The sequence below is a fragment of the Streptomyces sp. PsTaAH-137 genome (assembly GCF_003259365.1).
Classification (GTDB): domain Bacteria; phylum Actinomycetota; class Actinomycetes; order Streptomycetales; family Streptomycetaceae; genus Streptomyces.
Genome location: NZ_QLLY01000001.1, coordinates 742,337 through 798,395 on the forward strand (window position 1 = coordinate 742,337; position 56,059 = coordinate 798,395).

The 56,059-nt window shown below is 71.9% G+C and carries 55 protein-coding genes and 2 pseudogenes (2 of these 57 cut by a window edge); 26 read left to right on the forward strand and 31 right to left on the reverse strand.

The annotated features are described in order from the left end of the window. The 3 genes from K377_RS03235 to K377_RS03245 form a co-directional block, all read left to right on the forward strand. Positions 1–820, forward strand: the 3' portion of a protein-coding gene (locus K377_RS03235; RefSeq protein WP_111661518.1) for an MASE1 domain-containing protein. It extends 203 nt beyond the left edge of the window; the window shows 820 of its 1,023 coding nt (coding positions 204–1,023); its start codon lies beyond the left edge, outside the window; the stop codon is at positions 818–820. A 35-nt stretch (positions 821–855) separates the two neighbouring features. Continuing rightward, complete coding sequence (locus tag K377_RS03240; protein WP_111661519.1) at positions 856–1,074, forward strand: hypothetical protein; 219 nt, start codon at positions 856–858, stop codon at positions 1,072–1,074. A 152-nt stretch (positions 1,075–1,226) separates the two neighbouring features. Next, positions 1,227–2,549, forward strand: a complete 1,323-nt coding sequence (locus K377_RS03245) for a glycoside hydrolase family 18 protein (RefSeq protein WP_111661645.1) — start codon at positions 1,227–1,229, stop codon at positions 2,547–2,549. Between the two features lie 55 nt (positions 2,550–2,604). Here the strand turns inward: K377_RS03245 and K377_RS03250 are convergent, their stop codons facing one another. Both K377_RS03250 and K377_RS03255 read right to left on the reverse strand, forming a co-directional pair. After that, positions 2,605–4,686, reverse strand: coding sequence for an NB-ARC domain-containing protein (locus K377_RS03250; protein WP_111661520.1), 2,082 nt, complete (start codon positions 4,684–4,686; stop codon positions 2,605–2,607). A gap of 135 nt (positions 4,687–4,821) precedes the next feature. Next, entirely contained in the window at positions 4,822–6,111 is a 1,290-nt protein-coding gene (locus K377_RS03255) for a sulfite oxidase (protein ID WP_111661521.1), read from the reverse strand. Positions 6,112–6,256: 145 nt separating this feature from the next. Between K377_RS03255 and K377_RS03260 the strand changes: the two genes are divergently transcribed. The 7 genes from K377_RS03260 (at position 6,257) to K377_RS03280 (ending at position 12,215) form a co-directional block, all read left to right on the forward strand. Beyond that, positions 6,257–6,982: a GNAT family N-acetyltransferase gene (locus tag K377_RS03260; protein ID WP_258394962.1), complete on the forward strand. Its 726-nt coding sequence runs from the start codon at positions 6,257–6,259 to the stop codon at positions 6,980–6,982. 47 nt (positions 6,983–7,029) lie between these two features. Beyond that, positions 7,030–7,155, forward strand: coding sequence for a putative leader peptide (locus K377_RS42810; RefSeq protein ID WP_343238147.1), 126 nt, complete (start codon positions 7,030–7,032; stop codon positions 7,153–7,155). Positions 7,156–7,271: 116 nt separating this feature from the next. Further along, a complete protein-coding gene (locus tag K377_RS03265; RefSeq protein ID WP_111661523.1) occupies positions 7,272–8,486 on the forward strand; it encodes an LLM class flavin-dependent oxidoreductase in 1,215 nt (404 codons plus the stop codon). 19 nt (positions 8,487–8,505) lie between these two features. Further along, positions 8,506–9,876, forward strand: coding sequence for an NtaA/DmoA family FMN-dependent monooxygenase (locus K377_RS03270; protein WP_111661524.1), 1,371 nt, complete (start codon positions 8,506–8,508; stop codon positions 9,874–9,876). Further along, entirely contained in the window at positions 9,869–10,996 is a 1,128-nt protein-coding gene (locus K377_RS03275) for an LLM class flavin-dependent oxidoreductase (RefSeq protein ID WP_111661525.1), read from the forward strand. The genes K377_RS03270 and K377_RS03275 overlap by 8 nt, the downstream gene beginning before the upstream one ends. Positions 10,997–11,132: 136 nt before the next feature. Then, positions 11,133–11,288: a putative leader peptide gene (locus K377_RS41535; protein ID WP_181512463.1), complete on the forward strand. Its 156-nt coding sequence runs from the start codon at positions 11,133–11,135 to the stop codon at positions 11,286–11,288. Between the two features lie 78 nt (positions 11,289–11,366). Further along, positions 11,367–12,215: a glutathione S-transferase C-terminal domain-containing protein gene (locus tag K377_RS03280; protein ID WP_111661526.1), complete on the forward strand. Its 849-nt coding sequence runs from the start codon at positions 11,367–11,369 to the stop codon at positions 12,213–12,215. A gap of 45 nt (positions 12,216–12,260) precedes the next feature. Here K377_RS03280 and K377_RS03285 read toward each other — a convergent pair whose 3' ends face one another. From K377_RS03285 to K377_RS03300, 4 genes are read right to left on the reverse strand one after another with little or no spacing between them, the layout of a single operon-like run. After that, positions 12,261–15,323 carry a glycoside hydrolase family 38 C-terminal domain-containing protein gene (locus K377_RS03285; protein ID WP_111661527.1) on the reverse strand — a complete coding sequence of 1,021 codons (3,063 nt, stop codon included), beginning with the start codon at positions 15,321–15,323 and terminating at the stop codon, positions 12,261–12,263. 43 nt (positions 15,324–15,366) lie between these two features. Beyond that, positions 15,367–16,275: a carbohydrate ABC transporter permease gene (locus K377_RS03290; RefSeq protein ID WP_111661528.1), complete on the reverse strand. Its 909-nt coding sequence runs from the start codon at positions 16,273–16,275 to the stop codon at positions 15,367–15,369. Further along, complete coding sequence (locus K377_RS03295; RefSeq protein ID WP_111661529.1) at positions 16,275–17,186, reverse strand: carbohydrate ABC transporter permease; 912 nt, start codon at positions 17,184–17,186, stop codon at positions 16,275–16,277. The genes K377_RS03290 and K377_RS03295 overlap by 1 nt, the downstream gene beginning before the upstream one ends. Then, positions 17,186–18,559 carry an extracellular solute-binding protein gene (locus tag K377_RS03300; RefSeq protein ID WP_111661530.1) on the reverse strand — a complete coding sequence of 458 codons (1,374 nt, stop codon included), beginning with the start codon at positions 18,557–18,559 and terminating at the stop codon, positions 17,186–17,188. The genes K377_RS03295 and K377_RS03300 overlap by 1 nt, the downstream gene beginning before the upstream one ends. A 224-nt stretch (positions 18,560–18,783) precedes the next feature. Here K377_RS03300 and K377_RS03305 point away from each other — a divergent pair, with 224 nt between their 5' ends. Continuing rightward, positions 18,784–20,025 (forward strand): ROK family transcriptional regulator, encoded by a 1,242-nt coding sequence (locus tag K377_RS03305; RefSeq protein ID WP_111661531.1) that lies wholly within the window; start codon positions 18,784–18,786, stop codon positions 20,023–20,025. A gap of 10 nt (positions 20,026–20,035) precedes the next feature. On the opposite strand, the gene K377_RS03310 is transcribed toward K377_RS03305, so the two are convergent. Further along, positions 20,036–20,896, reverse strand: a complete 861-nt coding sequence (locus K377_RS03310) for a LysR family transcriptional regulator (RefSeq protein WP_111661532.1) — start codon at positions 20,894–20,896, stop codon at positions 20,036–20,038. 120 nt (positions 20,897–21,016) lie between these two features. Between K377_RS03310 and K377_RS03315 the strand changes: the two genes are divergently transcribed. Further along, a complete protein-coding gene (locus tag K377_RS03315; protein ID WP_111661533.1) occupies positions 21,017–21,379 on the forward strand; it encodes a DoxX family protein in 363 nt (120 codons plus the stop codon). Between the two features lie 24 nt (positions 21,380–21,403). Here the strand turns inward: K377_RS03315 and K377_RS03320 are convergent, their stop codons facing one another. The 5 genes from K377_RS03320 to K377_RS03340 all read right to left on the reverse strand — a co-directional run bounded on the left by K377_RS03320 (position 21,404) and on the right by K377_RS03340 (position 26,753). Beyond that, entirely contained in the window at positions 21,404–22,699 is a 1,296-nt protein-coding gene (locus K377_RS03320) for an MFS transporter (RefSeq protein ID WP_111661534.1), read from the reverse strand. A gap of 242 nt (positions 22,700–22,941) precedes the next feature. Next, positions 22,942–23,769 carry a siderophore-interacting protein gene (locus tag K377_RS03325; RefSeq protein WP_111661535.1) on the reverse strand — a complete coding sequence of 276 codons (828 nt, stop codon included), beginning with the start codon at positions 23,767–23,769 and terminating at the stop codon, positions 22,942–22,944. Positions 23,770–23,839: 70 nt separating this feature from the next. Next, a complete protein-coding gene (locus K377_RS03330) occupies positions 23,840–24,622 on the reverse strand; it encodes an IclR family transcriptional regulator (RefSeq protein WP_111661536.1) in 783 nt (260 codons plus the stop codon). A gap of 46 nt (positions 24,623–24,668) precedes the next feature. Then, positions 24,669–25,580 (reverse strand): dihydrodipicolinate synthase family protein, encoded by a 912-nt coding sequence (locus K377_RS03335; RefSeq protein ID WP_111661537.1) that lies wholly within the window; start codon positions 25,578–25,580, stop codon positions 24,669–24,671. A 3-nt stretch (positions 25,581–25,583) separates the two neighbouring features. Further along, a complete protein-coding gene (locus tag K377_RS03340) occupies positions 25,584–26,753 on the reverse strand; it encodes a mandelate racemase/muconate lactonizing enzyme family protein (RefSeq protein ID WP_111661538.1) in 1,170 nt (389 codons plus the stop codon). 207 nt (positions 26,754–26,960) lie between these two features. Here K377_RS03340 and K377_RS03345 point away from each other — a divergent pair, with 207 nt between their 5' ends. Beyond that, a complete protein-coding gene (locus tag K377_RS03345) occupies positions 26,961–28,292 on the forward strand; it encodes an MFS transporter (protein ID WP_111661539.1) in 1,332 nt (443 codons plus the stop codon). A 49-nt stretch (positions 28,293–28,341) separates the two neighbouring features. Here K377_RS03345 and K377_RS03350 read toward each other — a convergent pair whose 3' ends face one another. After that, positions 28,342–29,241, reverse strand: a complete 900-nt coding sequence (locus tag K377_RS03350; RefSeq protein ID WP_111661646.1) for a LysR family transcriptional regulator — start codon at positions 29,239–29,241, stop codon at positions 28,342–28,344. A gap of 92 nt (positions 29,242–29,333) precedes the next feature. Between K377_RS03350 and K377_RS03355 the strand changes: the two genes are divergently transcribed. Beyond that, positions 29,334–30,083, forward strand: a complete 750-nt coding sequence (locus tag K377_RS03355; protein WP_181512464.1) for an SDR family oxidoreductase — start codon at positions 29,334–29,336, stop codon at positions 30,081–30,083. Between the two features lie 56 nt (positions 30,084–30,139). Here K377_RS03355 and K377_RS03360 read toward each other — a convergent pair whose 3' ends face one another. Continuing rightward, positions 30,140–30,823, reverse strand: a complete 684-nt coding sequence (locus tag K377_RS03360; RefSeq protein WP_111661540.1) for a pyridoxamine 5'-phosphate oxidase family protein — start codon at positions 30,821–30,823, stop codon at positions 30,140–30,142. Positions 30,824–31,034: 211 nt separating this feature from the next. On the opposite strand from K377_RS03360, the gene K377_RS03365 reads away from it, so the two are divergent. Next, positions 31,035–31,487 carry a DUF5707 domain-containing protein gene (locus tag K377_RS03365; protein WP_111661541.1) on the forward strand — a complete coding sequence of 151 codons (453 nt, stop codon included), beginning with the start codon at positions 31,035–31,037 and terminating at the stop codon, positions 31,485–31,487. Between the two features lie 105 nt (positions 31,488–31,592). Here the strand turns inward: K377_RS03365 and K377_RS03370 are convergent, their stop codons facing one another. Then, complete coding sequence (locus K377_RS03370; RefSeq protein ID WP_111661542.1) at positions 31,593–32,477, reverse strand: LysR family transcriptional regulator; 885 nt, start codon at positions 32,475–32,477, stop codon at positions 31,593–31,595. Between the two features lie 94 nt (positions 32,478–32,571). Here K377_RS03370 and K377_RS03375 point away from each other — a divergent pair, with 94 nt between their 5' ends. From K377_RS03375 to K377_RS03385, 3 genes are read left to right on the forward strand one after another with little or no spacing between them, the layout of a single operon-like run. Then, a complete protein-coding gene (locus K377_RS03375) occupies positions 32,572–33,777 on the forward strand; it encodes a thiolase family protein (protein ID WP_111661543.1) in 1,206 nt (401 codons plus the stop codon). Continuing rightward, entirely contained in the window at positions 33,774–34,445 is a 672-nt protein-coding gene (locus tag K377_RS03380) for a 3-oxoacid CoA-transferase subunit A (protein ID WP_111661544.1), read from the forward strand. The genes K377_RS03375 and K377_RS03380 overlap by 4 nt, the downstream gene beginning before the upstream one ends. Next, positions 34,442–35,128 (forward strand): 3-oxoacid CoA-transferase subunit B, encoded by a 687-nt coding sequence (locus tag K377_RS03385; protein WP_111661545.1) that lies wholly within the window; start codon positions 34,442–34,444, stop codon positions 35,126–35,128. The genes K377_RS03380 and K377_RS03385 overlap by 4 nt, the downstream gene beginning before the upstream one ends. Before the next feature lie 9 nt (positions 35,129–35,137). Here K377_RS03385 and K377_RS03390 read toward each other — a convergent pair whose 3' ends face one another. Together K377_RS03390 and K377_RS03395 are read right to left on the reverse strand one after the other, a co-directional pair. Beyond that, positions 35,138–36,592 carry a HAMP domain-containing sensor histidine kinase gene (locus K377_RS03390; protein ID WP_111661546.1) on the reverse strand — a complete coding sequence of 485 codons (1,455 nt, stop codon included), beginning with the start codon at positions 36,590–36,592 and terminating at the stop codon, positions 35,138–35,140. A 5-nt stretch (positions 36,593–36,597) separates the two neighbouring features. Beyond that, the gene (locus K377_RS03395) at positions 36,598–37,296 is read right to left on the reverse strand and encodes a response regulator transcription factor (protein WP_111661648.1); all 699 of its coding nucleotides are present in this window, start codon (positions 37,294–37,296) and stop codon (positions 36,598–36,600) included. 153 nt (positions 37,297–37,449) lie between these two features. Here K377_RS03395 and K377_RS03400 point away from each other — a divergent pair, with 153 nt between their 5' ends. From K377_RS03400 to K377_RS03410, 3 genes are read left to right on the forward strand one after another with little or no spacing between them, the layout of a single operon-like run. Beyond that, entirely contained in the window at positions 37,450–38,787 is a 1,338-nt protein-coding gene (locus K377_RS03400) for a ferric reductase-like transmembrane domain-containing protein (RefSeq protein ID WP_111661547.1), read from the forward strand. An 18-nt stretch (positions 38,788–38,805) separates the two neighbouring features. Continuing rightward, positions 38,806–39,207, forward strand: a complete 402-nt coding sequence (locus K377_RS03405; RefSeq protein WP_111661548.1) for an FMN-binding protein — start codon at positions 38,806–38,808, stop codon at positions 39,205–39,207. A gap of 2 nt (positions 39,208–39,209) precedes the next feature. Further along, on the forward strand, positions 39,210–39,929 hold the full coding sequence (locus tag K377_RS03410) for an FAD:protein FMN transferase (protein WP_111661549.1): 720 nt from the start codon (positions 39,210–39,212) through the stop codon (positions 39,927–39,929). Positions 39,930–39,965: 36 nt separating this feature from the next. On the opposite strand, the gene K377_RS03415 is transcribed toward K377_RS03410, so the two are convergent. The 3 genes from K377_RS03415 to K377_RS03425 form a co-directional block, all read right to left on the reverse strand. Next, entirely contained in the window at positions 39,966–40,331 is a 366-nt protein-coding gene (locus K377_RS03415) for a hypothetical protein (RefSeq protein ID WP_111661550.1), read from the reverse strand. 23 nt (positions 40,332–40,354) lie between these two features. Beyond that, complete coding sequence (locus tag K377_RS03420; protein ID WP_111661551.1) at positions 40,355–41,323, reverse strand: LLM class F420-dependent oxidoreductase; 969 nt, start codon at positions 41,321–41,323, stop codon at positions 40,355–40,357. Positions 41,324–41,387: 64 nt separating this feature from the next. Next, positions 41,388–43,769 carry a phosphoketolase gene (locus K377_RS03425; RefSeq protein ID WP_111661552.1) on the reverse strand — a complete coding sequence of 794 codons (2,382 nt, stop codon included), beginning with the start codon at positions 43,767–43,769 and terminating at the stop codon, positions 41,388–41,390. A 1,061-nt stretch (positions 43,770–44,830) separates the two neighbouring features. Between K377_RS03425 and K377_RS03430 the strand changes: the two genes are divergently transcribed. Both K377_RS03430 and K377_RS03435 read left to right on the forward strand, forming a co-directional pair. Next, on the forward strand, positions 44,831–46,027 hold the full coding sequence (locus K377_RS03430) for an ANTAR domain-containing protein (RefSeq protein ID WP_111661553.1): 1,197 nt from the start codon (positions 44,831–44,833) through the stop codon (positions 46,025–46,027). 140 nt (positions 46,028–46,167) lie between these two features. Next, positions 46,168–46,446, forward strand: a complete 279-nt coding sequence (locus K377_RS03435) for a DUF5133 domain-containing protein (RefSeq protein ID WP_111661554.1) — start codon at positions 46,168–46,170, stop codon at positions 46,444–46,446. Between the two features lie 9 nt (positions 46,447–46,455). Here K377_RS03435 and ligD (K377_RS03440) read toward each other — a convergent pair whose 3' ends face one another. From ligD (K377_RS03440) to K377_RS03485, 10 genes are all read right to left on the reverse strand, one after another. Next, the gene (gene ligD, locus K377_RS03440) at positions 46,456–47,406 is read right to left on the reverse strand and encodes a non-homologous end-joining DNA ligase (RefSeq protein WP_111661555.1); all 951 of its coding nucleotides are present in this window, start codon (positions 47,404–47,406) and stop codon (positions 46,456–46,458) included. Positions 47,407–47,425: 19 nt separating this feature from the next. Next, positions 47,426–48,088: an endonuclease gene (locus K377_RS03445; protein WP_111661556.1), complete on the reverse strand. Its 663-nt coding sequence runs from the start codon at positions 48,086–48,088 to the stop codon at positions 47,426–47,428. Further along, the gene (ligD, locus tag K377_RS03450) at positions 48,085–49,095 is read right to left on the reverse strand and encodes a non-homologous end-joining DNA ligase (protein WP_111661557.1); all 1,011 of its coding nucleotides are present in this window, start codon (positions 49,093–49,095) and stop codon (positions 48,085–48,087) included. Before ligD (K377_RS03450) ends, K377_RS03445 begins: the two co-directional genes overlap by 4 nt. Then, complete coding sequence (locus K377_RS03455; protein WP_111661558.1) at positions 49,092–49,742, reverse strand: DNA polymerase ligase N-terminal domain-containing protein; 651 nt, start codon at positions 49,740–49,742, stop codon at positions 49,092–49,094. Before K377_RS03455 ends, ligD (K377_RS03450) begins: the two co-directional genes overlap by 4 nt. Before the next feature lie 92 nt (positions 49,743–49,834). Further along, positions 49,835–50,161 carry a plasmid stabilization protein gene (locus K377_RS03460; RefSeq protein ID WP_111661559.1) on the reverse strand — a complete coding sequence of 109 codons (327 nt, stop codon included), beginning with the start codon at positions 50,159–50,161 and terminating at the stop codon, positions 49,835–49,837. 32 nt (positions 50,162–50,193) lie between these two features. Continuing rightward, the gene (locus K377_RS03465) at positions 50,194–50,991 is read right to left on the reverse strand and encodes a SigB/SigF/SigG family RNA polymerase sigma factor (protein WP_111661560.1); all 798 of its coding nucleotides are present in this window, start codon (positions 50,989–50,991) and stop codon (positions 50,194–50,196) included. Positions 50,992–51,175: 184 nt separating this feature from the next. Next, on the reverse strand, positions 51,176–51,421 hold the full coding sequence (locus K377_RS03470; RefSeq protein ID WP_146614681.1) for a DUF6479 family protein: 246 nt from the start codon (positions 51,419–51,421) through the stop codon (positions 51,176–51,178). 97 nt (positions 51,422–51,518) lie between these two features. Continuing rightward, a complete protein-coding gene (locus K377_RS03475; RefSeq protein ID WP_111661562.1) occupies positions 51,519–52,136 on the reverse strand; it encodes a phosphatase PAP2 family protein in 618 nt (205 codons plus the stop codon). 86 nt (positions 52,137–52,222) lie between these two features. Next, positions 52,223–52,864: a DedA family protein gene (locus K377_RS03480; protein ID WP_111661563.1), complete on the reverse strand. Its 642-nt coding sequence runs from the start codon at positions 52,862–52,864 to the stop codon at positions 52,223–52,225. Positions 52,865–53,135: 271 nt separating this feature from the next. Continuing rightward, complete coding sequence (locus tag K377_RS03485; protein WP_111661564.1) at positions 53,136–54,176, reverse strand: iron-siderophore ABC transporter substrate-binding protein; 1,041 nt, start codon at positions 54,174–54,176, stop codon at positions 53,136–53,138. Between the two features lie 84 nt (positions 54,177–54,260). Between K377_RS03485 and K377_RS03490 the strand changes: the two genes are divergently transcribed. Both K377_RS03490 and K377_RS03495 read left to right on the forward strand, forming a co-directional pair. Continuing rightward, a complete protein-coding gene (locus tag K377_RS03490; RefSeq protein ID WP_111661565.1) occupies positions 54,261–54,650 on the forward strand; it encodes a BlaI/MecI/CopY family transcriptional regulator in 390 nt (129 codons plus the stop codon). Beyond that, positions 54,647–55,582 (forward strand): M56 family metallopeptidase, encoded by a 936-nt coding sequence (locus K377_RS03495; RefSeq protein WP_111661566.1) that lies wholly within the window; start codon positions 54,647–54,649, stop codon positions 55,580–55,582. The genes K377_RS03490 and K377_RS03495 overlap by 4 nt, the downstream gene beginning before the upstream one ends. A gap of 34 nt (positions 55,583–55,616) precedes the next feature. Here K377_RS03495 and K377_RS42125 read toward each other — a convergent pair. Beyond that, positions 55,617–55,865: pseudogene (locus K377_RS42125) on the reverse strand (MATE family efflux transporter); the annotation flags it as partial. Here K377_RS42125 and K377_RS03505 point away from each other — a divergent pair. Then, positions 55,862–56,059, forward strand: a pseudogene (locus tag K377_RS03505) (ABC transporter permease subunit); its annotated part runs 156 nt beyond the window's last position; the annotation flags it as partial. The pseudogenes K377_RS42125 and K377_RS03505 sit on opposite strands and share 4 nt — an antisense overlap.

Here is a 56,059-nt window from a genome sequence, read left to right on the forward strand (position 1 = left end):
CGCCCTCGGCTCCCTCATGGTCATCGCCACCCTCACCACGCCCCAGGCCACCACCCTCGTCAACGTCGCGGGGAACACCCTCGCGCCGCTCTGCGCCGTCCTCCTGCTGCGCCGGATCCGCTTCCGGCCCGACATCTCACGGCTGAGGGACGGCCTGGCCCTGGTCTTCGGCGGACTCTGCGCGATGGTGATCAGCTCGACGGCCGGCGCCGGCGTGCAGGTGCTGAGCGGCGCACTGGACACGGGGAGTTTCTGGACCGTGTGGCTGGCCTGGTGGGTGGGCGACACCATGGGCGTCCTGCTCGTCACCCCGCTGCTCCTGCTGCTGCTCGGCCCCAAGGAGCGGTTCCGGGTCCGGCGCTGGAAGGAGGCGCTGTGCCTGGCCGTCACCGCCGCCGTCCTCGTCCCGCTCGCCGCGCTGAGCACGATCAGCCTGCTCTTCCTCGTCTTCCCCCTGCTGGTCTGGGCCGCGCTGCGGTTCGAGCTGATCGGCAGCTTGACGTGCGCGCTGTTCGCGTCCGTCCTGGCCACCTTCGAGGCGAACACGGGGAGCGGCGCATTCGTCCGGCAGACCGGCATCGAGGTCATGGCGAAGCTCGGTGCGTTCAACGGCGCCGTCGCGCTCACCGCCCTCCTGCTGTCCTCCCTGGTCACCGAGCAGCGCGCCACACGTCGCTCGGTCCAGCGAGCCTGCGACGAACTCGCCGAGGTGCTGGAACACCTCACGGCGGGGGAGAACCTGCCGGGCGTTGCAGGTCAGCGGGGGCAGGACGGAGAGTTCGGTCCCCCCGGCCACGCCCCGACCCCACCGCGGGAGTGAACGCCGGGCGGCCCGAAGTGGTGCACAATGCGGCGATGGACGTCGCCAAGATGGAACTCGCCCTGCAGAGGTACCAGGACGCGGTCGCCGCGCTGGACGCGGCCCGCACGGACCTGGAGGCCGAGGCCGCCGCCGCCCTGCGCGCCGACGACGCCGTCCCCGAGGACTGGGCGCGGGTGTCGGAACTGACCGGCTGGAGCGAGCAGGAACTGCGCCGCCTGGTCACCGCGGCGGACACTCTCGACCTTCGGTAGGCGCCTTCGGCGCGGGCCGGGCTTTCCGAACCCTTGACCCTGATGGTCCAGACCAATAGTTTCGCGTGCAGGTAAGTCCACTGTTCCGTACGGCACGTGCACCACGCCTCACAGGAATGAGCTCTGTCATGCGCCTACGCCTGCGATCCCGCCTGCGCCGAAGACTTCTGACCCGGGCGGCCGTCGCCGCCACCTCGCTCTCGCTGCTCGGCGCCATCGCGCCGGCCGCGTCCGCCCACGGCGGCCACCACGGCAGTCAGCACGACACCGCCCGCCGCGTCGGCTACTTCACCCAATGGGGTGTCTACGGGCGGGACTTCCAGGTCCAGGACCTGGACCGCAGCGGCGCGGCCGCCCGGCTCACCCACATCAACTACGCGTTCGGCAACATCGGCACCGACGGCAAGTGCCTCATGGGCAACGTCCCCGGCGAGTCCGACCCCTGGGCCGACTACCAGCGACCGCTGGACGCCGAGAACTCGGTGGACGGCGTCGCCGACACCGACACCCAGGCCCTCGCGGGCAACTTCAACCAGCTGCGGGAACTGAAGGCCGCGCACCCCGGCCTCAAGGTGATGATCTCGCTGGGCGGCTGGTCCTGGTCCACGAACTTCTCGGACTCGGTCCGCACCCCCGCCGCCCGCAAGGCCCTCGTCGCCTCCTGCGTCGACCTCTACCTCAAGGGCAACCTCCCGCAGGACGGCGCCCGCGGCGGCGCCGGCGCCGCGGCCGGTGTCTTCGACGGCGTCGACATCGACTGGGAGTGGCCCGGCTCCGAGGGCGACACCGACACCGTGTACCGCCCGGAGGACAAGCGGAACTTCACCGCCCTCGTCGCGGAGTTCCGCCGCCAGCTCGACGCCTACGGCCGCACGAAGCACCGGCACTACGAGCTGTCCGCGTTCGTGCCGACCGCACCCGCGAAGATCGACGCCGGGTTCGAGGTCTCCAAGATCATGAGGGACTTCGACTTCGTCAATCTCCAGGGCTACGACTTCCACGTCAGCGGCGAGAAGACGACGGCCCAGCAGTCCGCCCTGTACGCCCGGAACGACTTCAGCGTCGACGGCACGGTCGAGGCGTGGGAGCGGCGCGGCGCCCCGGCCCGCAAGCTCGTCGTCGGCATGCCGTTCTACGGGCAGGGCTGGACCGGCGTCACCGGCGGCGGCGACGGCCTGGGGCAGCCCGCCACGGCACCCGCCCCGGCGAAGTGGGCCAACGGCTACGCGGACTATAAGGAGTTGAAGGCGCTGGCGGACTCGGGCACGTACCGACTCCACCGCGATCCGCGCGGCGGCCACGCCTGGCTCTTCGACGGCACGACCCTGTGGACGTACGACGATCCGCAGGTGCTCGCGCAGAAGTCCCGCTACGTCAAGGCCAAGGGCCTCGGCGGCGCGATGTTCTGGTCCCTGGACGGCGACACCCCCGACGGGGAACTCGTACGGACCGTCGACCGGGCCCTCGGGCACTGAACCACGCACGCGGGACGGCTCCTCGACGGGCCGTCCCGCGTGCGCGGTTCCCGGGTCAGCGGGTCCGCTGCTGCCCCAGCACCGTGTGCAACAGCGAGTCCGGGGCCATCGTCTGCGCCCTGCGCACCTGATCCTCGTACTCCGCACTGCCCAGCAGCGCCCGGGTCCTGGCCCGCGTCAGCGCACACATCGGAAGCACCTCCGGCGTGCCGCGGCGGAGCAGGCCGACGGCGCTCCAGAACCGGTCGCTCGCCGCGATCGCGACGACCGCCCGCTCCGGATCGTCCTGCGCGCACCAGCTCGTGGCGAGCAGATCGAGCCCCATGGCGATGCCGAACTGGTCGCCGATGCGCTGCTTCGCGTCGAGCATGTCGCGCGCGTGGCCGGCCGCCTCCCGGTGGCGCTCCTCGATCAGCGCGATCAGGGCGAGCTGATAGTCCAGATAGGAACGGGTCCAGAACTCCCGCAGGTCCACGCAGACTTCGCGCTGCATCTCGGCCTCCCGCCGTGCCTGATCGAGACGCCCGGCACCGGTGAGCGCGAAGACGCGGACGAGACCGCACAGCATCAGTCCGAACGTGAGCGCCGGCCGGGGCGGATCCGCCCGGGTCGCGCCCGCCGGACGGTCGGCGGCGTCGCGCGGCGCCGGGACCCCTGCCCGCAGCGCCTCGTCTGCGCGGCTCAGCGCCGTGATCGGCTCGCCGTCGAGCAGCGCGGCCAGCCCTTCGAGGTAGACGGCCTGCCGTACGCCCTCGGTGTCTCCCGCGGCGAAGGCCTCCCGCAGGCTCGCCTGCGCGTGCGTGCGGCCCGTCACGTGGTCGCTCTGCAGGATCCGGGCCAGACCCAGGGTCCACAGGGCGCGGACCCGCCGCGGATCGTCGGGAGGGGCCACTTCGAGGGCGAGCTGCGCGTAGTAGGCCACCTCGTGCAGATGGCCCGAACAGACCCAGAAGAAGGCGGTGTTGCCGATGAGTTCGAGTGCCGTGGGATCCTCTGCGTCGATCAGATGACGCGTCGCGAGACACACGTCGTGGAACAGGTCCCGCATCCGGGCGTACCAGTGCTGCTGCTCGGCGCCGAGCCAGCCGTCCCTCGCGCGCCGGCTCGTCTCCAGCATCGCGGCGGCGTGCCGCGCGGCGACGGCCGGTTCCTCGTCGAGCTCGCGCAGCCACATGCGGCCGTAGGCACGCACCGAGTCCAGCATCCGGTAGCGGCCGTCGTGCAGGACCACCACGGACTTGCGCACGAGCCCCGTCAGCGCCTCGCGCAGCGTGTCGGCCGTCAGCGGACCGCCGAGGCAGACCAGAGCCGCGAGGTCGGCGTCGAAGGAGCCGGGGAACACGGCGAGGCGTGCCCACAGCAGCCGCTCCACCGGACGGCACAGCTCGTGGCTCCACCCCACCGCCGTACGCAACGCGCCGTGCCGCGACGGGTGGGGCCCCGCCTCCAGCCGGTCCAGTGCCTCCGGCTTCTCCTCCGTCAGGTCCCACGCCTCCTGGAGCGTCCGGTGCCGCAGCAGACCCGCCGCCAGTTCGAGGGCGAGCGGCACCCCCTCCAGGCGGGTGCACAGCCGCGTCGCCAGCAGCCGTTCCGTCGTGTCGCGCAGGGGGCGGCCCGCCGCGGTGGCCCGTGCCTCGAAGAGGGCGAAGCCGTCGGTCGCCGGGTCCAGCGGCCCCAGTACGACCACCGCCTCGCCCGCCGTGCCCAGCGCCTCCCTGCTGGTGACCAGCACCGTCAGCCGGGGGCACACCGTCAGCAGGTCCGCCACGAGGGACCGGGTGGTCTCCAACAGGTGTTCGCAGGAGTCGAGGACCAGCAGGACGCGCCGGTTGCCGAGCCAGTCGCACAGCGCTTCGACCAGCGTGCGTGAGGTGTGGTCTGACAGCCGGAGGGCGTCCGCGACCGAGGCGGACAACAGGGCGTCGTTCTGGACCGGCCACAGATCGGCCCAGCACACCGCGTCGAAACCGGCCCAGTCGCCCCCGCGCGCACTCCGCAGCGCCAGCCGTGACTTCCCCATGCCGGCCCCGCCGGTCACGGTCACGAGCCCCGGCTCGCGCAGCAGTTGCCGCACCTCGGCCAGCTCGGCGTCCCGGCCCAGGCACGGCGTGGTCTCACTCGGCAGGTTGATCAGCACAGGTCGATTCTCCCCACAGGTCAGTCCGCATGTCCCCAACTCTTCGGAAGGTGGGGACGGTACGGGGGCAGTTGTCTGTGGGAGCGAATCGGGACATCGCCTCCCCGGCGCCGAAGGCTTCCGGTTCTCGCCGCGTCAGGTCACCGTGACGGGGTGCCGCACCACCGCGTCGAACAGATAGCCCTGCGTGTTGTACGCGGTGGTCGCCGGCTGGGTGCGCCCCGTCGTGTCGGTGGCCCGGGCCAGGAGCGCCGTCGGGCCGGTGGCCGTGGGGCGCCAGGGCAGCGACCAGCGCACCCAGTCGGCGCGGCGCGCGGTGTCGTGGAGCCGGGCGCGCCGCCAGCTGCGGCCCGCGTCCGTGCTGACGTCGACGCGGGCGACCGTGCCCGAGCCGGACCAGGAGCGGCCCGTCAGACGGTGACCGGTGCGCGCCGCGAGCCGGGCGTTCCAAGGCAGTTCGAAGGCGGACTTGAGGGTCTGGCGGGAGAGCGGGGCGCTGCCCTCCGGCGGATACGCGTCACCGAACAGGCGGTAGAAGTCGGTGTTCCAGGGGGAGAAGAGCGGCTCGGCCGACACCTGGATGTCGCCGACCCATTTGATCGACGCGATCCCGATCCAGGACGGGACGATCAGCCGTACGGGAGCGCCGTGGTCGGGCGGCAGGGGTTCGCCGTTCATCTCGTAGGCGAGCAGCACGTCGTCCAGCGCCTTCGCGACGGGCAGCGGACGGCGTACGCGCCCCAGGTTCGTGCCGTCCGCCGTGACGTAGTCGCCGTCGAGGCCGCGTGGCAGCACGTCGACCGCCGCCCGCCGCAGACCCGCGAGGCGCAGCACGTCGGCGAGGCGGGCGCCGCGCCAGCGGGCGGAGCCGATCGCGCCGAGCGTCCACGCCGTACCGCTGACGCTCTGGCCCTGCTGACTGGTGAAGAAGCCGCGGCCGTTGCCCGCGCACTCGACGAAGGCGGAACGGGGCGTGGCCGGCAGCGCCTTGAGGTCGTCGAGGGTGAAGGACCGTCCGCCACCTGCGAGTCCGTCGCCCCACACGCGCATGTTCCAGGTGTCCGCGTCCAGTTGAGGGGTGGTGGTGTGGTTGCGGACGAAGAAGCGGGAGACCGGCGTGTGATGTCCGGTGTCCGCGAACGAGGCGAAGTTCGCCTCCGCGTTCGTGCCGCGCACCGTGAACCACTCCTCGGGGAGCGGCTTCACGATCCCGGCCGCCGCCGGGACCGCGGCCCGGGCCGGCGCGGCGAACGCCGTGGGCAGCCCGGCCACCAGGCCCGTCGCCGCGAGCATCCGCAGCAGGTCGCGGCGCTCCACTCCGTCCGCGCGCGCCCGCCCGGCCAGCCACTGCCGCAGCCGCCGCCGGTCGTAGGCCGCCTCGTCGGTCGTCGCGTCCGCCGTCTCGGATACATCCGTCGGGATCATCACGCGGCGAGTGTAGGAAGCGGCTCACCGCGTGGCCCAGGGCAACTCCGGCCCCGCAACACGGTGTTCACACGACGGGCCCGGCAGGCGGGATTTCATGCAGCTGCAATGATCTACCCCTCAAGTGGCTGTTACACATGAGGGCGTGATCCCCACAGCGCCGGCCGCACCGAGCACCCACCCGCTGGACAACGCGGTCTGGGCCGCACTCGCCGGCCCGCACGCCCACCTCGCCCAGCGCGTGGGACGTGCCGCCCGCTACCCGGCCGATGTCTACGCGTACGCCGCGCTCGCCGACCCGGCGGACCCCGCGGCCTGGGCCGACCTGCACACGCTCGCGGGGTCCGGGAACACCGTACGGATCAAGGGAGTCGAGAGCGTGCCGCCCGGCTGGGAGGTCGTCGGCGGCGGACGGGGCGTGCAGCTCGTCGACACCGGGCTGCGGGCCGAGCCCGCCCCGGAAGCGGTGCGGCTCGGCCCCGACGACGTACCCGACATGCTCGACCTGGTCACCCGCACCCGGCCGGGACCGTTCCTGCCGCGCACCGTCGCCCTCGGCACCTACCTCGGCATCCGGCACCGGGGACGCCTCGTCGCCATGGCCGGGGAACGCCTGAGACCGCCCGGCTGGACGGAGATCAGCGCCGTCTGCACCGACCCGGAACACCGCGGCAGGGGACTGGCCACCCGGCTGGTCCGCGCCGTCGCCGCCGGTATCCGCGACCGCGGTGACACCCCGCTGCTGCACGCCTCCGCGACCAACACCCAGGCCATCCGCCTGTACGAGGCGATCGGCTTCACCCTGCGCCGCCGGACCCGCATCCTTCAGGTGCGCACGCCCGGAACACACCGCGCGGCGGAGACGTTGTGACGCACGACGGCATACGCACCACGGACCGGCGGACGGAGGCGCGGCACATGCGACGACCGCTCCGGCCCCGTGCCCCGCGCCCGACGGCCCTGCGCCCGCGCCGCGTCGTCCGCCTCCACACCCGGCCGCACATCGATCTGCGGCGCGTGGCCGGCGCGCTCTGTCGCCCCTGACCTTCCCCCCGCCCCCGCCCCGTGCCGTCCCGCACGCCCGGGTGGGGATCCCGTCTCCGCCGCCCCGCACGAGGGCCCGGCGTCCTCGTCACGGACCTCCAGGAAGGCACCGACTCGTGTCCTCAACACCCGCTTCCCCCTTGCATCTCGCCGTCGCCCTGGACGGCACGGGCTGGCACCCGGCCTCCTGGCGCGATCCGGTGTCCCGCCCCCGGGACCTGTTCACCGCGGCCCACTGGACCGGCCTGGTCCAGGAGGCCGAGCGCGGACTGCTCGACTTCGTGACCATCGAGGACGGGCTCGGCCCGCAGTCCTCCCGGTTCCCCGCCCCCGACGACCGCACCGACCAGGTCCGCGGCCGTCTCGACGCCGTCCTCATCGCCTCCCGGGTGGCCCCGCTCACCCGCCACATAGGTCTCGTGCCGACGGCGATCGCCACCCACACCGAGCCGTTCCACCTCTCCAAGGCGATCGCCACCCTCGACTACGTCAGCACCGGCCGCGCCGGACTGCGCGTCCAGATCTCCCCCCGGGCGAACGAGGCCGACCACTTCGGCCGCCGTACCGTCCCGCGCATCGAACTGAGCGATCTGCCGAACCCCGCGGAGGCGGTCACCGACCTCTTCGACGAGGCCGCCGACTACGTCGAGGTGGTCCGCAGGCTGTGGGACAGCTGGGAGGACGGCGCCGAGATCAGGGACGCATCCACCGGCCGCTTCATCGACCGCGACAAGCTGCACTACATCGACTTCGAGGGCCGGTACTTCCACGTCAAGGGCCCCTCCATCACGCCCCGGCCGCCCCAGGGACAGCCGCTCGTCACCGCGCTCGCCCACGACACCGTCCCCTACCGGCTCGTGGCCCGCGCCGCCGACGTCGGCTACATCACCCCGCACGACTCCGCCGGGGCCCGGTCGATCGTCGACCGGATCCGCGCCGAGCAGCAGGCGGCGGGGCGCGCCGACGAGACCCTGCACGTCTTCGGCGATCTCGTGGTCTTCCTCGACGACGAGCCGGGCGCCGCGCGGGCCCGCAAGGAACGGCTCGACGCGCTCGCGGGGGAGCCGTACACCAGCGACGCCCTCGTCTTCACCGGCACCCCCACCGAACTCGCGGACCTGCTCCAGGCGTTGGCGAGCGGCGGCCTCTCCGGATTCCGGCTGCGGCCCGCCGTCGACGGACACGACCTCCCGGCGATCACCCGCACGCTCGTGCCCGAACTCCAGCGCCGCGGCGCGTTCCGCACCGCCTACGAGGCCGACACCCTGCGCGGCCTCCTCGGCCTGAGCCGGCCCGCCAACCGCTACGCCCCGCACGCCGCCACCGCCTGAGCCGGAGGGACCTTCGACCATGAGCAAGCCGCTGAAGCAGATCCACCTCGCCGCCCACTTCCCCGGCGTCAACAACACCACCGTGTGGAGCGACCCGAGGTCCGGCAGCCACATCGAGTTCAGCTCCTTCGCCCATTTCGCGCGGACCGCCGAACGCGCCAAGTTCGACTTCCTGTTCCTCGCCGAAGGACTCCGGCTCAGGGAACAGGGCGGCCAGATCTACGACCTGGACGTCGTCGGCCGCCCCGACACCTTCACCGTCCTCGCCGCGCTCGCCGCCGTCACCGAGCACCTCGGCCTCACCGGCACCATCAACTCCACCTTCAACGAGCCCTACGAGGTGGCCCGCCAGTTCGCCAGCCTGGACCACCTCTCCGGCGGCCGCTCCGCGTGGAACGTGGTCACCTCCTGGGACGCCTTCACCGGCGAGAACTTCCGGCGCGGCGGCTTCCTGCCGAAGGAGGAGCGCTACTCCCGCGCCAAGGAGTTCCTGGCCACCACCCACGAACTCCTCGACTCCTGGCACGGCGACGAGATCCTGGCCGACCAGGAGACCGGCGCCTTCCTGCGGGACGCGAAGGCCGGCTCCTTCGTCCACACCGGGCAGCACTTCGACATCCACGGCCGGTTCAACGTGCCCCGCTCCCCGCAGGGCCGCCCCGTCATCTTCCAGGCGGGCGACTCCGAGGAGGGCCGGGAGTTCGCCGCGTCCGACGCCGATGCCATCTTCAGCCGGTACGCCACCCTTGAGGCGGGACAGGCGTTCTACACGGACGTCAAGGACCGCCTCGCCACGTACGGCCGCCGCCCCGACCAGCTGCTGATCCTCCCCGCCGCCACCTTCACCCTCGCCGACACCGACGCCGAGGCCGAGGAGCTGGCCAAGGAAGTCCGGCGCCAGCAGGTCAGCGGCGCCACCGCGCTCAAGCACCTGGAGTTCGTCTGGAACCGGGACCTGTCCGCCTACGACCCGGACGGACCGCTCCCCGACATCGACCCGGACGTCAGCGACCAGCACATCTCCAAGGGCCGGGCCCAGGTCCGCATGTACCGCGACCCGCTGGCCACCGCCCGCGAATGGCGCGAACTCGCCGCCGCCCACAACTGGTCCATCCGCGATCTCGTCATCGAGACCGGCAACCGGCAGAACTTCATCGGCTCGGCCGCCACGATCGCCCGCACGATCAACGAGTTCGTCCAGGCCGACGCGAGCGACGGCTTCATCCTCGTGCCGCACATCACCCCCACCGGCCTCGACGACTTCGCCGACCAGGTCGTCCCGCTCCTCCAGGAACGGGGCGTCTTCCGCACCGAGTACGAGGGCCCGACCCTGCGCCACCACCTGGGCCTCGCCCACCCGGACCACGCCCGGGAGGCCGCCGGTGTCTGACATCCCCCTCGGCGTTCTCGACCTCGTACCGATCACGTCCGGTTCGACCGCCGCCGACGCCCTGCGCAACTCCGTCGACCTGGCCCGGCAGACCGAACGCTTCGGGTACGCCCGCTACTGGTTCGCCGAGCACCACCTCAACCCCGGTGTCGCGGGCACCTCCCCGGCGGTCCTGCTCGCGCTGACCGCGTCGGCCACCTCCACGATCCGGCTCGGCTCCGGCGCCGTGCAGCTCGGGCACCGCACCGCGCTGAGCACCGTCGAGGAGTTCGGGCTGCTCGACGCCCTCCACCCCGGCCGGCTCGATCTGGGGCTCGGCCGCTCGGGCGGCCGTCCGCCGGGGCGGCCCGCCGAGGCGCCGGCGAACGTCACTCCCGTGGTCGACGGCCGCGCACCGAACGGTCTCCTCGTGCCGCCGGCGTTCTCCTTCGAACGGCTCCTCGGCTCCCCGCGGATCGCCCTGCAGCGCAAGCTGCTCCTGCTGCCCGGCGCCGAACCGCAGGACTACGCCGAACAGATCGACGACATCCTCGCGCTGCTCGCCGGCACCTACCGGTCCGCGGAGGGCGTCGAGGCCCATGTGGTGCCGGGGGAGGGCGCCGAGCTGGAGGCCTGGATCCTGGGGAGCAGCGGCGGGCAGAGCGCCGAGGTCGCAGGTGCGCGGGGTCTGCGGTTCGCCGCGAACTACCACGTGAGCCCGGGCACCGTCCTCGATGCCGTGGACGGCTACCGGGCCTTCTTCCAGCCGTCCGACGTCCTCGACAAGCCGTACGTCAGCGTCTCGGCGGACGTCGTCGTGGCGGAGGACGACGCGACGGCCCGTGAACTCTCCCACGGCTACGCGCACTGGGTCCGCAGCATCCGTACCGCCGAGGGAGCCATCACCTACCCGACACCGGACGAGGCCCGGTCCCTGCACTGGACCGACGAGGACGACGGCCTCGTCAGGGACCGGATCGACACCCGGTTCGTCGGCTCGCCCGGCCGCGTGGCCGACCGCCTGGCGCAACTCCAGGAGGCCACCGGCGCCGACGAACTGCTCATCACCACCGTCACCCACGACCACACCGCCCGGGTGAGGTCGTACGAGCTGCTGGCAAAGGAGTGGCGCCGCAGGTGAGGTGCGAGCCGCGTCGAGGGACCGGACCCCTTCTCACGTGGTGAGACGGCGGGACCGGTCGGCCCCCGGCCCCTTGACGCGGCTCGATCACGGGCAGAGACTCCCTACGGGAATCCTAGTGAATTGGTAGGGAAGCATGGGGCGAGCGCCGAAGGACCTCGGCGGTGACGCGTTGCGCGTCGCCGTCCGGCAGCTCCCCCTGCTCACGTCCCGCCGTCACATCGACCTCGCGCGCGTCAGCAGTGCGGCGATGCCGCCGCACCCCGGACGACCCGCCCCCGCGCACGCCTGACCCGCACGGACACATCGCCGTGCACCGGCCGCGCCGTCGCCGTCGTATGCCTGTGACCCAGCACTCTGAGGGAGACGCATGCCCGCCTCATCGTCCTCGACCGCCGCGCCGACCTTCCGCAGCAGGATCGGCTGCGACGCGCGCAGCGGCTACTACGCCGTTCCGCGCCGCTACCGGCTCCACCTCTCGCTGTCCTGTCCCGACTGTCTGCGGATCGCCGTCACCCACAGCCTCCTCGCCCTCGACGACACCCTTCCGGTGACCCTGCTGTCCGCCGTGCCGGACGGACCCGAGGGCGGCCACCTCGCGCTGCGCCCGCTCTACGCGGCCGGCGCGCACCAGCACCGCGGGCCGACACCGGCGCCGGTGCTCAGCGACGGTTGGACCGGCACGATCGTCAGCACGCACACCCCGGACATCCTGCGGGACCTCGCCCGCCGCTTCGGCGACCAGGGCCCCGACCTCGACCCGCGGGACGCCGAAGAGGCGATCGAGGCCATCGGCAGACTCTGCGAGCAGGACATCACCGCGGCCGCCCAGCGCGCGGGCGAGCCCGGCACCGACCCGGTGGCCCGTGCCACCGCCCTGACCACGCTCTTCGACGCGCTGGACCACCTGGAGGCGCGGCTCGGCGACCGCGACCGGCTGATCGGCGACGACATCACCCTCGCCGACGTCCAGGTGTGGGTCACCCTGGTCCAGCTGGACACGGTGCACCGCCACCACCTGGACGCCGCCGCCGTGCACCGCATCACCGACCACCCGCGACTGTGGGCGTACGCCCGGCGCCTGACGGCCCGTCCGGCGTTCGGACGCCACCTCGACCTGGACGGGATCGCCCGCAGACACCACGCCCACTGCCGGGGCGAGGAGGCCGCCGGAGCGGCCGTGCAGATCGTGGACTGGGCGGCCCACGCACGGCCGTAGGTGCGCGGGCCGCCCCGGAGCCCGGGGCAGCCCCTCCCTCGCGGGTCAGCTCCGCTCGGGAACCAGCCGCACCGTCAGGATCTGGAACGGACGCAGCCGAAGCCGGACCCCTTCCTCCGTCACCGAGCAGCTCGGCTCGTCGGCCGCGCGGGGCCGCTCCAGAAGGTCGGTCGCGGTCGCCGACGCGATCCGGAAGCCGGGCGTGAGCAGGGCCGTGGCACGGCCGCCGTGGCCCTCGTACAGGCGGACCACCACGTCGCCCGAGCGGTCGTCGGCCAGTTTGACCGTCTCGACCACGACCGCCGGACTGCCGACGGACACCAGCGGCTTCACCTCGGCGGAGCCCGGCACCGTGCGCTCGGGCAGGTTGAGGTGATAGCCCTCGCGGATCGCGTCCTCGACGCCCGCGCCGATCACCAGGGCGTAGCGCAGCCGATGCGTGCCCTGATCGGTGTCCGGGTCGGGGAACCGGGGCGCGCGGGCCAGGGAGAGCCGGACCGTGGTGGTCGTCCCGCCGTCCTCGCGCACGTCACGCGTCACGTCGTGCCCGTACGTCGAGTCGTTGACCAGCGCCGCGCCCCAGTCACGCTCCCCGACGTGCAGGAAGCGGTGCGCGCACACCTCGAACTTCGCCGCGTCCCAGCTGGTGTTGGTGTGCGTGGGCCGCTCCACGTGCCCGAACGGCACCTGCGCCGTCGAGTGCGACGCCCGTACGTCCAGCGGGAACGCCGCCTTCAGCATCTTCTCCGTCTCGTGCCAGTCCAGGACCGTGTCGACGTCGAGGCGGCGGGCCCCCGGCGCGAGGGACAGCGTCTGCTCGACACGGGAGGCGCCGAAGGCACGTACGACCTTCAGCGCGCCGTCCACGACGGTCACCGACTCCGCGTCCGTCAGATCGGTGACGGTGTTGCGGTAGAAGGCGTCGACGTCCCAGGCGTCCCACTGGTTGGGGAAGTCCTGGTGGAGCTGGAGCAGGTTCGCGACCCGGCCCGGCGGCAGCGCCTCGCGGTCCGCGTCGATGTCGTACGCCGACGTGACCAGGCCCCGCTCGTCGACGGCGATCCGCACGAGCCCGTTGTCGAGGACGTGGCCCGCGCCGTCGGCCACGGGGGTGACCGTGGCCGGCTCGCGCCGGGTGCGCACCGCGCCGCCCAGGGCCGCCGCGCCACCACGGGCGTGCGGCGCCGCGTTGAAGACGACCTCGGAGCCGTCCGCACCGGCCGGACCGGCCAGCGCCGCCTGGGCGACGCCGATCAACTCGCCTAGTTCGGCGGCGATCTGACGGTACGTCTCCTCGGCCTCCCGGTGCACCCAGGCGATCGACGTCCCCGGCAGGATGTCGTGGAACTGGTGCAGCAGAACCGTCTTCCACAGCCGGTCCAACGCCTCGTACGGATACTCCGCGCCCGTGCGCAGCGCGGCCGTCGCCGCCCACAACTCCGCCTCGCGCAGCAGGTGTTCACTGCGCCGGTTGCCCTGCTTCGTCGCGATCTGGCTGGTGAGCGTGCCGCGGTGGAACTCCAGATACAGCTCGCCGACCCACACCGGCGCGTCCGGATACTCCTCCAGCGCCCTCGCGAAGAAGTCGCCCGGCTTCTCGATCGAGACCCTGGCCGACCCCTCCAGATCGGCCAGCCGCTCGGCGCGCGCGAGCATCTCGCGGGTCGGGCCGCCACCGCCGTCGCCGTAACCGAACGGAGCCAGCGACCGGTTCGCGCCGCCCTTGTCCTGGAAGTTGCGGACGCTGTGCGCGACCTCCGCGCCCGACAGATCGCTGTTGTACGTGTCGACCGGCGGGAAGTGGCTGAAGATCCGGGTGCCGTCGATGCCCTCCCACCAGAACGTGTGGTGCGGGAACTTGTTCGTGGTGTTCCACGAGATCTTCTGCGTCAGGAACCAGCGCACCCCCGCCAGTTTCATCAGCTGTGGCATCGCCGCGTTGTAGCCGAACGTGTCCGGCAGCCACATGTCCTCGGTCTCGACCCCGAACTCCTCCAGGTAGAACCGCTTGCCGTGGATGAACTGCCGGGCAAGCGCCTCCCCGCCGGTGATGTTGGTGTCCGGCTCCACCCACAGGCTGCCGGTCGGCACGAACTGCCCGGTCTTCGCCTTCTCCTGGGCCCGCTCGTACACCTCGGGCCGGTGCTCCTTGAGCCAGGCCAGCTGCTGCGCCTGGGACATCACGAAGCGGAACTCGGGCCGCTCGTCCATCAGTTGGGTGACGTTGGAGACCGTACGGGCCACCTTGCGCACCGTCTCGCGCAGCGGCCACAGCCAGGCCGTGTCGATGTGGGCGTGGCCGATCGCGGAGACACGGTGCTCACCGGCACCGGCGGGCGCGGCCAGGGCGGGGGCGAGGATCTCGCGGGCGGCGGGCGCGGTGCCCCCGATGTCCTGGAGGTCCACCGCGTCGAGCGCGTTCGACAGCGCCCGCAGGATCTGCCAGCGGCGCGGCGACTGCTCGGGCAGCTCGCGCATGAGCTGGTCGAGCACCTCCATGTCGTGGACCAGCTCGTAGACCTCCGCGTCGAACACGGCGAGGTCGAGCCGGCGCAGCCGGTACAGCGGTTCGCCGCCCGGCGCGCCCGGCTCGTCCAGCCACGGCGCGCGGCCGCCCAGCGGAGTGATCGCGAAGGTGTGGTTGTCGGGGCCGGAGTGCATGACGAGCGGATTCGCCGCGGCCTCGACGAAACAGGTGAACTCCTCGCCCCCTGCCGCCTGTTCGGTGACGGGCAGCCAGGTGTTTCGCGGGTTGAGCGCCTTCACCGCGGTGCCGTCGGGCCGGTACGCCAGACCCTCGGCGGAGAAGCCCGGCTCGGAGGGGTCGAAGCCGAGGTCGACGACGGCCTCGATCCGGCGGCCCGCCCACTCCTCGGGGACACGCCCGCTGAGCCGGAACCAACTGGTGGTCCACGCCGGACCCCAGTGCGCGCCCGCCGCGGTGGGCCGGTAGTCGGCGGCCAGGCCATCGGCCACCGGAACGGGCTCGCCCGGCACCTGCCAGACGCCGACCTCCAGGGGAACGGACACGGCGTGGACGGCGGGCCGGATGCGTTCGTCGAGTACGCGCCGCAGGCGCCGTTCGACGATGTCACGGTCGGAATGCACAGAACACCTTTCGAAGGTCGTACGGGAACGGGCGGGGGCTGGTTCAGCCCTTCAGCGCGCCGCCGAGCGCGAACCCGCCGCCCAGCTTGCGCGTCAGCAGGAGGTACAGCATCACGACGGGCAGCGTGTAGACGAGGGAGAACGCGGCCAACTGGCCGTACTGCGTCTCGTCGTGGGCGCTGAGGAAGGTGAACACGCTCACCGACGCCGGCAGTTTCTCCGGCGACAGCAGCAGCACGAACGGGACGAAGAAGTTGCCCCACATGCTGATGAAGGTGAAGACGGTGACGACGGTGACCCCCGGCCACATCAGCGGCAGCACCACCCGCGTCAGCGACTGCATGGCGTTCGCGCCGTCGATCCGGGCCGCCTCCTCCAGGACGACGGGCACACCGTCCATGAAGTTCTTCATCAGCCAGATCCCGATCGGCAGCGCGGAGGCCGCCAGGAACAGCGTGGTCGCGAGCATCGAGTCGATCAGTTCGACCTGGACGAACATGCTGTACACGGGGATCATCACCGCGGTGATCGGCAGCCCGGTGGTGAACAGGACCGTGTACAGGAACGGGCGGCGCAGCCGGGAGCGGTAGCGCGAGAGCGGATAGGCCGCCAGGATCGAGACGACCACGCACAGCAGCGTCGCGCCGCCGCACAGCAGCAGGCCGTTGAGCAGCGGCCGGAACGTGGTCTCGGTGTTGAGGATCGCGTGGAAGTTGTCCAGTGTCGGCGGCGAGGGCAGGCTCAGCTCGAAGCCGGCCGTGGAGCTGACGGACGCGAACAGCATCCACACCAGCGGCAGCACGAACAGCAGGCTGATCAGCAGCAGGACCAGATTGACCGCGATACGCGCGGGCCGGACCCGGCGGCGCGCGGTCCGTACGGCGGGCACGGTCCCGGCGGCGCCGCCGGAACGGCCCGCCCGGGCCGCCGGCCGCAGATCGGTGGTGGCCATCAGTCCTCCTCCACCTTGAGCAGCTTGAGGTACACGACGGAGAACAGGGCACCCACGACCAGCAGGACGAGCGCGATCGCCGTGCCGTAGCCGATGAGACTGTTCTGGAACGCCTGCTGGTACATGAAGACCGGCAGCGTCTGGCTCTTGTTGCCCGGCCCGCCGCGCGTCATGGCGTAGATCAGGCCGAAGACGGAGAGCGTCTGCAAGGTGATCAGCATCAGATTCGTCATGATCGAGCGGCGGATGACCGGCAGCGTCACGTGCCACAGCCGGTGCCACACACCCGCGCCGTCCATCTCGGCGGCCTCCACCAGTTCGCGCGGCACCTCGTTGAGGGCGGCCGAGTAGACCATCATCGAGAACGCGGTGCCGCGCCACACGTTGGCCAGGCACACCGCGAGGATCGGCAGCGTGTACAGCCAGTTCTGCCGCGGAAGACCCAGCAGTCCGAGTACGTCGTTCAGCGAGCCCTGCTGGTAGAAGAACGCGTACATCAGATAGCCGGCGACGACCTCGGGCAGCACCCAGGCGGCGATCACCACGCCGTTGACGAGCGAGCGCACCGGCCGGGTCGCCTTCTCGGCCATGACCGCGAGGCTCAGCCCGAGCGTGTTCTGGCCCACGACGGCGGAGCCCACCACGAACACCAGCGTCAGCCAGAGGGAGTTGAGGAAGTCGGGGGCGTCGAACGCCCGCGTGAAGTTGTCCAGGCCCACGAAGTGCGTCTCGGCGGCACCGGTCAACTGCGCGTCGGTGAAGGCGTCGTAGACGCAGTACAGGATCGGCCCGGCCAGGAACACGGCCAGCAGGACGAGCGACGGCAGCAGCGGCAGACCGCGCAGCAGCGACTGGCCCGCCGCGCGGCCGCCGGACGCGCGTCCCGCGGGGGAGACGGCAGCGGCCTTCATCAGGAACCCTGCGCGGTGCTGTCGGAGCCGACCGCCGTGGCCAGATCCTGGTCATAGGTCCTGGCCGCGTCGGCCACCGAACTCTGGCCCGTGGTCACGGACTCCATGGCCTTGGTGATGGCGTTGGAGACCTGCGGGTACTTCGGCAGCGCCGGACGGAAGTGGGTGTACTTGACCAGACCCGTGAAGAACTTGTTGGTCGGCGTGGCACCGAGGTACTTCGGGTCGGCGGCCACGTCCGTGCGGACGGCCGTCGTCGACTCGATGATGTTCCACCGGGTGGAGTTGGCCCGGTTCTTGAGCGTCTTGATGAACTGCCAGGCCAGATCGGGGTTCTTGGCCTTCGCCGGGATGGACCAGGCCCAGCCGCCCGACATGCTGACCTTGCCGGGCGCCTGACCGTTCTGCGTCGGCATGGCCGCCGAGGCCATCGTCTTGCTCCACTCCGGCCACGGATGCGGGCCGGTCTCCAGCCAGTTGTTCGCCATCCACGAGCCGTCGATGTTGAGCGCGATCTTGTTCTCCGGCATCAGCTTCGTGCCGACCTCGGTGCCCGCGTTGGCCCCGAGCGCCGTGGACCTGGACAGGCCCAGGTTCTCGCCGTAGACCGTGTGGACGAACTCCAGCGCGTCCTTGAACCCCTGCGAACCCGTGATCCACTTCTTGGTCTTGGCGTTGTACAGTGAGTCGCCCGCGCCCTCGGTCCCGTACAGCAGCATCTCGAAGCCCTGCATGACGGACTGCTCACCGCCGGCCTGACCCGTGTACAGGTTCATCGGCGTCACGCCCGGCAGCTTCTTCTTCACGGTCCGGGCGACGTCGAGGATGTCCTCCCACGTCTTCGGCTGCCAAGGCGTCCTGATCCCGGCCTTCTTGAGCAGCTTCTGGTTGTACCAGATGCCCCGGGTGTCGGTGTCGTCCGGAACGGCGTACGTCTTGCCGTCGGTGGGGGAGGAGGCGGCCTCCTTGGCGGCCGTGGCGAACTTGTCCCAGTCGGCCCACTTCGCCACGTACGCGTCGATCGGCTTCAGATAGCCGCTGGCTATGTCGGAGTTGATCAGCGCGGTGTCCTCGTAGACCAGGTCGGGAGCGGTCGAGGGCGAGCGCATCATCAGCTGGATCTTCGTGTAGTAGTCGTTCTCCGACGCCGTGACCGGCACGATCTCGATCTTCTTGCCCGGGTGCGCCTTCTCGAAGGACGACTTCATCGAGGTCAGGAACTTCTGTTGCTTCTTGTCGTTCTGGTCCAGGTGCTGCCAGTAGACGACCTTGATCGAATTGCCGCCGCCTGCGGCTCCCGAACCGCCGCAGCCCGCGGCGGACAACGTTGTCGCGACGGTGATCGCGAGGGCGGCGAGAAGTTTCTTGCGCAAGGAAATCCTCCGGGATGTGCGGCTCGTACGCCTGGCGAGGGCGCGCGACTGCGAGTGGTACGAGGGCGTAACTGCGGGAGATACGGGGCGTACTGGAGGGCGACGCGACAGGTGCTGGTGGGGTGCGTGGTGCGTCTGGCGCCTTACCTAAATCCAATGGATGGACTAAGTCAACGCCTGCTGCATAATCTCGGTGATCTCCGTGCCCGAGAGAGGAGCGTCCCATGGTGCGAAGCGGCACCAACCTGCCCCGGGTCGGCGGCTACAACCAGGCCGTCGTCCTGGACGCCATCCGCACCCGGGGACCCGTGAGCCGCGTCGAGTTGGGGCCGCTCACGGGGCTCACCAATCAGACGGTGTCCAACGTCGTACGGCGACTGCTCGACGAGGGCCTCATCGCCGAGTCGGGGCACGCCCCCTCCAGCGGCGGCAAACGCCGCACCTTACTGACGCCGCGCGCCGACGGCGCGTACGCGCTCGGGGTGCACCTCGATCCGGACGCCGCCGTGATCGCGCTCGTCGACCTCTCCGGATCGGTGCTGCTCAGCCGCCGGTTCGCGCTGCCGCGCCCGAGCGTCCCCGAGGAGGTCGTCGACAAGGTGGCGCGCGCCGCGCTGAGGCTGCCCGAGCGCGCCGGGATCGACCGCGCCCGGCTGCTCGGCCTCGGCATCGCGACGCCCGGACCCATCGACGGCGAGACCGGCACGGTGGTGGAGCCGCCGAACTTCGACGGCTGGAGACGGGTGCCGCTGCTCGACATGTTCGCCGGGGCGACCGGCATGGCCGTCGCGATGGACAACGACGCGACGGCCGCGGCGATCGGCGAGCGCTGGATCGGCGGCAAGGACCGCGCGGACGGCTTCCTGTTCGTCTACATGGGCGCGGGCGTCGGCGCCGGCATCATGCTCAACAACCAGGTGCTGCGCGGCGATTCGGGCAACGCGGGAGAGATCGGCCACGTGCAGATCGAGGGCGGCGGCCGCCCCTGCGACTGCGGGAGCACCGGCTGCCTCGGCCCGAACTGCAACCCGGCCGCCCTGGTCGACGACCTGTTCGTCCGGCACGGCGCGGAAGCCGCCCGCCGCATCGGCCTCACCGGCGAGCCCGACGCCGTACGCGCCGACTGGAAGCTGCTGCGGCGCGCGGTGCGCGCCGGGGACCCGGCGGCCTGCGAGGTGGTCCGGCTCGCGGGCCGCCGGATGGGACAGGCGGTGCGCGGAGCCGTCGCCCTGCTCGACGTGAGCCGGGTCGTCCTCGGCGGCGAGGCCCTCGCCGGTGTGGAGACGGTGCTCGGCGAGGAGATCGATGCCGCCGTCAACTCCACTTCCGTGACAAGGGTGTTGGGCCGTGTCACGGTCGAACCCAGCCTGATCGGGGAGGCGGCCGGGGCGGTGGGCGCCGCGTCCCTCGTCCTGCACGGACGGTACGCGCCGGGGTGGCGGATGCTGACGGAGGTGTCGGGGTAGGGCCGGGCGCTCAGCCGTGGGCGCCGGTGTAGGCGGCGAGTGCCACCGCGACGAACGAGCGGATCAGCGGACCCGTGTCGTCCGCCCGCCACGCCACCACCGCGCGGCTCGGCTCCATGTCGACCAGCGGCACCACGGCGAGCCCTGCTCCCGGTGCGTGGTCGAGGAGCGTCATCCCGACCGTGCCGTTCCACAGCACGGCCTGCCGGCACTCCTGGACCGCGCGCACCACGGGCCCCTCGCGAGGGGTTCCACCGTTCCAGTACGACTGCCAGAGCGGATCGGTGCCCTCGGGGAAGGTGAACCAGTCGCGGTCGGCGAGGTCCGCCAGGCGCAGAGCGGTCCGGTCGGCCAGCGGGTCGTCGGCACGCAGCAGCGCCCCGACCGGGTCGGCGCGCAATGCCCGGACGGCCAGTCCGGTTTCGTCGAACGGGGCGCGGGTGAGGGCGACATCGACGAGACCGGCGTGCAGTCCGCAGGTGGGGTCGGCCAGCCCGGTCTCGCGGATCCGGACGTCCACGGCCGGGTGCCGTCGCCGGTAGTCGTCGGCCAGCCGGCGTACGTCGGGGTCGGCGCTGTCGCCGAGCAGCCCGACGGTCAGGGTCGCGCCACCGGTCGCCGCCGCCACGCGGTCGCGGGCCTGGTCGGCCCGGTCGAGCAGGGCGCGCGCCTCATGGAGCAGGACCGTCCCGGCCGGGGTGAGGGAGACTCCGGAGGGCGAGCGGTCGAACAGGACGGCGCCGAGATCCGTCTCCAGCCGTCGGATCGCCCGGCTCAGCGGCGGCTGGCTCATGTGCAGCCGCGCGGCGGCCCGCCCGAAGTGGCACTCCTCGGCGACCGCCACGAAGTAGCGCAGCGTCCGTAGCTCCATGCTGCGACGATACCCATCGGGTATCGGCGATGCGGAACGGGTCTTGGACAGAACGGCCCGCCCGGCCGTGGAATCGGGACAGGCGGTGCAGCACCGCCGCCGCGTCTCGAAAGGACCGCCGTGCACCTCGCGTACTGGATCGTCGCCGGCCTGCTGGCCCTCTTCTACCTCTACGGGGGCGGGGTGAAGCTGGTCCGGAGCCGAGATCGGTTGCGGCCGATGATGGCCTGGGTGGACAGCATGCCGATGACGGCCGTCAGGGGCATCGGCCTGATCGAGGTCCTCGGCGCACTCGGCCTCCTTCTCCCACCGCTGACCGGCATCGCCCCCTGGCTGGCCCTCGCCGCGGCTGTCGGCTTCGTCTTCCTGCAACTGGCGGCGACCTGGGTGCACCTGCGGATGGGGGACCGCAGGATCGCGCTCAATCTCGGGCTCATCGTCATCGCGGGGGTCACTGTGTGGCTGGCGACGAGCCGGCTCTGAGCAGGAGGAAGAGGGGCCGGGCCGTCACCCGGCGGGGTCCAGCACTTGCCGGCGCGCCCGGTCCATCGTCCGCCATTCCGGTCGCAGGCCCGCCAGGTTGGTGGTGAGGAAGTACGCGACCCCGCACACGAGCAGCACCGGCGCGAGCCCGGCCGCGGTGACCGCAGCCCCGGCGAGCAGACCGCCGAGCGGGATTCCGGCCCAGGCCAGCGAGTCACCGAGCGCGTTGACCCGGCCGAGCATGGGCCGCGGGACCCGCTCGAAGAGCACGGCGCCCAGCACCGGGTTGATGAACCCGGCCCCGAACCCGGTGACGGCGAACACCGCAAGCACCACCCCCAAAGGGGCGTCGAGCGCGAGGACCAGGAAGCGCGGCGCTCCGGCCAGCAGGAAGCCGGTGAAGAACACGGCCCGGCGCGGCAGCCGGTGCGCGGCCGCGGCGGCGATGAGGCTCCCGGCCACGGCGGCCGCCCCCATCGCGGTACCCACCAGGCCGATCGCCGCCGGGCCGTGGCCGGAGGCGTCGGCCCAGACGGGGATGAGCACCGTGGACATCGCCGCGTCCAGCAGGTTGGTGATCCCCACCGTGACGACGACGGCGAGCAGCAGCGGCTCGCGGCGAAGGAACGTGAAGCCCTCGCCGAACCGCCGCCAGTAGCCCGGCGCCGGCGCGTCCGCGGAGGCCGGAACGTCCTCGGCCGCACGCCCCATTCCGTGCGGCAGGGCAAGACCGATCAGCACCGAACCGAGCGCGAAGCAGCCCGCGTTGACGACGAGCCCCGTCAGCGGGCCGAGCAGCATCACCAGGGCGCCGCCCGTCGCGGGGCCCACGGTGGACGCGAGCCGTTCGATCACTCCCGACAGGCCGGTGGCCCGCTCCAGCGGCACCCCGCCCCGCTCGGCCGCCTCCGGGACCATGACCTCCTTGGCCAGATCGCCCGGACCACGGGCCGCGCCGATCACCGCGACCAGCGCCAGCAGCAGGGGGAAGGACAGCAGATCCAGAGTGTGGAAGAGCGGGACGGCCGCGGCGGCGGCAGCGCTGACCAGATCCGTGGTCCAGGACACGGTGCGCGGCCCGACCCGGTCCACCAGCGGCCCTGTGAACGCCTTGACCAGCACGTACGGCGTCATCTCGACGAAGGCCACCAGCCCGGTCCGGGTGGCGCTCCCGGTCGTGACGAGCACGAACCAGGGCAGCGCCACTGCCGAGATCCGCGTCCCGGTCAGCGACACGGCCATGGCCGCCAGCACGCCGCTCAGCGGCCGTAAGGACCGCTCGCCGGGTATGCGCCCGGACTTCCCGACGCCCTCCGTCATGCTGCCCGCGCCGCGGACGCGTCGGATTCGGGGAGGAGGCAGGTGGAGAGGTCGACCCGACCGGCGGTCTCGCGCTGTCGCAGGCGGTGGCAGTGCCCTTCGGCGTGAGGCATGGGGCCCACGGTAGATCGTGAACGGTTCCGCGCACAGGCTTCTGTACGCAGAACCGTTCGCTCGACGGGTTCTACCGTGACGGACTCATCGGTGACTGCCCCAACGGCGAGTGGCGGGAACCGCCCGCCTCATCCCGCTTTCTGCAGCCGCGCCGCGCTGTGCTTCCAGAAGCCGGAGAACGTGATCCGGTCCTTCGGGAGACCCGCCCGGTGCAGATGGCGGCGGCCCTCCGTGGCGAGCGTCGACTCGCCGACGACGAAGGCGTATCCCGTGTCGGACACCTTCTCGTGGCGCCGCAGCTCCTCCAGAGCGGCCGCACCGGGTACGGCGCCGGCGTCGTCGCGGACCACCCAGGTCACCTGGATGCCGTCCGGCGCGTGGAGTTCGCGCCGGTCGCCGTGGGCGGGGATCTCCTGGATGACACGGCCGACGGTGCCGCGGGGGAGGGAGCGCAGGACGCCGCCCATGGCGGGCAGGCCGCTCTCGTCGGCGACCACCAGCACCTCGGAGGCGTCGTCGGGGCAGTCGAACAGCAGGCCCTGGTCGAGCAGGGCCATCGGGTCGCCCGGGGTGGTGGCGCAGGCCCAGATCGCGGCCGCGCCCTCGGCCTCACCGGTCGGACCGCAGTGCACCACGAAGTCGATGTCCAGCTCCGCCGACTCCGGACGGAAGCCCGCCACGGTGTAGTTGGCGCAGTGCGGGCGCACCTGCTCGGGGAGGGCGAGATACGGCTCCCACCATTTGGCGCCCGACAGGTGAGGCAGCTCGAAGCTGTCCTGGTGCGGCAGTTTGAAGAAGAGCCGGAACCAGTGGTCGTAGCCGCGCCACGGGAACGTGGCGAAGGCGTCACCGGTCACCGTCACACGCTGGATCGACGGGGAGAAACGCACACTGCGCACCACTTCACCGCGGAAGAGGCCGGGGTGCTTCGGGACAAGCCTGGGGTTCTTCGACACGCGGTTAGCTTAGCCTAAGCTAACCGCGTGTCACCGGGTCGTCCGGAGCCAATTGCCGCCCATCCGTCGGTCAGTGCAGATAGCCCAGGCTCGTCGAGACCTGGTCGGCCTGCTCGATGACGAGGCTGCCCAGTTCGTCCGCCCGGTGGGTGAGATCCATGGCGGACAGCGAGCCCGACACCGAGAGCGCGGCGACGATGTCGCCCGACCGGTCGCGTACCGGAACCGCGAGACAGGCCCGCCCCAGGGCCAGTTCCTCGACCTCCGTGGCGTAGCCGAGGCGGCGCACCTCGTCGAGCGAGGCGACCAGCGCGTCCAGATCGGTGAAGGTGTGCTTCGTGTACGCCGGATACGTGCGTCCCAGCAGCGCCGCGACCTCGTCGTCCTTCATCCCGCTGAGCAGGGCCTTGCCCATCGCCGTGGCGTGCAAGGGAGCGAGCCGGCCGATCAGGGTGAACGAACGCGGCGCGCGGGGCCCCTCGAAGTGGCACAGGTAGAACATCTGGTCGCCCTGCCGCTCCGAGACATTGGCCCCGAGTCCCGTCTCGTGCGCCAGGTTCTGCGCGATCTGGCGGGAGGCCCGGTGGACGGGCGACTGGTTGAGGGCGACACCGGCCAGACCGACCAGGCGGGGGCCGAGCCGGTGCAGCCCGGTGCGCTCGTCGCGCGCCAGGTAGCCGAGCGATTCCAGCGCCCCCACCAGCCGGGAGACCGTGGACTGGCCGAGCCCGGTCAGGTCGACCAGTTCCGCGATCCGGCGCTCGGGCTGCTCGTCGGTGAAGTAGGTGAGCAGGGAGAGGGCCCGCTCCACGGTCTGCGTCCCGGGGCCAGCGCTACGAGATGAGGCATCCATATAGTGCATCCTATATCCGACGACGAGTTGATGAGGGGCGCGTCGGCTAGTACCGGGGCAGGGCCAGCTCGTCCAGGATCTCGTCGAGCGCCGCCCGGGTGACCGCGTCCAGGGGCGCGGCCGGCAGCCGGACCGCGGCCGAGGCGATGATGCCGCGCCGGACCAGGACCTCCTTGTGCACGGCCCAGGCCTGGCCCTGGCGGACGCCGATGTGGATGAGCGGCTGAAGGATGCGGTACAGCGCCCGGCCCCGGGCCCGCTCTCCCTTGTCGAGCGCGTCCAGTACGTCCCGGAGCACGTCGGAGAACTCGCAGGCGGGCATGGTGCCGACCGAGCCATTGGTGTGCTCGTCGAGCAGGAACTGGGCGTTCTGGCCGCCGAGGACGGCGAAGTCGTCGCCGGTCGCCGCGGCGACGGCCGCCATCTTGGCCGGCGGCGACGGCACCTCGACCTTGACCGAGCGGATGCGCGGCTCGGCGGCGAGGGCCGTGATCTGCTCGACGGACAGCGCCACCCCGGTCACGCCGGGCGCGTCCTGGATCATCACCGAGGCGTCGGTCGACGCGGCGACATCGGCGAAGAACTCCAGGACCTGCGGCGGCGACGGCTTGGTCAGGAACGGCGGCAGCACCATCAGATGGTCGGCGCCGCCGTCGACCGCGCGCCGGGCCAGCTCGCGCGCGGTCACGGTGCTGGTGCCGTTCACCCCGGCGACCAGCGGCACCTCGGGCCCGGCCACGTCCCGCACGGTGCGCAGGATCACGGTCCGCTCGTGCTCGGTGAGCGCGAAACCCTCGCTGGCCATGCCGAACACGGCGAGACCGTCGACACCGCTCACGAGCTGGAACTCGACCAGCGTGCGCAGCGACGGGACGTCCAGCTCGCCGGAGCCGGTGAAGGGAGTGGCGAGGATCGGTATGAGGCCGTGGGGGAGCGTGGAGGTGTTCGGAGTGCTCAAGGTTCAGTGCTCCTGGGAGAGTTCGCGGACGGTGTCGACGTCGACCTCGATGCCGAGGCCGGGCCCCTTGGGCAGCTGGTAGCCGGCCGGGGTGACGTCGATGGGGGTGCGCAGGATGCGCTGGGCGACGGGCAGTGAGTCGGCCTGGAACTCGAAGAACGGGCAGTCCTGCGTCGCGGCGCTGAGCTGGATGCCCGCGGCCAGGGCGACGCCGAGGCCGACGGAGTGGTGGCAGGCGACGGGGACGTGCGCGGCCGAGGCGAGTTCGGCGATGGTGGTGGCCTCGGTGATGCCGGTGCGGGCGACGTCGGGCTGGGCCAGGCGCAGGGCGCGGCGGCCGATCCAGTCGGCGAACTCGTAGCGGTTGCGCATCGCCTCGCCGACGGCGATCGGCGTGGTGACGCGGGCGGCGAGCTCACGATGTCCCTCGATGTCCTCGGGGGCGAGCGGCGCCTCGTAGAACAGGGCGCCCCTGCGGTCGAGTTCGGCGCCGAGCGTCAGCGCCTCGCCGATGCGGTAGGCCCAGTGCGCGTCGACGGCGATCCGCAGCCCGGGGGCCGCCGCGGCGACGGCGTCGTAGGTGGCCAGATCGGCCTCGATGCCTTTGCCCAGGGCCAGTTTGACCATGGTGGCGCCCTGCTCGGCGTAGGACACCGCGAGCCGCGCGCGCAGTTCGTCCGTCGGCTCCGGCAGCCCGGAGACATAGGCCGGTACGTGGTCGCGGTGGGCGCCGCCGAGCAGTTCGGCGACCGACAGGCCGGTCAGCCGGCCGTGCAGATCCCACAGGGCGATGTCGACGGCGGCCATCGCATCCGCCTGATGTCCGGTCAGATGGCCGCGCTCACGCATCAGTTCACGCATGCGATGCCACAGAGGGCGTACGCGGGTCGGGTCCTGGCCGACGAGCTGGTCGGCCAGGAGCCGGTCGACGACGGCCGCCGGGATCTCGGGCCCGACCGGCGCCAGCGCCTCGCCCCAGCCGGTGCAGCCCTCATCGGTGCTGATCTCCACCAGCAGCGTCTCGAACCGCCCCGAGTACAGGCTGCGCCACGGCTCCCGCACGACATATCCGCGCTCCGGCGTCAGCTCGGCGCCGTCCTCCAGCCGCCCCAGGTAGGCCCGGGTGCCTTCCAGTTTGAGCACGTGACTGCGTACGTGCGTGATGCGAGCCATGCGAAGCCCCTTCGAGCTGTTTCGTTGATGTAGCAATCCACAGTTTGCATAGGACTTGTAAATAGAGCAAGCATCATTAATATCGTGGCTATGCGCTCTCAACATCCCGGACATCGTCCCGGGGGCGCATCCCGGCAGCCCGTGCCGCACAGAGCCCCGCCTGCCGCCGTCTCCGCTCCCGTTCCGCACTCCCCCTGCGAGGCCCCGATGCAAGAGCAGACCACCGCGCCCGTCGGCCAGGAGGCCGGCGCCCCGCCCGCCACGCCCTCGCGCCGCGTGCTGATCGCCGGCAGCATCGGCAACTTCGTCGAGTGGTTCGACATCGGCATCTACGGCACGCTGTCGTCCGTCATCGCGGGCAGCTTCTTCGCGTCCGGCGACCGCACCTCCGCCCTGCTGTCCACCTTCGCCATCTTCGCCGTCGGCTTCGCGATCCGGCCGATCGGCGCCCTCTACTTCGGACCGCTCGCCGACCGCGTCGGCCGCAACCGCGTCCTCGCGATCACGGTCCTCATCACCTCGCTGTCGACCTTCGCGATCGGCGTCCTGCCCACCTATGCCACGGTCGGCGCCCTCGCGCCGGTCCTGCTCGTCCTCGTCCGCCTGGTGCAGGGCTTCGCCGCGGGCGGTGAGACCTCCAGCGCGGTGAGCCTGCTGTTCGAGTACGCGCCCCGCAACCGCCGCGGCTACTACACGAGTTACGGAGCCGCCCTCGGCTTCGTCGCGTTCGTCGTCGGCGCGGGCGTCGCCCTCGTCCTGTCCGTCGCGTTCGGCGACGACCGCATGGCCTCGTACGCCTGGCGCATCCCGTTCCTGCTCGCCCTGCCACTCGGCGTCGCGGGCCTCTACCTGCGGCTCAAGCTGGACGACACACCGGAGTTCGTGCGCATGGAGAAGTCCGGCGAGGTCGCGAAGGCGCCGCTGCGCGAGACGCTGCGCACCAGTGGACGCCCCATGCTGATCCTGGCCGGGGTCATCGTCCTCAAGGGCGTCGCGCACTGGACCCTGCAGACCTTCATGGTCAGCTACCTCACCGACACGGTGCACTTCAGCCAGACCGCGTCGTTCGCCGCGTCGACCGTCTGCATGGGCGCCGTCGCTGTCCTCATCCCCTGCGCCGGACTGCTCTCCGACCGCGTGGGACGCAAGCCGCTGCTCATCGGCGGAGCCCTCGGCCTGATCGTGCTGGCCTGGCCGTGCCTGCTCCTGATGTCCTACGACAACGCCCTGCTCGCCGTCGCCGCCATGGTGATCCTGGGCCTGCCCATCGCCGCGTACGACGGTGCGGCCAACGCCAGCATGGCCGAACTGTTCCCGGCCCGGATCCGCACCGGCGCCATCGCCATCCCGTACAACATCTCGGTCGCCCTCTTCGGCGGCACCGCGCCCTACATCGCCACCTGGCTGGTCAGCTCGACGGGCAACGACCTCTCCCCGTCCTGGTACCTGATGGCCGCCGGGCTGCTGACCCTGGTCACGGTGGTGCTCGGGGTGCGGGAGACGGCGGGGCCGCGCGCCGAGCGGATCGTCACCGGCTGAGCGGGCGGCACGCTCACACGGCTCACACGGCTCAGCCGGCTCACACGGCTCAGTCGGCGAGGACCTCGCGGACCGTGCCGCGCAGCCAGCGCTGCGCCGGGTCGTCGTCCAGGCGCGGATGCCAGGCCATGTGATAGCGCAGCGGGGTGATCTCGGGCGGCGCGGGCAGGACGCGCAGCGCGGGATCCGCCGTGTGCTCGACGGCGAACCGGCGGGGGAGGGTCGCGATCAGCGCCGTGCCCGGCACCGCCCGCGCCGCCACGGAGTGATACGGCACGCACAGACCGGCCCGGCGCGGCCGGTGGTGCCGGTCCAGCAGATCGTCGATCGCGACCTGCCGCCCGGCGACGGTGCCGACGACGACGTGCACCGCGTCGAGGTAGTCGTCCAGAGCCGGCTGCCGCACATCGGCCAGCGGGTGGTCCCGCGCCATGACGCACATGAACGGGTCGTCGAAGAGATGCTCCGTGCGCAGCCCGGGGGAGACCTTCCCGGCGGCGTGGAACAGCAGGTCCACCCGGCCGTGGTCGATGTCCTCCGCGATGTCGTCGTGCCACCTGCCGAAGTCCACGGTCGAGCGCGGCGACCGGCTGAACACCCGCTGGAAGAGGGCCGGGACGAACACGGAGGCGTAGTCGGTCCCCGCGATCCGGAACGCCTCGGCCGCCTCGGCCGGCGCGAACGTCTCCGGCGCGAACAGCGTCTCCAGGCGGGGCACGACCGCGTCGAGCCCGTGCTGGATGCGCTCGGCACGTGGGGTGAGTCGGTACCCGCCCGGCGCGCGGACCAGCAGCTCGTCGCCGAAGGTGTCCCGCAGCCGCTGCAGGGCCCGGCTCATCGCGGGCTGACTCATCCCGGCCAGTTCGGCAGCGCGCGAGACATGCCGCTCCGTCAGCAGCGCGGAGAGCGGGCCGAGCAGGTTCAGATCCACCCGTTCCATATGCACCATGCGCATACTCTAGATATCAATGATTCATTAGACAAATAGTCCAGGAATGGCGGAAGGTGAAAACACAGAAGACACCTCGCAAGGAGAAGACGATGACGGACGCAGGGCGCGACGGACGCAGGGTCGCCGTGGTGACGGGCGGATCGGGCGGTATCGGCGGCGCGGTCGCCCGCCGGCTCGCCGACGAGGGCATCGCGGTCGTCGTCCACTACGCGGGGTCGGCCGACCGGGCCGCGGAGGTCGTGGAGTCGATCACCGCCGCGGGCGGCACGGCCTACGCGGCGCCGGGTGACGTCGCCGAACCCGCGGAGATGACGCGGCTGTTCGACGCCGCCGAGGAGCGCTTCGGCGGGGTGGACGTCGTGGTCAACACCGCCGGGATCATGAAGCTGGCGCGGGTGGCCGAGATGGACCTGGACACCTTCGACCGGATGCACCGGGTCAACGTACGCGGCACGTTCGTCGTCTCCCAGCTAGCCGCCCGCAGGCTCCGTCCCGGCGGCGCGCTGATCAACTTCTCGACCTCCGTCACCCGGTTGCAGCAGCCGACCTACGGTGCCTACGCGGCGACCAAGGGCGCCGTCGAGTCGATGACCCTGATCCTCGCCCGCGAGCTGGGCGGCCGGGACATCACCGTCAACGCCGTGGCGCCCGGGCCCACCGCGACCCCGCTCTTCCTGGACGGCAAGAGCCCCGAACTCATCGAGCGGATCGCCTCGGGCTCCGCGCTGGGACGGCTCGGCACGCCGGAGGACATCGCGAACGCGGTCGCCTTCCTGGCCGGCCCCGACGGCCGCTGGATCAACGGCCAGGTGCTCTTCGCCAACGGCGGCGCCGCCTGACACCGATTCCCCACGGAGCCCGAACGGGTGATCCGCCGTACGGCCGGCCGGGCGGCTCAGCCGGTGGCGCGGCGGATCCGGCGTCCGCTGATCCGGCGCGGAGTGACGAGCAGCCACTGGTCCCGCTCGCCCCCGGCCCACGGCTCGGAGTGGGCCTGGTCGACCAGCGCGGCGGCGGTGTCCGGGTCGGTGACCGTGCACGCGACGCCGACGACGAGCACGCTCCAGCCCTCGCTCAGCGCGTCGTCCACCCGGTCCACCTCGAAGGCGACCTCCTGGCCGGTGGCGCCCGAGAGGGACGAGCCCGGCCGCGTACGGAAGGCGACCGAACCGTCGGACGTCATCGTGTAGTTGACCGGCAGCACCACCGGCCCGTGCGGCAGCTGGACGGCCACCCGGCCCACGCCGTGCGACGACAGCAGCGCGCGGCACTCCTGCTCCGACAGTTCCAGGAACTCGGGGGTGCGCGCCGCGTCGGCGGTGCCGGGCGGGCGCGTGTACGTGCCGCCGAGCAGGGTGTCGACGTCGGTGTCCAGGGCGGCGGCCAGCCGCAGGGCGAAGCCGGAGGCGGGGTGCGCGGCCTGCTCCTCCACGTACCGGACGTACGCCTCCGAGGCGCCGGTCCGGTCCGCCAGGTCCTGGGCGGTGAGGCCGAGTTCCTGTCGGCGCGCCGCCACCCGGCGCCCGAAGTCGCTGTGCTGGACCGCTGCCGTCTCCGTGGGCTCCGGCGCCTCGGGCATCCTCGTCTCCCTTTTGTCGATCACGTCCCTCGGATCGTCCGGCAGCCCGAAACCGCGCGCAACCCCGGCCGGTCCGATCACCCAGGGCGCATTGAGTGCGCGTACTCAGGTGGGCGAAGGCCGCGCGTTGCGAGGATCGGGGCGGAGGCGCGGCCGGTCCGGTCGGCCTCCGTCGACCGAGGGCGTTCGCGCCGGTTACGGAGAATTCGTCATGTCCCGTCGCATCGTCCTGTCCGCCGTCGCAGGTGCCGCCGTCCTCGCGGGCGCCGGAGCCTTCGCCCTCGCCTACGCCGGGGACGGCGCACCCGTCCTGGCGCACAGCACCGCCCGCTACACCGCCCCGCAGGGCGACCGGGACGGCTCCTTCACCTTCGCCACCGAGGCCACGGCACCCTCCGGCCTGAAGAGCCTCAAGGTGCTGGCCTGGCCCGAGAAGTCCGGGCTCGCCGGGAAGCCGCCGACCGCCGAGGAGATGACCCGGGCGGAGCCGGCCCGCTGCAAGCCCGCGGGCGGGGACACCGAACGGTGCGCGTACACCGTCAGGGTGACCGCCGCCGACGCCGCCGAGTTCCCGCGCGGCCCCTGGCACGTCGCCGTGCTCGCCACCGACGCGGACGGCACCACCACCCTGGACACCGAGGCGGTGGACTTCACCGTCGGCTGACCGGGCGGCGGGATGAGGGTCCTGCGTGCGCCGGATGAGGCGGACGGGAACGGGCTCGCCACCGCGCACCGGCCGCCGACGCCTGCGGGCTGATCGCGCGGAACGTCACTCGGCCACGCACTGCTCGATCACCGAGGCGACCTGCTCCGCTGCGGGTGAGTTCCGCTGGGCCCGCCGCGCGAGCAGCAGGTCGACCGGCTCGGGATCCGCCAGCGGGACGTAGACGACGCCTTCCAGGCTGAGGCTCCGTACCGACTGCGGGACGAGGGCGACACCGTGCCCGGCGGCCACGAAGACGACCAGGGTCGCCGTCTCACCGACCTCGGTCAGCGAGACGGGACGGAAACCCGCCCGCTCGCAGGCCGACAGCACCAGGTCGTACATCGAGGAGCGGGACCGCGAAGGGTGGACGACGAACGGCTCGTCGGCCAGCGCCTTCAGCGGGATGTGCGGCTGCCCGGCCAGCGGATGGTGCGCGGGCAGCACGGCCACCAGCGGCTCGGACCGCAGCGAGGTGACGCGCAGGTCGTCGGCGGTGACCCGACCGCGCAGGACCGCCAGGTCGTACGTGCCCGATGTCAGCCCCTCCACGAGCTCCGGGGTGAGCAGTTCGCCGCGCAGGTCCAGGGTGATCCCGGGCAGCCGTGCGCGGACGGTGCGGGCCACCCGCGGCAGCACGTCGTACGTCGCCGTGCCGATGAAGCCGACGGACACCCGCCCGGCGTGCCCGGTGGCCAGCTCGTGCAGGTGGACCCGCGCCCGCTCCTCCTCCGCGACCAGCGCGCGGGCGTACCCCGTGAGCTGACGGCCGGCCTCGGTCGGTTCGACACGACGCGTCGACCGGTTGAACAACGGCACGCCCAGCTCGCGCTCCAACTGCTTGATCTGCTGGGACAGAGCGGGCTGCGCGACGTGCAGCCGGGCCGCCGCGCGCCCGAAGTGGCACTCCTCGGCGAGGGCGAGGAAGTACCGGAGCTGACGCAGTTCCATGCTCCCGATCCTAACTGTCGTTATAAGCGCCGCTTATCAATCAATGCCGACTAGGTCTTGGACGCGATGAACGGGGCGCACCTAGCGTGACGGGGTGACCCACAGCTATCTGTACGCAGCAGCGCGCACGCCCTTCGGGAAGTTCTCCGGGGCGCTCGCGAACGTCCGGCCCGACGATCTCGCGGCGCTCGCCGTCACCGGGACCCTGGCCAAGACGCCCGCCCTCGACCCGGCCGAGATCGGCGACGTGGTCTGGGGCAATGCCAATGGCGCGGGCGAGGACAACCGCAACGTCGGCAGGATGGCCGTCCTGCTCGCGGGGCTGCCCACCTCGGTGCCCGCCACGACCGTGAACCGGCTGTGCGGCTCCTCCCTGGACGCGGCGATCATCGCCTCCCGCGCCATCGAGACCGGAGACGCGGACATCGTGCTCACCGGCGGCGTCGAGTCGATGACCCGCGCGCCCTGGGTCCTGCCCAAGCCCTCGCGCGCCTTCCCCGCCGGGGACATGACCGCCGTGTCCACGACGCTCGGCTGGCGCCTGGTCAACGAGCGGATGCCCGAGGAGTGGACCGTCTCCCTGGGCGAGGCGAACGAACAGCTCGCGGACCGCTTCTCCGTCCCGCGCGAACGCCAGGACACCTTCGCCGCCCGCTCCCACCGGCTCGCCGACGCCGCCTGGAACGACGGTTTCTACGACGACCTGGTCGTCCCCGTCACCGTGGACGCCAAGGGCACCACGCTCGACCGGGACGAGGGCATCCGGCCCGGCTCCACCGCGGAGAAGCTGGCCGGGCTCAAGCCGGTGTTCCGGCCCGACGGTGTCATCACCGCGGGCAACGCCTCCCCGCTGAGCGACGGCGCCTCGGCCGTCCTGCTGGGCTCGGAGGCCGCCGCCGCCCGGATCGGCAGCGACCCGCTCGCCCGCGTCGCCGGACGCGGCGTGTCCGCACTCGACCCGCACCTGTTCGGCTACGCCCCGGTGGAGGCGGCGAACCGGGCGCTGAAGGCGGCGGGGATCTCCTGGCGGGACGTGGGAGAAGTCGAGCTCAACGAGGCGTTCGCCGTGCAGTCCCTCGCCTGCGTCGACGCCTGGGACATCGACCCGGACATCGTCAACACCAAGGGCGGCGCGATCGCGCTCGGCCACCCCCTCGGCGCCTCCGGCGGCCGCCTCCTGGGCACCCTCGCCCACCGGCTGCGCACGTCCGGCGAGCGCTGGGGCGTGGCCGCCATCTGCATCGGTGTCGGCCAGGCCCTCGCGGTCGTCCTGGAGAACGTCACGGAGGCGAAGCGATGACCACCCGGCTGTGTGCCACCCCGGACGAGGCGGTCGCCGGGATCGAGGACGGCTCCACCGTGCTCGTCGGCGGCTTCGGCATGGCCGGTATGCCGGTCGAGCTGATCGACGCGCTCATCCGCCAGGGAGCCACCGACCTCACCGTCGTCTCCAACAACGCCGGCAACGGCGACACCGGACTCGCCGCGCTCCTCGCCAAGAGGCGGGTCCGCAAGGTGATCTGCTCCTTCCCGCGCCAGGCCGACTCCTGGGTCTTCGACGACCTCTACCGCACCGGCAGGATCGAACTGGAGGTCGTGCCGCAGGGCAACCTCGCCGAACGCATGCGCGCGGCCGGAGCCGGGATCGGCGCCTTCTACTGCCCGACGGGCGCCGGGACCCTGCTCGCCGAGGGCAAGGAGACCCGCGAGATCGACGGCCGTACGTACGTCCTCGAATACCCGATCAAGGGCGACGTCGCGCTGATCGGCGCCCATCGCGCCGACCGCATGGGCAACCTCGTCTACCGCAAGACCGCCCGCAACTTCGGCCCGGTCATGGCCACCGCGGCGACCACCGTGATCGCGCAGGTCCACGAGGTCGTGGAGACCGGCGCACTCGACCCGGAGACCGTCGTGACCCCGAGCATCTACGTGGACCGCATCGTGCAGGAGGCAGGCCCCCGATGACCCCGAACGACCGAGCGACGACCCCCGTGACGGACCGGCAGCAGCCGTTGGGCAAGCACGACATCGCCGCGCTCATCGCCCAGGACATCCCCGGCGGCGCCTTCGTCAACCTGGGCATCGGCCAGCCGACCCTCGTCGCCGACCATCTGCCCGCCGACTCCGGTGTGGTCCTCCACACCGAGAACGGCATGCTCAACATGGGCCCCGCCGCACGCGACGGCGAGGTGGACCCCGACCTGACCAACGCGGGCAAGGTCCCCGTCACGGAACTGCCCGGAGCCGCCTACTTCCACCACGCCGACTCCTTCGCCATGATGCGCGGCGGCCACCTGGACATCTGCGTCCTCGGCGCGTTCCAGGTCTCGGCTGCGGGTGACCTGGCCAACTGGCACACGGGCGCGCCCGACGCGATCCCCGCCGTCGGCGGCGCCATGGACCTGGCGATCGGCGCCAAGAAGGTTTTCGTGATGATGACCCTCTTCACCAAGGACGGCACCCCCAAGCTCGTGCCGGACTGCACCTATCCGCTCACCGGGCTCGGCTGCGTCGACCGCGTCTACACCGATCTCGCCGTGTTCGACATCGGCGCGCACGGTGTCCGGGTGACGCGCACCTTCGGCATCACACCCGACGAACTCGCCGCGCGGCTGGAGGTGCCGCTGACCTTTGCGGAGGGGCTCTAGCGGGAGGTGTCAGGCCGGTCCGGGCCCGCCGCGCAGCGGCAGCGTCACCGTGAAGCGCGTCGCGCCCGGCTCGCTGTCGAGGGTGATCGAGCCGTCGTGGGCGTCGACCAGCGAACGGGCGACCGACAGACCCAGGCCGCTGCCGCCGCGGTCCCGGGTGCGGGCCTTGTCGACACGGTAGAAGCGGTCGAAGATCTTCGGCCGGTCGACCGCGGGGATGCCGGGCCCGGCGTCCTCGACCCGTACTACGGCCGCGTCCTGACCCCGTGTCACCTCCACCAAGACGGGCGTCCCGGCCGGTGTGTGCACGGCCGCGTTCGTGAGCAGGTTGTCCAGGACCTGCCGGACACGGTGCGGATCCATGCGCAGGACCAGCGGACCCGGCCGCGACACCAGCGTCAGGGACCGGTCCGGGTGCCCCGCCCGGAAGGCCGCGACCGCGTCCTCGACCACCGGCCCGAGATCCGCGTCCTGCGGGCTGAGCGGCGCGTCCACCTCGGGCGCGTCCAGCCGGGCGAGCAGCAGCAGATCGTCCAGGAGCACCCCCATCCGGGCCGCCTCGGCGCGCAGCCGCGCCAGGTGCCTTTCGCGTTCCCCGGGCGCGTTGGCGGCGGCGTACTGGAAGAGGTCCGCGTAGCCCCGGACCGACATCAGCGGGGTGCGCAACTCGTGCGAGGCGTCGGCGACGAAGCGGCGCAGGCGCCGCTCCGCCTCCGCGCGGACCGCGAGGGAGTCGTCGATGTGCTCCAGCATGGTGTTGAAGGCCGTGCGCAACTCCTCGACCTCCGGGCCGCCGCCCCGCTCGTCGGCGCGGATCGGCAGCCGGGCCGCCGACTCGCTCAGGTCGTGCGAGGCGATGCCGTGCGCGGTGTGCGCCATGTCGCTGAGCGGGTTCAGCCCCCGGCGCAGCATCCGCCGGCCGCACTCCACGAGCACCGCGAGCGCGAGGCCGAAGGCGACGACCTGGAAGCCGATCAGCCGCCCCATCGTGTCGTCGACGTCGTCCGTCGGCGCGGCGCTCACCAGGACCACACCCGGCTTCACCGCACACGCCCGCAGCCGGTACTTGCCCTTGTCCGCGAGCCGTACCGTGCGCAGCACCTCGGTGCCCGCGGACAACTGCCTCTCGGCCAGCGACGCGAAGGGGGCGATGTCCCGGGGCAGATCACCGGACTCCTCCGGCGACCGCAGCTCCGGGCTGCCGCCCGAGACGTCGTAGACCGCGTAGTACCAGCGGTAGTACTTCTTGCCCTGGAGCGTGCCCGTCTCGGCAATGCTCTTCGACTGGGCGACCTGGGCCAGTCCGAGCTGGTCGTCGAGCTGGTGCGTCAGATAGTCCCGCATGTACGTGGTCAGCGCCGCGCCGACCACGGCGAACACCACCAGGGACAGCGCGCCGAGACCCAGCGCGAGGCGGGTGCCGAGGCGCAGCCGCCGGAACGCCCGGCGCAGCCGTCCGAGCACGCGCCTCACTCCGGTGCCTGCCGGATGACATAACCGAAACCCCGCACCGTCTGGATCAGCGGCACGCCCGTGCCACCCGTGTCGACCAGCTTGCGGCGCAGACGGCTGACGACCAGCTCCACGACGTTCGAGCGGCCCCCGAAGCCGTACTCCCACACGTGGTCGAGGATCTGCGCCTTCGTCATGACGGTCGGCGACTTGCGCATCAGGAAGCGCAGCACCTCGTACTCGGTGGGTGTGAGGGTGAGCGTGTGCGTGCCGTGGCGGACCTCGTGCGTGTCCTCGTCCATCGACAGCTCGCCGACCCGGAGCACGGAGCGCTGGAAGTTCGGCCCCGCGCTGCGCCGGAGCACGGTGCGCAGCCGCGCCATCAGCTCCTCCACCGCGAACGGCTTGACCAGATAGTCGTCGCCGCCCCGGGTCAGCCCCGCCACCCGGTCGGCGACACCGTCCCGGGCGGTCAGGAAGACCACCGGCACCATCGTGCCCGAGCGGCGCAGCCGCTCCATGACGCCGAAGCCGTCGATGCCCGGCAGCATCAGGTCGAGCACCACGATGTCCGGGGCGAACTCACCGGCCAGCCGGAGCGCGTCCTCACCCGTGTTCGCGGTGACGGCGTCCCAGCCCTCGTAACGGGCGACGGTCGCGACGAGGTCGGCTATCGGCGGGTCGTCGTCGACGACCAGGAGGCGCACTTTTTCCACCCGGCCATAGTGCGTCACCGCGCAGGCCGAACCCTGTGCTCCGGCTCACACAGCAGGCACATTGATAAGGACTTGTCAGCAGTCCGACAGGTTGTCGACAGCTTCCGCCGGTGAACCTGGAGTCCCGACACCGGATCAAGGAGCTGCCGTCCCGTGACGATCGTCCCCACAGCCCCTGCGCCCTCCACGGCGATACGCCCCAGGGCGGTGGCGCGTACGGGTCTGTACGCGGTGCTCGCCGCGAACGCGGCCGTGGTCGCCTGGTTCTTCGTCCAGGCCGGCTTCGCCTCCAACGCCCTGATCGTCCTCGGCCGGCTCGCCGGTCTGTACGCCGCGCTCGTCATGGCGTTCCAACTGGTCCTCGTCGCCCGCCTGCCCTGGCTCGACCGCCGCATCGGCATGGACCGGCTCACCGGTTGGCACCGCTGGACCGGCTTCGCCCTCCTGTGGACGCTGCTCGCGCACGTCGTGTTCATTGGCTTCGGCTACGCCGACGGCGCGGGCGTCGGCCCGATCGGTGAAATCGTCGACCTCGCGGAGACGACACAGGGCGTCCTGCGCGCGATCGTCGCGTTCTGCCTCATCCTCGTCATCGGCGCGGTCTCCGCCCGCTCCGCCCGCCGCCGTCTCGCCTACGAGACCTGGCACTTCATCCACCTGTACGCCTATGTCGCCGTGGTGCTCGCCTTCACCCACCAGGTCGCGGTCGGTACGACGTTCACCTCGTCGTCCGTCGCGACGGCGTACTGGTACGGAGTGTGGGGCGCGGCCCTGGGCGCCGTCCTCGTCGGCCGTGTCGTCCTGCCGCTGTGGCGCAACCAGCGGCACCGGTTCCGGGTGTCGGCGGTCGTCGCCGAGTCCGACAGCGTGGTCTCAGTCCACATCACCGGCCGCGACCTCGACAAGCTGCCCGCGCGGGCGGGCCAGTTCTTCCTGTGGCGCTTCCTCACCAAGGACCGCTGGTGGCAGGCGAACCCCTTCTCCCTGTCCGCCGCCCCCGACGGCCGAAGCCTGCGCCTGACCGCCAAGGCGGCCGGCGAGGGCAGCGCGGCCCTGCGCCATCTCAAGGTCGGCACGCGGGTCTTCGCCGAGGGCCCCTACGGTGCCTTCACCACCCTGCACCGCACGCGCGCCGACGCGGTCCTCATCGCGGGCGGCGTCGGCGTCACCCCGATCCGCGCGCTCCTGGAGGACCTCGACGGCCACGCGGTCGTCATCCACCGGGTCGGCTCGGAGCGCGACGCCGTCCTCCACGACGAACTGCGCGACCTCGCCCACGCCAAGGGCTCCGACGTGCACCTGGTGACCGGCCCGCCCGTGCCCGACCGCCTGGCACCGCACGCGCTGGCCGCGCTGGTGCCGGACATCGCCGAGCGGGACGTGTTCCTGTGCGGGCCGCCGCCGATGATGACCGCGGTGCTCCGCACCCTCGACGACCTCGGCGTCCCCAAGCAGCAGATCCACTTCGAGCGCTTCAGCCTGGCCGGCTGAGGCAGACGAGGACACCACGTGAAGCGAGTCATACCCGTCGTGGCCTTCAGCCTCGTGGGCCTGATCTCCGTCTGGCGCTACGAGCCGTCCGTCGGCACCACGCAGTCCACCGCCGCACCGACACCGACCACGTCCGGTGCCACCGAGGGTTCGGCCTCCACCGAGGTGGTCAAGGGCACGACCGTCACCACGGAGAAGGGCCCGGTGCAGGTCCAGGTGACCTTCGAGGGCGACGAGATCACGGCCGTGAAGCTGCTCCAGCAGCCGAACCACCCGCAGACCACGGCGGCGGTGCCGAAACTGGTCGCGGCGACCCTCCAGGCGCAGAGCGCGGACGTCGACACGGTCACCGGCGCGACGATCACCAGCGACGCCTACAAGGAGTCCCTCCAGGCGGCCATCGACGCGAAGGGCGCCTGACGATGCGCCGGGTCGAGCACGTCATGGGGTTCCCCGTCTCGCTGCGCGTCGACGACGAGGACGTACCGGAGCGGGCGGGCGACGCGGTCTTCGCCTGGCTGCGCGAGGTCGACGAACGCTTCAGCCCCTTCAAACCCGACAGCGAGGTGTCGCGCCACGGCCGCGGCGAGCTGCTGCTGCACGAACTGAGCGCCGACCTCGTGGAGGTGCTCGACCTGTGCGAGCACTACCGCCTGGCCACCGACGGCGCGTTCGACGTACGGCTGCCAGGGCGCGCGTTCGACCCGTGCGCAGTGGTCAAGGGCTGGTCGATGCAGCGGGCCGCCGACCTGTTGAGGGCGGCCGGCGCGCGACGGTTCTGCCTCAACGCCGGCGGTGACGTGGTCGCCTCCGGCGGGCCCTGGCGGGTCGGGGTACGTCACCCGCGACAGGCCGACAAGCTGTGCGCCACGCTGGAGTTGACCGACGGGACGGTCGCGACCTCCGGCCGGTACGAGCGCGGCGACCACATCGTCGACGGCCGCACGGGCCGCCCGGCGACGGACCTTCTCAGCCTCACCGTCATGGCCCCCACCCTCACCGAGGCGGACGCGGTCGCGACCGCCGCCTTCGCGATGGGCACCGAGGGCATCGAGTGGGCCGCGTCGTTGGAGGGGTGCGAGGTGTTCGCGGTGGACGCGGGGGAGAGGGTCCTGCGCACGGCCGGACTGGCCCTGTGCTGAGGGCAGGGTGACGACCAGAGCGGTCCCCCGCAGGGGCTACCGGGGCACGAGCACGAACTGGCTCTCGCGTTCCTGGTCCCCGGACGCCGTCCCTGCGTCCTCGACACCGAAGTCCTCGGTAAGCGCCGCGCGGAGCGTGGACACGTCGTGGGGCGCGCCCTGCGCGGTCACCGACACCGGGCCGCCGATCGTCGCATGGGGCGACGAGGCGGGCGCGTCGCCGCCGATGTCGAGCTCCGCCGTCCACACCGTGGGGTGCTCCTCGCCGGACGGGGCGTTCGCGGTGCCCGACCGGTCGGGGAACCGGGACGTCAGTCGGGTGAGGACGGAACGGGCGTCCTCCGGAGTGCAGTCGGTCAGGGTCACGGTGACGGAAGCGCCGTCGGCCGTCGGGCTGGTCATGTTGATCTCCTTGTCTGGCGGGGTCAGAGGGCGGTGCGCAGGGCGGGCAGCAGTTCCTTCTGCGCCCAGGTGAGGAAGGCGTCCTGGTGGTCGCCGCCGATCTGCACCAGCGCGATCTCCGTGAAGCCCGCCTCGGCGTACGGACGTACGGCCTCGACGAACTCGTCCACGTCGCTGCCGCACGGCACGGACTCGGCGACGTCCTCGGGGGAGACCAGCTCGGTCGCCTGGGCGAACGAGGCGGGATGCGGCAGCTCGGAGTTGACCCGCCAGCCGCCGACGGACCAGCGGAACTGCTCGTGCGCGCGGGCGACGGCGGTCGCCCGGTCCGGGTCGTAACAGACGGGGAGTTGACCGACGCGCGGTTTGCCGGAGCCGCCCGCGCGGTCGAAGGCGTCGAGCAGCTCGCGCTGGGGCTCCGTGGCGATGACCAGGTCCCCGAGACGGCCCGCGAGCGCGCACGAGGCGGGTCCTGAGACCGCGACGCCGATCGGCACGCGGGTGTCGGGCAGATCCCACAGCCGGGCCCGGTCGACGTCGAAGTGGCGCCCGTGACGGGTCAGTTCCTCGCCGTCGAGCAGCGCGCGGATGATCTCGACGGCCTCGCCCAGCTTCTCCAGACGGACCGCAGGTGACGGCCAACCGCCCCCCACCACATGCTCGTTGAGGCTCTCGCCGGATCCGAGACCGAGACGGAACCGGCCCTCGGAGAGCAGTTGCAGCGTGGCGGCCTTCTGTGCCACTACCGCCGGGTGGTACCGCGTCGTCGGGCAGGTCACGTACGTCATCAGCGGAATCCGGGACGTCGCCTGGGCGGCGGCGCCGAGGACGGCCCACGCGTAGGGGGAGTGGCCCTGCTCCTCCAGCCAGGGGAAGTAGTGGTCGGAGGTGACGGAGAAGTCGAAACCGGCGTCCTCCGCGGCCGCCACGTGCCGGACCAGCTCGCGCGGTCCGGCCTGCTCGGTCATCATCGTGTAGCCGATGTCGACCATCGTCTCCTCCAAGTCCGCGGTTTCGTGGGGAAGGTGTGGGAAGTCGTCGTCGGGGTGCGGCGGTTCAGTCCGCCCACCGCCACTCCGCGATCTCCGGCAGGTCGGTGCCGTGCTCGCGGATCCAGCTGTGGTGACGGGTCCGGGCGTCGGCCATGCGCTGGCGGACCGGCGCCGCGGAGACGGCGAGGCCCGGCACGCGGTCGATGACGTCCATGACGAGCCGGAACCGGTCGAGGTCGTTGCGGACGACCATGTCGAACGGAGTGGTCGTGGTGCCGGACTCCTTGTAGCCGCGCACATGCAGGTTCGCGTGCCCGGCGCGGCGGTAGGCGAGCCGGTGGATCAGCCACGGGTAGCCGTGGTAGCCGAAGATGACCGGCTTGTCGCGCGTGAACAGGCCGTCGTACTCGGCTTCGCTCATCCCGTGCGGGTGTTCCTCGGCGGGCAGCAGCGTGGTCATGTCGACGACGTTGACGACCCGCACCGCGAGGTCGGGCAGGTGCCTGCGCAGCAACTGGGCCGCGGCCAGGATCTCCTGGGTGGGCACGTCGCCCGCGCAGGCGAGGACCACGTCGGGCTCACCGCCGTGCTCGCTGCCCGCCCACTCCCACACGCCGGCGCCACGGGCGCAGTGGGCGCGTGCCTCGTCCAGGGAGAGCCAGTCGGGGCCGGGGTTCTTCCCGGCCACGATCACGTTGACGTGGTCGCGGCTGCGCAGCGCCCGGTCGGCGACGGCGAGCAGGGTGTTGGCGTCCGGCGGTAGATACACCCGGACGATGTGCGGACTCTTGTTGAGGACGTGGTCGACGAAGCCGGGGTCCTGGTGCGAGAACCCGTTGTGGTCCTGGCGCCACACATGTGAGGTCAGCAGGTAGTTGAGCGAGGCGATGGGCGCCCGCCACGGCAGCTCCTGCGACGTCTTCAGCCACTTGATGTGCTGGTTGACCATGGAGTCGACGATGTGGACGAACGCTTCGTAGCACGAGAACAGCCCGTGTCGGCCGGTGAGCAGATAGCCCTCCAGCCAGCCCTGGCACAGGTGCTCGGACAGCACTTCCATGACCCGCCCGTGCGGGTCCAGGTTCTCGTCGACCGGCAGCACGCGCTCCTGCCAGGCCTTGCCGCTGGCCCCGTACACCGCCTGGAGCCGGTTGGAGGCCGTCTCGTCCGGGCCGACCAGCCGGAAGTTCCGCTCCTGCGCCGTGTCGGCCATGATCCGGGCGAGCAGCTCGCCCAGCACCTCGGTCGGGGCGTTCTGCGTCGCTCCCGGCTTGTCGACCGGCACCGCGAACTCGTCGAGCGGCGGCAGCGGCAGGGCCCGCAGGCGCACGCCGCCGTTGGCATAGGACGAGGAGCCCAGCCGCCGCGCCCCGTCCGGAACGCAGGCCAGTACGTCGGGGGTCGGGCGGCCGTCGGCGTCGAACAGCTCCTCGGGCCGGTACGAGCGCAGCCAGCTCTCCAGTTGCGCGAGGTGCTCCGGGTTCTCGCGGACGCCCGGAAGCGGCACCTGGTGGGCGCGCCAGGTGTTCTCCACCGGCAGCCCATCGACCTCGTCGGGGCCGGTCCACCCCTTGGGCGTGCGCAGCACGATCATCGGGCGGCGTACGGGCGTGGTGGCCTCACCGGCCCTGGCCGCCCGCTGGCCTTCCGCGATCAGGTCGAGGGCCCGGTCGAGGGCGGCCGCCATGTCCTGGTGCACCTGCGCCGGGTCGTCGCCCTCCACGTACAGCGGCTGATGCCCGTAACCGCGCAGCAGCGCGTCGAGCTCGTCGCGCTCCATACGGGCCAGCACCGTCGGATTGGCGATCTTGTAGCCGTTGAGGTGCAGGATCGGCAGGACGGCCCCGTCGTGCACGGGGTCGAGGAACCGGCCCGAGTGCCAGGACGCCGCCAGCGGGCCCGTCTCCGCCTCGCCGTCGCCCACCACGCAGGCGACCAGCAGCTCCGGATGGTCGAACGCGGCCCCGTAGGCGTGCGCCAGCGAATACCCCAGCTCACCGCCCTCGTGAATGGATCCCGGGACCTCGGGCGCCACATGGCTGGGCACGCCGCCGGGGAACGAGAACTGCTTGAACAGACGGGCCATCCCCGCCCCGTCCCGACTCACGTCCGGATAGATCTCGCTGTAACTGCCCTCGAGCCACGCGTTGGCCAGCACCGACGGCCCGCCGTGGCCGGGCCCCCACACGCACAGCGCGTCGAGGTCCCGCCGCTTGATCACCCGGTTGAGGTGGGTGTACACGAGGTTCAGGCCGGGCGAGGTGCCCCAGTGCCCGAGCAGTCGCGGCTTGATGTGCTCGGGGCGCAGCGGTTCGCGCAGCAGGGGGTCGGACATCAGGTAGATCTGCCCCGCGGCCAGGTAGTTCGCCGCACGCCAGTGGGCGTCCACCGCGCGCAGCTCGTCGTCGTCGAGTGCGCGGGCGCCGGTGTCGTCGGACGTGGTCATCACTGCTCCAAGAACGGGACGGGTCTGCGTCGTCACGGTGGGCGCTGTCGCCGGAGCGCGGCCGTTCGTGCGCGTGTTCCCAGACAGCCCGGTCACACACACGGCCCGCTCGTCTCCCTCCCACCCTGACGCACCCCGGCGCACCCCGCACGGCCGTGCGGCGCGAGCGCGGTCGTCACGTTCGGCGGCAGCCGTGGAGAAGCCGGGTGAACCGGCTGAACAGGGCGGCCGGCGCCAGCCCCAGCACGGCGAGCACCAGGACGGCCGACCCGCATGTGTGTGGCGGCGTCCGTGGTGGTGACGGTCGCGGTGTGTGTCGCGGCGCCGCTGGGCCGCTCGACGCTGGAACTCCCCTTCACCGGGGCGCTGGTGACCCTCGGCAACTAGGTCGCCGCGCATCTCGAAGGAAGGGCGGCGGTACGGGTGCACCGCCTTCGACCCGCTGAAGACGCCACCGGGCAGATCGTCGGCGAGCAGCCGGACGTGCACGAGGGTGCCGACGGGGCCGAGCAGCGCCGGCACCAGAGAGGGGTCGATGTACGACGGACGCGCGTACCCCTGCGCCAGCAGCAGGAAGGCCAACGCGACCACCTCCCACCCGTCGACGGTGGAGAGCGGCACGACCCACAAAGGCGTGCCCGGCATCCGGCTTTGGGAACGCACTGTCCCATGCCCTTCGACCCGTTCTGCCGGATTGTTCCGCGTGCGTGTCGCCCCGCCGGGCGAGGCTCTCACCTGGGAGCGGACGGTCGTCGCGGTCCCGTAAGATCGAAGGCCGCAGCGCTTGGGCAAAACAGGTGCTCGTTGACAGCAGGCTGACACCGTCACCGGCTGCGCAGCGCCATGCCCGGGTCTCCGTTCCGTTCGGTGGTGTCTGCGTCATGCCGCCTCGTGTGTCCGCCATTTCCCCGAGAGCCACCGCGCTCGTGATGGAGAGGCATGGGCATGTACGACCGACACACCTGGCTGGGCCTCGCGACCACCGCACTCCTGCCCCGGCACCTTCCGCGCACGGCCTCCGGCCGCGCCACACACCCCCGCGAGGTCGTGGCGTGACGCGAATGCCCGAGGCGACGGCCCGCTGGGTGGAGACGGTCCCCGTGCGGCTCGTGCGCCTGTCCGGAGACTTCGACGCGGTGAGCGTCGAGGCTCTGGTCGAGCCCTTCCTCGATCGGCTGCACCACGCCGAGGAGCGGCTGGTGCTGGATCTGACGGCGGCCCGGCTGATGGGCGCCGCGGCCGCCCGCGCCCTGGCGGCACATCTGCGTCCCGGTGCCCGGCGCACCGTGCTGCTGGTGGCGGCGCCCACGGCGGCACGGGCGGCGCTCGGCACGTCGACGGAGCCCGGACCGCAGGTCTTCACGACCGTCGAGGCGGCTCTCGCGGCCCTGCCGGAGCTTCCCTCCGCCGTGGTCCGGGCGTTGACGGGGACGAACGGACCCGAGCTGAGCCGGGAGGGGCTCGCCGACCTCCAACAGCAGGTGTTCGGGCTGACATCCAAGTCCCGCAGCAGGGAAGTGATCGGCATGGCGCAGGGAATCGTGCTCGAACGCTACGGGCTGCGTTCCCCGTCCGCTGCGTTCGACCTGCTCCGCGTGGCCTCCCAGCACCACAACGTGCCGGTGCGGATCCTCTCCGCGGAACTGGTCACGGCCGCCCCGCCGGCCCCCGGGCGGGCATGGTTCCCCGGTCTGACGGGCCGGGACGAGAACGCCGCCCCGCACCTGGCCCTCCTCGCCGGAAAGGACCTGGACGCGGGCGACTTCAAGCAGGTCCTGCGGGCCGTGGTGGCCCGGGCGACGACATCGGCCGACGCGGACGCCGGCGAAGTGCACCTGCCTTACGCGGCGTTGGGCAAGGCGCTGATCCTGGAGGGCCACACCGGTCTTGAGGCGGCGTACCGCAACGAGGTCGCCGAAGTGAAGGACCCGCTGTCCCTGCCGGTGCTGGTGCACTCCAAGGCCCAGACCGTGCACGTGCCCGACCTCGCCACCGACCTGAACGTGGGCACGTCTCCGGCGGGCCGGGCGGCACTCGCCGCGGGCAGCCGCGCCCTGCTGGGTGTGCCGGCCCTCGACGAGAGCCGCGCCGGTGTGGGTGTCATCACCGTTCACCACCGCCGGCCGGGACAGCGGCTCACCGAGGCGCAGGGGACGGCACTGGAAGCGCTGGCCGGGGAACTCGCGGTGTGGCTCTCCTGGTACCGGCGGGTCGTCGTCCTGAACGCCCTGGAGCACCTGCACACCCGGGCCTCGTAGCCGCGGCCCGGGTCGCGCGGCGGATCCCTCTGTTTGACCATGGAGGTTCGGGGCACTCGGGTGCTCGCTTGGGACCACAGGCGTTCACGAGTACGACTGCCACACCTGATGCAGGTGTCGCCTGTTTCCCTGGAGCATCCATGATCACTCCATCGCCCTCAGCTGTGCGCGCACTGCTCGCGCGGTACGCCGTGGCGCGTTTCGCGCACGAGCAGTGCCCCGACGACAGAACCGTGCTCGCACTCGAGGACGTGACCTACACCTTGTGCGTGGTCACTGCGTGTCGCACCGTAGCCGAGGCGTTGGCGGCGGCGGACGCACTGCTGGAGAAGGGCGCGGCGCCCGGCGTCGGCGCTGTGGACCACGCGCTCGGGACCCGTTGCCCGGACCGGACCCCCTGGTCCCCGGCGCACGGCTGAGCCACCAGATCAATTGGACCCGCCACCACTGCGACGCTCGTCCTTCAGCTCCCGCAGTGCGTCGCGGGCCGGCCCCAGCGCCCGTCCTTTGCGGGCCAGATCACCCCAGGGGTTGGTTCGGGCCTGGTCGAGGGCGTCGTGGACGGTCCAGCGCCGCGCCGTGAGTCCGGGGTCGTCGAGCTGGTCCCAGGAGATCGGTGTGGCCACGGGTGCGCCCGGCTTGGCGCGCACCGTGTACGGGACGACCGCCGTCTGCGCGTACGCGTTGCGCTGCACGTCCAGATACAGCCGGGTGCCCCGGTCCGCCTTGCGCGCGGCGGTGGTGAGTTGGCCGGGGTGGGCCGCGGCCAGGGTGTCGGCCGCCTCCTTGGAGAAGTCATGGACGTCGTCGAAGGTGGGCCCGCCCCTGAGGACCGCCACGACGTGCAGTCCGCGCGAACCCGTGGTCATCGCCCCCGAGGCGAGACCGATGCTGTCCAGGAGTTCCCGCACCTGACGGGCGGCCGCGCGGACGGCCTCGAAATCGTCGTCCCCGGAGGGATCGAGGTCGAACACCACCCGGTCCGGCCGCCGGATGTCCGAAGCCTTCGACTGCCAGCGGTGCAGGGTGACGGCCGCCTGGTCCGCGAGATACACCAGCGTCGCCGTGTCCTCGCAGACCGGGTGCACGACGCTGCCGCCCTCCTTGGGCACCTTCACGCGGTGCACCCAGTCCGGGAAGTACGAGGGGACGTTCTTCTGCATGATGCGGGAACCGTCGAGACCGTCGGGAAGACGTTCCAGCATCAACGGGCGTCCGCGCAGATGCGGCAGCATGTACGGGGCGATCTCCCGGTAGTACCCGACGAGATCCCCCTTGGTGATCGGGTCGCCGGTCTCGTCCGCGGGCAGCAGCGTCTTGTCCTGCCGGTGCAGTGTCAGCGTGCGGCGGCCGATCCGCAGCGACTGGGTCGGGGTCATCGGGCGGCACCTCCTTCTGTCAGTCTGCGGGTCGTCGGCCGGCCCGGGCCAGACAGTCGTCCGCCACCCGCCGGTCCAGCGCCGCGCGAACGAGCGCCGCGGCCAGCCGTGCGGGCGAGGCGTCCTCCGCGAGGCGGACGAGCGCGGCGGGTTGCTCGGGGAGTCCGAGGCGTTCGGCGCCCTGGAGGGCCTTCGCGTCCAGGAACGGGGCGTACTCGGGCCAGACGTCCTGCACCTCGCGCAGGAAGATGTCGACACCGGCCGGGCCGAGACCCGGGGTGCGGCGCAGCGACGCGCGCAACGCGTCGACATCGCCGTCCGCCTGCTCGCGCATCCGTCGCAGATCCCCGCCGACGTCGTCGAGCAACAGCTGCGCCCCGTCGCCGAGTTGGGTGGCCGTACGCTCGTCGTAGCGGCGGTATCCGCCGTCGCCGAGCGCGTCCACGCGCTGCTGCCAGGTGGCGTCCGCCATGCGGCGCGGGCCGCGCAGCCCCGCGTCGTACAGCGCGCGTGCCGTCGCAACGGCGATCGAGGCCCGGATCCGGGCGCCGAGCAGGCTCGCGAGCACCAGGGTCCGGTACAGCGGCTGGGGCGTGTCCTTGAGCCGGATGCCCGCCTCGGCGGCGTAGGTCCGGCCGTACTCACGCAGCAGGACCCGCATGACGTCCTTCGGTCCGGTCATGACTCCGCCCGCTCCCTGACCACGTCGTCCGGCTTCTTGTCGTCACGCAGCCCCTGGTAGCGGGGGTGGCGCAGCAGGCCGTCGCGCGTCCACTCGGAGAAGGCGACCTGCGCCACGAGACGGGGCCGGGTCCAGTGGGCGGTGGGCTGGGCGACGCGCCCGTCGAACGGCGAGGTGTCCACCCGCAGTTCGTCGAGCCTGCCTCGCAGTTCGGCCAGGGTCTTCTGGTCGAAGCCGGTGCCGACCTTGCCCGCGTACCGCAGTCGGCCGTCCGCGTAGTAGCCGATCAGCAGGGCGCCGATGCCCTTCCTGCTGCCGGTCGGCTCGGTGAAGCCGCCGACCACGAACTCCTGGCCCTGGGAGCACTTCAGCTTGAGCCAGGCGTCGGAGCGCCGTCCTTGGTACAGGCTGTCGGCGCGTTTGGCGATGAGCCCTTCCCAGCCGCGCGCACAGGCGTCGGCGAGCAGTTCGGGACCGCCCGCGTTGCGGTGGGTGGTCAGCCGCAGGGGCGCTCCGAAGGCCAGCGCGTTCCGCAGGAGTGACTTACGGGTGCGCAGCGGCAGCCGGCGCAGATCGGTGCCGTCGAGCCGCAGCAGGTCGAAGGCGTAGTACGTCACCGCCACGTCGCTGCGCGCCACGTCCGCGGGCCGGGTCAGCCCCATGCGCTGCTGGAGCCGCCCGAAGTCCGTACGGCCGTGCGCGTACGCCACCATCTCGCCGTCGATGGTGAAGTCCGCGCAGTCCTGCGCGGCGAGGGCGTCGACGATCTCCGGATAGGTGGTGTCGATCTTCCGCCCGGAGCGGGAACGCAGCGTCACCTTGCCGTTCTCGCGGACGGCGAGGACCCGGATGCCGTCGAGTTTCCGCTCGAAGATCCAGCCTGCGGGGAACTCGCGGCGGTCGCTGAGCGTCGCCAGCATCGGGGACTCCGCCAGTTGCACGCCGGGAGCGGCGGGGGAGAGGCGGCGTTCCAACTCGGACGGCAGGGCGTCCAGCAGGCCGGTCATCCCCGCTCACCTGCCTCCGCCTCATCGGCGACCTGGCGCAGGGTGCGCCCGCTGCGGACCGACCGGGCGCGCCGCGGATCGGGCGTGCCGTCACCGTGGTGCCCGGACCCGGTGTGCACCAGGAGCCAGGTCGGCTTCGCCGAGGCGGCGCCGGACTTCTCCTCGCGGCTGTGGAAGCGGGTGAGGGCGTACTCGCCGTGCAGTTTGTCGCCGTGCAGCTCGAAGGTGGCGTGCCCGCTGTCGAGGGCGTCGCCGAACGGCACCGGCCGGCCGTGCTTGTCGTGGCTGGTGGGCCGGTACGTGCCGGTGTCCCAGACGATCACGGTGCCGCCCCCGTACTCACCGTCCGGGATCACCCCTTCGAAGTCCTGGTACGACAACGGGTGGTCCTCGGTGGGGATGGCGAGCCTCTTGTCCTGCGGGTCGCTGGAGGGCCCTTTGGGCACGGACCAGGATCTGAGCACGCCGTCGACCTCCAGGCGGAAGTCGAAGTGCAGCGTGCTCGCGTCGTGGATCTGGACGACGAACACGGGCCGGTCGTGCGCGTCGCCGGTCTCGTCCGCTTCCCGGTGCTCGCCGTGCGGTTCCCGTGTGCGGTCGAAGTTCCGCTTGTCGTGATAGGCCCGCAGGCCGTTCTCCTCGCTCACGGCGACCTCCTTCGTCCGGATCGCTGACGCCGGGCCCCCTGACGATCCACGGTCACACGCATACGGGATCGAGAACGGCTGTCGCATGCGGTTCAGTGACCGACGGCCCTGGCCAGCTCCGCCTTGTTCATCGACGAGCGGCCCTTGACGTCCTTGCGCTTCGCCTCGGCGTAGAGCTGGTCCTTGGTGCGGCCCTGCGCTCCCTTGTGGGACCGTTCGCCTCCGCGCTGCGACGCCGACTTGGGGTCCTCGGTGGAGGTGCGGCTCGCGGTGCGGGACTCGCCGCTGCGGGCCCGCTCCTTGTTGACGGTGCGTGCGGCGATCTCCTCGGCCCGCTTCGTGGACTCGCCGCGCTTCTTCGCGCTCTCCTTGACGTGCTCGTACTGGCGTTCCCTCTTGCGGTTCGCTCCTGCGGGCATGGTGTTTCCTTTCGTGCGAGGGGGCGTCGGGGTCAGGCGGCCTGCTGGACCGCCCTGGTGCCGTGGTCGGCGTAGGCACGGACCTTCTCGCAGCTGCGGGTGATGAGGCGTGAGATGTGCATCTGCGAGCATCCGATCCGCTCCGCTATGCGGGCCTGGGTCATGTCCTCGAAGTAACGCAGGTAGAGGATCTCCCGCTCCCGCTCCGGGAGGCTGCGCAGGCCTTCCTTGGCCGCCTCGCGGTCGGCTATCAGGTCATAGGCGCCTTCGACCCGGCCGAGGGTGTCGGCCAGGCTGAACGAGTCGTCGGAGCCGCCCAGTTCGGCATCGAGCGAGAGACTGCTGTAGCACTCCAGGGCCTCGATCCCGTCGCGGACCTCGTGCAGGGTCAGGCCGGCTCGCGCGGCGATCTCCTCCAGAGCGGGTTCCTCCCGCTGCCCGGGATGCTCCTGCAGGTCCCGGCGGGCGGAGCGGACCTTGTTGCGCAGGTCCTGCACGCGGCGGGGGACGTGCACGTCCCAGCTGTGGTCCCGGAAGTGGCGGCGCAGTTCTCCGGTGACGGTCGGCACGGCGTACGACTCGAACGCGCCGCGGCCGGGCTCGTACCGTTCGACGGCCTTGACCAGACCCAGTGCCGCGATCTGCTTCAGGTCCTCCAGGTTCTCGCCCTTGTTGCGGAACCGGGTGGCGATGCGGTGGGCCATGGGCAGCCAGGCCTCCACGAGTTCCCCGACGAGGGCGTGGCGCTCGGGCCCGTCGGAGGTCGCGGCCAGGCGGCGGAAGGTGTGCTCCGTCCGCGGAGCGTCGTGGTGGGGGTGACCGGTGGACATCGAGGATCGCTCCCTCATCGTTGCTGTCGGCAAGGATGACCAGGAGCCGATCAACACCCCGGGGGTGGATCCGTACTCCTGGAAGCGCGCCTGTTGTCCCAAGCACACAGTGTGCGACTGCCTCTCGACCCTACGAATAAACATCGTCGTCCGCATGCCGAGCACCGCGAATGACCGCGGCGTGTCAGGGGTGGGGGTGGCCCTGGTCGGGGTCGTCGTGCGGGGTCTGCCAGCCGGATCCGCGGCGCGCGTGGTCGCCGGTCGGGCCGGGCGGGACCGGGGGAGTGGTGATCTCGGAGCGGCGCGTCGTCCGACGGCGGCCCAGCGCGAAGGTGAGGACGAGGGCCAGGACGATGACGACACCCACGCCGATGAGGATCAGGCCGGGACCGCTCGAAGCGGCCAGTACGTGAGAACCGTGAGTATGCATGGCGGCCGGGTACCCGGTTGCGGGCACCTCTCACGACGTGGCGCACGAGGCAGGCCGGAGCGGCCGGAGAGGGTGACCAGGGCGGTGGCGCGGGCCGTCACGGCCTCGCCGGGGCGGCGGTTCTCTGTTCCAGCGGGGCGAGGGTCGGGATCACGAAAGCCAGGTAGGCGGCGGCGAAGAGCCAGCCGGCGATGATGTCGCTCATCCAGTGCACGCCCAAGTAGACACGGGTCAGGGCCACGCAGATCGCCCACGCGACGGCGAGCACGCGCAGGCAGCGGGCCAAGGTGTGGTGCAGGCTGCGGGCCAGCGCCCAGCAGACCACCCCCGCGGTGAGGGCGGACGTGGTGGTGTGCCCGGAGGGCAGGGAGAAGCCCGAGGCGTGCGTGGCCCAGTCCGAGCGTGGCGGCCGGGGACGGGCGACGAGAATCATCGCGACCGCCCGGAGCGCCTGTCCCACGAGGAGCACGGCGAGACCCGCCGCGCCCCGGATCAGGCGCGTTCGCCAGGCGGCGCCGGTCAGGGCTCCGGCCAGGAAGGTGATCAGGTAGGGCCAGACGAAGGTGCCGCTGTCGGTGACCGCCCTGGCGATCGACTCCGCCGTGGGCGGCCGGTGGCTTAGGGGCCACGTGTGCAGAACCGCGTCCCCGGCCACGAGCCCGTCGCTGGAGACGAGTACCGCGGAGACGAGAAGCGCCAGGAGCAGGGTCGCCACTCCTCCCGCCCACGGCAGGCCGGCAGGCTGCCACCTTCGCGGTTCGACCTCGGCCGAGGGCGCGGGAGGAGGCGCGGGACGCGTACTCACCGCTCGTCACCGGCGGGCGGTGCGGAGGCCGCCCGGCTTCTGCGGCTGCGGAGAATCTCCAGGCCCAGCGGGATGAGGGAAACCGCCACGATCAGCCCGACCATGGGCAGGAGATACCGGTCCACGTCGGGCACGGAGGACCCGAGCGCGTATCCGGCGAGCACCAGACCCACGGTCCACACGGCCCCGCCGACGACCTGCCAGAGCGCGAAGGTGCGGGCGGGCACCCCCAGAGCGCCGGCGAGCGGGTTCAGCACGGTGCGCACGACGGGGACGAAGCGTGCCAGGACGATCGCTTTCGCGTGCCCGTACCGGGCGAGGAGTTCTTCGGCACGCTCGGCGCCTTCTTGCAGTCGTTTCGAGCGGCTGCGCGCGAGCAGGGTCCGCCCGCCCCGCCGTCCGATCCAGTAACCGGCCTGGGCGCCCAGCAGCGCACCGGCGACCGACGCGACCAGCACCTGCGGAAGCGACAGGTGGACCCCGGAGCCGCCGGACACGCACAGAAGCCCCGCGGTGAACAGGAGCGAGTCGCCGGGCAGGAAGAACCCGATCAGCAGGCCGGTCTCCGCGAACAGGACGAAGGCGACTCCGAGCGCCCCGAACGCGGCCAGCAGGGAACTGGCGTCCAGGACGTTCACTGCGAGGGGATGAGGAGCGGCGACAGCGCACACATCGGGGCACCAGAACACACGGAGTCCTTTCGCGGAGGGCCGTCGGACGGCAGGCGAGCGCCGCGCGACCGGTGGACGCCACGACCCGGCGTCTACTTCACTGTAGTCGGTCTACTTAACTGTAGACGTCCAATCGGCGTGCCGAGTTCCCGGCTGAGCGGAGCGGGGGACAAAAAAGCGGGGCCGCACCGATCGGTGCGGCCCCGCAGGGTGTCTGTGCGACGGATGGTCGGATCCGTCAGTTCTTCAGCGCCTTCGCGAACTCGGGCACGACGTTGTCCAGCACGTAGTTCACCGACAGCACGGAGTCCGTGGCGAAGGCGTTGGCCTCGGCGGACTTCAGGCCGAAGACCACGTCGTGCCCCGCCTGGACGGCCGGGATCTTTTTGTACAGGGCGTCGTTCTTGATCTCGGAGGCCGAGGTCTCGATGGGCTCCATGATCAGCAGGTCCGCGTCGAGCTTGTTGACGTTCTCGCGGGCGACGCTGACGAAGAATCCCTTGCCGCCCTGCTGTTCGACCCAGGGGTTGTTCTTGAACCCGAGCCGCTCCAGGAAGTCGACGCGCCCGCTGCCCTTGACGTAGGCGTTGAAGCCCTCGCCGCTCAGCGAGCCCGACGTCACCGTCTTCCCCTTGAACTCGGGGTGCTCCTTGACCGCGGTGGCGAACTTCGCCTTGGTCCTGGCGATGAGCTGCTGCCCCTTGTCGTGCAGGCCGAGCGCGTCGGCGACCATCTCCGTCTGGTCCTGCCAGTCGGTCAGGTACTGGTCGCCGCCCTTGGGCACGCCGACCGTGGGCGCGATCTTGCTGAGCGTGTCGTAGCGCTTCTGGTCGCCGCTCGACTTGGTGTCGAGGATGAGATCGGGCTGCAGGGCCGCGATCTTCTCGTACTCGGGCTCCAGGGTGCCGATCTTCTTCGGGCTCTTGTCGTACTTCCCCTTGGCCCAGGGGCCGACGCCGTCGCCGCCGAAGGCCAGCCAGTCGCTGGCGCCGACCGGCTGCACGCCGAGGGCCAGAGCGGTCTCCGCGTCGCCCCAGCCCAGGGCCACCACACGCTTGGGCTGCTCCTTCACCGTGACGTCGCCGAACTTGGTGGAGACCTTGGCGGGGAAGGTGCCCTTGGCCACCGTCGCGGCGTCACCGCTGCCCGTGTCGTCCGAGCCGGACGAGCAGCCCGCGACCACGAGGGCCACGGCAGCGGCGAGAGCGCCCGCCGCTGCACCACGTCGGCGGGCGGGGACGGTGGTCGGTCGAGAGGAAGAGATCGAACGCTTGAGCATGAAGAAAGGCTAACCTAAGTAAAAGGCTCCTTTTCGTCTGGCTCGTCGGGCACAGAGCGGTGGGGGACGAGGGGAAGGACAGAGGTGGCGAAGAAGCGTCAGGATGAACGGCGTCCCCACGGCGAGCTGGTCGCGGACGTGCTGGCGGCGCTGTGGGCGGCGGGCGAGCCGCTGACCGCGCATCAGGTCAACGACGCGCTCGGCACCGGGCTCGCGCGGACGACGATGGCGACCATCTTGGGCCGGTTGTACGAGAAGGGCACGCTGCGCCGCGTTCCGTCGGGGCGGGGCTTCGCCTACGAGCCGGTGGCGGACGCGCCGGGCCTCGCCGCCGGCCGCATGCACCGCGAGCTGGAGAGCGAACCACGCCGTGACCTGGTCCTGAAAAGGTTCGTGACGTCCCTGTCGGAAGGGGACGAGGAGACCCTGCGCCGCCTGCTTCTGGAGGCCGAGGGGAAGGACGAGACCGAGTGACGTACGTACTCGTCCTCGTCGTGCTGGCGCTCGCCGTCCCCTGGGGCGGAGCGCTGCTCGCCCGGCGCCTGGCCGGGACGCTGCCGCCGCGCGAGGCCTGCTGGGCGCTGACGGGAGCGACGGTGCTGCTGGCCGGTGGCACGGTGGCCGCCTTGATCGGGCTCTTCCATGTGCCCTTCCTCGCCTCGCTGGAGCAGGTGCCCCTGCACCGTGTGCTGGACGTGTGGCCCGCCGTGGTGCCTTTCGCCGCCGCGGCCGGACTGGCGATGAGCGCCCAGCTGGTGCTCCTGCTGAGGCGCTGGTTCCAGCAGCGCTCACTGCTCAGGCACGCCTGGCGGGCAGCCGGTCAGGGTACGGGCGACGGGGACCTTCTGGTGATCGCCGGAAACGACGTCGACGCCTTCGCCCTGCCCGGGTACCGGGGCCGAGCCGGTCGGGTGGTCGTGACAGCGGGCACGCTGCGGACGCTGAAGCGGACCGAGCGCGACGCGCTGATGGCACACGAGCGGGCGCATCTGACAGGACGGCATCACCTGCTGTCGGCCGTCGTCGACCTCGCCGCCGTGGTGCACCCCGCGCTGCGCTCCGTGCGCGCATCGCTCTCCTTCCACCTGGAGCGGTGGGCGGACGAAGCGGCCGCCGAGGCCGTGGGGGACAGGAAGGCCGCTGCCGCGGCGATCGCGCGGGCCGCACTGGCGAGGTCGTCCCACGGCACGGGGAGCTACCCCCTGCTGTCGGCGGCGCGCGGACCGGTGCCCCGGAGGGTCGAGGCTCTGCTGGGGCCCGCACCGTCGTCACCGACGGGCCGGACCCGCCGCAGAGGAGCCGCGATGGCGACGACGCTGGCCCTCGCCGCGCTGGGCACGGTGGCCCTCGCCTACGGTCTGCACGAGTACGTGGAGTACGCGGCCGTCGCCGTACGGGGCGGCTGACCTCCTCAGGCGCTGCGGCCCGGCCGGCCCGGGGTCAGGCCGGTGCGGCCGCCGCATCGAGGGGTCGCGCGGCGAGTGCGGAGTCGTAGCGGCGCAGGAGCAGCAGCGCCGTCGCGGCGAGACCGCTGAGCAGGCCGAGCCAGATTCCGAGCGTCTCCAGGTTCAGGACGTGGGCGAGGAGCCAGGCGAGGGGCAGTCCGACGGCCCAGTAGCCGATCAGCGTGATGCGGAAGCCGCTCCTGGTGTCGTCGAGGCCGCGCAGGAGACCGACTCCGATGCGTCTCGGGCCTGCTGTTGCTGGTCCTGTCCCAGTGGACGGGCTGGCTGCCCGCGGTCACCGTGACCGGCGGCGACGGCCGACCGGCGACCTGGACCATGCTGATCATGGCGGTCCTGGCGCTGGTGATTCCGCAGACCGGCTGGAACAGCCGCGTCGTGCGCGGCGCCCTCGCCGACCAGGCGGCCACCCCGCACGTC

Bases quoted from the DNA above. Each gene is read 5' to 3' on its own strand.
- K377_RS03385 (WP_111661545.1), top strand. From the start codon at position 34,442: ATGACCCCGAACGACCGAGCGACGACCCCCGTGACGGACCGGCAGCAG.
- K377_RS03240 (WP_111661519.1), top strand. From the start codon at position 856: ATGGACGTCGCCAAGATGGAACTCGCCCTGCAGAGGTACCAGGACGCG.
- K377_RS03445 (WP_111661556.1), bottom strand. From the start codon at position 48,088: ATGACCGGACCGAAGGACGTCATGCGGGTCCTGCTGCGTGAGTACGGC.
- K377_RS03255 (WP_111661521.1), bottom strand. From the start codon at position 6,111: ATGATCCCGACGGATGTATCCGAGACGGCGGACGCGACGACCGACGAG.
- K377_RS03365 (WP_111661541.1), top strand. From the start codon at position 31,035: ATGTCCCGTCGCATCGTCCTGTCCGCCGTCGCAGGTGCCGCCGTCCTC.
- ligD (WP_111661555.1), bottom strand. From the start codon at position 47,406: ATGACCCCGACCCAGTCGCTGCGGATCGGCCGCCGCACGCTGACACTG.
- K377_RS03340 (WP_111661538.1), bottom strand. From the start codon at position 26,753: ATGGCTCGCATCACGCACGTACGCAGTCACGTGCTCAAACTGGAAGGC.
- K377_RS03345 (WP_111661539.1), top strand. From the start codon at position 26,961: ATGCAAGAGCAGACCACCGCGCCCGTCGGCCAGGAGGCCGGCGCCCCG.
- K377_RS03305 (WP_111661531.1), top strand. From the start codon at position 18,784: ATGGTGCGAAGCGGCACCAACCTGCCCCGGGTCGGCGGCTACAACCAG.
- K377_RS03460 (WP_111661559.1), bottom strand. From the start codon at position 50,161: ATGCCCGCAGGAGCGAACCGCAAGAGGGAACGCCAGTACGAGCACGTC.
- ligD (WP_111661557.1), bottom strand. From the start codon at position 49,095: ATGACCGGCCTGCTGGACGCCCTGCCGTCCGAGTTGGAACGCCGCCTC.
- K377_RS03310 (WP_111661532.1), bottom strand. From the start codon at position 20,896: ATGGAGCTACGGACGCTGCGCTACTTCGTGGCGGTCGCCGAGGAGTGC.
- K377_RS03270 (WP_111661524.1), top strand. From the start codon at position 8,506: ATGAGCAAGCCGCTGAAGCAGATCCACCTCGCCGCCCACTTCCCCGGC.
- K377_RS03350 (WP_111661646.1), bottom strand. From the start codon at position 29,241: ATGGTGCATATGGAACGGGTGGATCTGAACCTGCTCGGCCCGCTCTCC.
- K377_RS03330 (WP_111661536.1), bottom strand. From the start codon at position 24,622: ATGGATGCCTCATCTCGTAGCGCTGGCCCCGGGACGCAGACCGTGGAG.
- K377_RS03295 (WP_111661529.1), bottom strand. From the start codon at position 17,186: ATGAAGGCCGCTGCCGTCTCCCCCGCGGGACGCGCGTCCGGCGGCCGC.
- K377_RS03355 (WP_181512464.1), top strand. From the start codon at position 29,334: ATGACGGACGCAGGGCGCGACGGACGCAGGGTCGCCGTGGTGACGGGC.
- K377_RS03360 (WP_111661540.1), bottom strand. From the start codon at position 30,823: ATGCCCGAGGCGCCGGAGCCCACGGAGACGGCAGCGGTCCAGCACAGC.
- K377_RS03370 (WP_111661542.1), bottom strand. From the start codon at position 32,477: ATGGAACTGCGTCAGCTCCGGTACTTCCTCGCCCTCGCCGAGGAGTGC.
- K377_RS03380 (WP_111661544.1), top strand. From the start codon at position 33,774: ATGACCACCCGGCTGTGTGCCACCCCGGACGAGGCGGTCGCCGGGATC.
- K377_RS03435 (WP_111661554.1), top strand. From the start codon at position 46,168: ATGATCACTCCATCGCCCTCAGCTGTGCGCGCACTGCTCGCGCGGTAC.
- K377_RS03485 (WP_111661564.1), bottom strand. From the start codon at position 54,176: ATGCTCAAGCGTTCGATCTCTTCCTCTCGACCGACCACCGTCCCCGCC.
- K377_RS03410 (WP_111661549.1), top strand. From the start codon at position 39,210: ATGCGCCGGGTCGAGCACGTCATGGGGTTCCCCGTCTCGCTGCGCGTC.
- K377_RS03415 (WP_111661550.1), bottom strand. From the start codon at position 40,331: ATGACCAGCCCGACGGCCGACGGCGCTTCCGTCACCGTGACCCTGACC.
- K377_RS41535 (WP_181512463.1), top strand. From the start codon at position 11,133: ATGGGGCGAGCGCCGAAGGACCTCGGCGGTGACGCGTTGCGCGTCGCC.
- K377_RS03430 (WP_111661553.1), top strand. From the start codon at position 44,831: ATGCCCGAGGCGACGGCCCGCTGGGTGGAGACGGTCCCCGTGCGGCTC.
- K377_RS03420 (WP_111661551.1), bottom strand. From the start codon at position 41,323: ATGGTCGACATCGGCTACACGATGATGACCGAGCAGGCCGGACCGCGC.
- K377_RS03290 (WP_111661528.1), bottom strand. From the start codon at position 16,275: ATGGCCACCACCGATCTGCGGCCGGCGGCCCGGGCGGGCCGTTCCGGC.
- K377_RS03470 (WP_146614681.1), bottom strand. From the start codon at position 51,421: ATGCATACTCACGGTTCTCACGTACTGGCCGCTTCGAGCGGTCCCGGC.
- K377_RS03320 (WP_111661534.1), bottom strand. From the start codon at position 22,699: ATGACGGAGGGCGTCGGGAAGTCCGGGCGCATACCCGGCGAGCGGTCC.
- K377_RS03425 (WP_111661552.1), bottom strand. From the start codon at position 43,769: ATGACCACGTCCGACGACACCGGCGCCCGCGCACTCGACGACGACGAG.
- K377_RS03465 (WP_111661560.1), bottom strand. From the start codon at position 50,991: ATGTCCACCGGTCACCCCCACCACGACGCTCCGCGGACGGAGCACACC.
- K377_RS42810 (WP_343238147.1), top strand. From the start codon at position 7,030: ATGCGACGACCGCTCCGGCCCCGTGCCCCGCGCCCGACGGCCCTGCGC.
- K377_RS03280 (WP_111661526.1), top strand. From the start codon at position 11,367: ATGCCCGCCTCATCGTCCTCGACCGCCGCGCCGACCTTCCGCAGCAGG.